The sequence below is a fragment of the Flagellimonas yonaguniensis genome, from assembly GCF_029193885.1.
Taxonomy (GTDB): Bacteria; Bacteroidota; Bacteroidia; order Flavobacteriales; family Flavobacteriaceae; genus Flagellimonas; species Flagellimonas yonaguniensis.
Window position 1 is genome coordinate 1 of sequence record NZ_JARFVB010000016.1, and the last position, 57671, is coordinate 57671.

The window sequence follows — 57671 nt, forward strand, 5'->3', positions numbered from 1 at the left end:
CCAGCCCAACGTTTGGGACGGCGTACCGGATGACGTACTGGAACAGCACGGTGTTGCCTATGATGAGGAATGGTTGGCCAAATGCGTGGACCAGAGCAAACGCGGCATTATCGCCGAGTGGGACGAGGATGGGAACCTTATCACTTGATACCAAAGAAATAATTCAGCCATCTTTATGGATATTTACCATAAAGTTGATTTGAGTTAGTTTAGTTAATTAGTAGCAGGCCCTTTATGGGCCTGCTTTCTTTGTATTCAAATACATTACGGATACTACTATGGTAGACCTTTTAAACTATTGACTATCTTTTTTCAGGGTAAATCAATGAATTTGTGGTATTTTATTCCATTTACTCTATGCCACATTAAACCAAATACCATCAAATAAATTGAAAACGAAATGAGAAACCTTTTTTTATCACTTACAGTTTTTTTGTTATTGCTTAATATTTCTTGTCAAAAAGAAAACAAGGTAAATCCTCCAGAACCTTTGGGGCCACTGCCCTCTGAAGAGCAATTGGCGTGGTACAAAATGGAAATGAATGCATTCATACATTTTACCATCAATACGTTCACGGATAAGGAATGGGGGTATGGCGATGAATCCCCTGAACTTTTCGCTCCCACAGCTTTTGATGCCGACCAATGGATGCAAACTTTAAAGGAAGCTGGTTTTAAAGGGGTCATTTTGACCGCTAAGCATCATGATGGTTTTGCTTTATGGCCTTCGGCATATACTGAGCATTCCATTAAAAACAGCCCATTTGAATCGGGCAATGGAGATATTGTGAAATCCGTATCCGAATCGGCTGCCAAACACGGGCTTAAATTTGGGGTCTATTTGTCGCCATGGGATAGAAACCGGGCTGATTATGGAGAACCTTCCTATATTGAATACTACAGAAACCAGCTCAAGGAATTGTTCACAGGATATGGGCCAGTGTTTGAAATGTGGTTCGATGGTGCCAATGGGGGTGATGGCTATTACGGAGGTGCCAGGGAAGAAAGAACCATAGACAGACAAAATTATTACGACTGGCCAACCACCTTGAACATGGTGGATTCCATACAGCCACAAGTACTCTTTTTCAGTGATGCAGGACCCGATTTAAGATGGGTCGGTAATGAAAAGGGAATCGGGGGAAAGACCCATTGGAACACCATCACTCCGGACACCCTTTATGCAGGAAAGTTTGGAATTGAAGATTTATTGCAGCATGGTACACCTGGAGGCTCGCATTGGATTCCTGCGGAGGTCAATGTGTCTATCCGTCCAGGCTGGTTTTATCATAAGGCAGAGGATTCTTTGGTCAGGTCGCCCGAGAATCTTTTTGAGCGATATTTGACTTCTGTGGGTAGGGGGTCTACATGGTTGCTCAACATCCCTCCTGATACACGAGGATTGTTCCATGAGAATGATGTTAAGGCTTTACAGGGGTTCAGGAAGATTGTGGATAGTGTGTTTCAGAAAGATTTGGCTCGGTCGGCAAAGATGGATGCAAGTACTTTCAGGGGAAGTGATAAAAGGTTCTCTCCCGAAAACCTAACGGATGGCAATGAGGACACCTATTGGGCAACCGATGATGAAGTGACCAATGCATCCATCGTAATCGACCTTGGAGAGGAACAAGAACTGAATTACCTATTGCTGCAAGAATACATTGTCCTTGGGCAGCGAGTTGCCACTTTTGGCGTATATGCCTGGAATAATGATCAATGGGAAGAGGTGGCCAGTGAAACAACCATAGGTTATAAGCGCATCTTGCCCCTTAACGGTATCCATACCTCTAAATTAAAAGTTGAGATAAAAGAGGCCTTGGGCTGCCCCGTTATTTCCAATTTGGAGGTGTATTGAAAATTAAGCATACGGACCATTGATAAAATAGTGGTTTTTTAATTTTAAAACACAACCATTTGTCGTTTAAACCATCACTTAAGAAACTTTTAAATTTAATGATGAAAATGAAAAGCAAGTTTTTAAGTATTGGAACGGTATTTTTGGTATGTGCATCCTTTATCTCATGTAATTCGGATGATAGTATCGAATGTCCTCAAGATTTTACCGGTGCTTTATCCGCAGCAGAGGAGCAATTGGTGGGGGAGTGGGTATTATCCTCGATAGTTGCAACAGAGGAAGTGGATTTAACTGATGATGATGTTGATAATCCCTCCACTGACCTTTTTGGCCAGTATTCAGATTGTCAAAGGGACGCCATGTACATATTCGGGGAGAATAGGTCCTATACCTACGAGCAGGGACAAAATGCAGAAGACTGTGATTACCAAGTGGAAACATCGGGAACATGGGAACTGGTTTCCCAAAACTTACGATTAACAGCCTCTTGCAGTATTCAATCCACTGCTTTGGTGTTCAATGATGATTCAACCGAATTTAGCTTTTCACAAAGTTATAATGTGACCGATGTGAATGGAAACACTTTCCGTAGTAATGTTGATTTCACTTATAGTTTGATTCCCTAAGCGGTTCGTTTTTATACAGATGGTATAAAAAAGTCCCCGAACATTTGGGGACTTTTTTATTTCTTATAGAGGTGGCATTCTAAACTTTCAATCTTTTCTTTGGATTTTCCTGTTTTCTCTTGAACTCTTCCCACAAAATAGGAAAAGTCATTATCGGTTACCTCAATGGCGAATGGATAGATAATGACAATAGGTTCTTGACAGAACAGATAAGAACAGGTATTTGGTTGTTTAATCTGTAAAATACAAAATGAAAAATTGTTCATTTTCAACCAATTGTTCCAGAATCATAAAAAAATGAGTTAAATTCTGACGAATAAAAAACATAACTAAACAAACTGACATGAAATTTAAAAAAATATTCTTCCTGTCCCTAATGGTTATTGGGGCATGTGCTGTAAGTGCACAAACAGAAGTTATTACCGGGGCCGATGTTGCCGTTACCAATACCGAATCGGGTAAAGTCCGTGGATTTATCCAAAACGGGATATACACCTACAAAGGCATACCCTATGCCACTGCCGATCGCTTCATGCCAGCCAAAAAAGTAACCCCTTGGGATGGTATAAGAAGTTCCACCATGTACGGCCCTGTTGCGCCCTTAATGACGCCGACCACACAGGTGAAAGACGAATCCGAATTTGTTTTCGATCACGATTGGGGATATACCAGTGAAGATTGTTTGAGACTGAATGTGTGGACTCCCGGCATTGACGATGGCAGAAAGAGACCCGTGCTTTTTTGGATTCATGGAGGTGGGTTTACGGCCGGGTCTAGTCAAGAACTACCATCGTACCATGGAGAAAACTTGAGTGCCAAAGGCGATGTGGTCGTTGTATCCATTAATCATAGATTGAATATTTTGGGCTTTTTGGACTTATCGGCTTATGGTGATAAATACAAGCATACCGCAAACAATAGTATGTTGGACATTATTGCCGCGTTGGATTGGGTAAAAACCAATATTTCCAATTTTGGCGGGGACCCAGACAATGTTACGATTTTTGGGCAATCAGGGGGAGGAGCCAAAGTAAATACCTTGATGGCCATGCCACGTGCAAAAGGGTTATTCCACAAAGCGATTAATCAAAGTGGATCGTTTAGGGGCAACTTGTCCAAAAAGGAAACCACTAGGGCAATTGCGACGGAGGTGTTGAACCAACTTTCACTTACTGAAGATCAAGTGGATAGTCTACAAACTGTTCCATTTGATGAGTTGAGCAAGGCAGGATTGGCAGCATTGCAAAAAGTGGCCGAGCAAATGAAAGCTAAAGGGATTGTCCCTGTTGGGATGAGTCTTAATTGGGGCCCTAGTTTGGATGGCAATGTGCTTCCCCACGACCTCATGTCGGATGAGGCATTCGAACTTTCCAAGGACATTCCTTTGATGCTGGGCACCACTAAAAATGAATTCACACCATTTATGAACGGTCGTTTTTTCAATGCATCCGAAGAAGAGGTCATGGCACATATCAAGGAAACTTATAAGGACAAGGCAGATGATTATATAGCTGCTGTGAAAAAAGCATACCCAAACGACACACGACCATCCGATTTATTGGACATCGATGCCACTTTTAGGCCTGGGGCAGTGTTCCAAGCCAACAAAAAGTCACAATTGGCCAATGGCGCAACCGTTTACATGTTCATGTTCACATGGCAGTCCCCTGTTTTTGATGGGAAATATAAGGCCCTGCATTGCATGGAACTCCCATTTGTTTTCGACAATGTGGAGCGGGCGCGACAAATGACCGGTGGTGGACAAGAGGCCCATGTGCTCGCAGATAAAATGAGCTCCGCTTGGATCAATTTTGCCAAAACAGGGAATCCCAATCACGATGGCTTACCAGAATGGTCACAGTATAACCCTGAGAATACAGCAACCATGTTTTTCGATAACACTTGCGAGGTAAAACCCCAACATGATAAAGAATTCCTGGCTTTGATGGCTGATAGATAAGCAAATCGCACACCTAAAAAACTAAACAATGAAAATATTTCCGAAAACATTTGTTGCCCTTTTGTGGGTCAGTCTACTTATGGCCATTTCCTGTGGCTCCCCAAGTACCGAAATACAAAATCTGAGGGTAGCCTATGCTGAAAAACCTTTGGCCATTGAAGATGAGAAACCATTGTTCGGTTGGCAAATGAAATCGGATATCGTTGGACAGGAACAACAGGGGTACCAAATCAAAATAGCTAAACAAGATGGAAGAACGGTTTGGGACAGCGGAAAGGTAGAGAGTGGTATATCCAACAATATTGCCTACGAAGGGGATGCTCTGGAATCTGAAACCGCCTACACCTGGAGTTTGACCGTTTGGGATGTGGAAGGAAAAACCTATACACAAACATCCAGTTTTGAGACAGGCTTGATGAATCCCACTATGGCTGCCTGGGAAGGTGCTCAATTTATTGGGACCAACACTTTGACATTGGATGCCACATCGGCATTGCTTTTTGATGTTGAAACCGATGTTCAGATTGTGGAAGGGAATACGGCATCCTTGATCATCGGGGCAAATGACTTTAGGTTCAACGATAAGTTTCAGAATATCAACAATGCTGAAGGAGAAAACTATCTTAGGTTGGAGCTGGATGTCTCCGGGGTGGGAAGTGCTTCCGGAACAGCACTGAATATTTATCGTGTCGGCTTTGATTCAAACGATTCGGCGGAAACTCCTTACATGGTAATTTCCAGGGAGAATTATCCTCAGACCAACATCAATGAGTTGATTACATCAAGTAATAAAGATGAAACAAATACACTCGCAATAGGGGTAAATGCCAGTAACATTGTCATTAAGATCAATGGTGAAATACTAGAGTTGGAGCCCGAAGACCCCAACAACCCCATACCCCCTCAGTTTAGGGAAATGGGATTCTCGGTTACAGGTGCCGGTGGAGGAAACTTTTTGACTTACCCACATATCAATTCCGTTGGCTTTGGTGCGCAACCCGGCAGTAAGGTTGTTTTTAAGGATTATAAAATTTTGAATGCAGGGAAAAGCGACACAAGGAATAATATGGTTTTTGGTCAGGATACAGGAGCGACTTATTCCATATTTGAAGATTTTGAAGGTGTCAGTTTGAATCAGGATGGCTCCATTGAAATTAGCAATACTTCGGACCGAACTTTGATTCAATATGCAGACCCAAGTCATGGTTCAGCAACCATGTTACGGTCAAACTTCAATACAGATGGAAAAAGCATTGCCAAGGCAAAACTCTATGTAACCTCCATGGGTTCCAACGAGGTCTACATAAATGGCGATAGAATAGGAGAGGATTGGTTCGCACCAGGAGCTACACAATTCCGTGAAACCTTGGGCTATTATGCGTATGATGTTACCAAAAACATCAACCAAGGGGAGAATGCCATTGGTGCGCTTATTTTTCCGGGATGGTACACGGGCTATATGACCTATACACCTACCAATTTTAACTTTTTTGGGGATACTGAAGCATTGTTGGCCAAATTGGTCATAACCTATGCGGACGGAACAGAACAGACCGTGGTTACCAATACCGACACATGGAAAATATTCGTGGAGGGTCCTGTGGAATATGGGAGTTTTTTCCAAGGAGAACGCTACAATGCTCTCAAAGAAGAACAGATTCCTGTTGATGGCAACACTAATGGTTGGACTACAACAGCCTATAATTCTGATGGATGGGCCAAAGCTGAAGTTGTCCACCCAAGGGAATGGATAGATTTTGAAATCGTTTCTAGATACGACCGTCCTGTTCGCGTAGTTGAGCGTTTACAGGCTACGGAGTTTATGGAGATCCATAGTGAAGACGAAACCACATATACCTATAATATGGGTGTCAACATGGTCGGGGTTCCATCGATTACTGTGCCCGAAGGATGGCTTAAAAAAGGAGATACCGTTATTTTACGGTACGGGGAACAGGTTTATCCAGGTTTGGATGGCGATGAACCCCAATACATCGACATGTATGGTTATGAGAACGGGAAGGGAGTTGCTGGACGTATACTTACTGAGAATTATAGAGCGGCCATGGCAACTGATTTCTATATTGCCAAGGATGATGGCAAAGCCATAATTCAACCAAGAACAACATTTAGGGGATATCAGTATATTCAGATAACATTGCCAAATCATGCAGGGGCATTGCCCTTGGAAAATGTAATTGGTTTATCTCTGTCTTCTGATGAATTGCCCACAGGAACCTATGCTGCAACTACCACAGATGGAGAAACTGGGGAATTGGCCAATCAACTCTTCAAAAATATACAGCGTAGTCAATTAGGGAATTTCTTCACGCTGCCAACCGATTGCCCACAACGTAACGAGCGAATGGGTTGGACTGGAGATGCCCAAGCCTACACAAGAACAGGCACGTATAATTCTGACACCTATAATTTCTTCCGTCAATGGATGGTCGCCTTGCGCGATGACCAAGGCGTTGGGAGTGAAACAGAAGCACCTGGGGGAATAGGCAGCACGGTTCCAACCTACAATATGACAGACGATACCACATTTGCAAATGGAACAACATGGGCCGCGGCAGTATGTATGGTGCCATGGCAATTATATGTGCAGTATGGCGATACCAAGATCATTGAAGAGAACATGGAGACCATGCGCCTATGGTTGGATGGAATGGACCATTACGATTTTAACGAAGAGTACACCTACCTCTCTTCTAAAACTGATGGGCTTGCAGATTGGTTGGCCATGGACAACAACACACCTGCCGAGTTGGTCAACAATGCCATTTATATTTATATGATGGAGGTTACAGCGATTATGGCCGGTGCCATTGGGGAAAACAACTATGCCAATGAACTAAAGGATAGACACAGTAAGGCGAAGGAGGAGTGGAACCGATTTTTTGTTGACCCTGATTCGGGAAGAACTAGAAACCTTAACGGGCTAATCGTACATTCACAAACATCCTATGCAACCCCTTTGAACTTTAATGTGTTTAATGAAGAGAACAGACCAAAAGCGGAAGCCTATTTAGCGGAATTGGTGTCCATGCCATCATCCAGTAATACAAATGTAGATGGTTCCCGTGTGGAATATCCCATGAGAGTGGGAGCCTTGGGCGGTTTTGGAATGAACAGTGAACAGGTAACCGAAGATTTCTTGCCTTATACCATTACCACAGGTTTTTCGGGAACACCGAATATCTTGCCTTCGCTGAGTAGAGGAGGTAAGGTGGATGAGGCCTATAAACTATTTTCGAGTACGGATTATACCTCATGGTTATATCCGGTTACCAAGGGTGCGACCTCCATTTGGGAGCGCTGGAATGGATTTAAGGCCGCATTTAAGGAGAATAATGAAAATCGAATGAACTCCTTTAACCACTTTGCACTTGGTGCTGTTGGACAGTGGATGTATGAGTTCCAATTGGGCATCACTACAGATCATAAATCGGGAGAAGCTGGTTACAAGCACTTTGTATTGCAGCCACAGGTTGCTGGAGAGTTTGAATCTTTGTCGGGCAGTTACGAATCCAATTATGGTACCATTTATAGTAGTTGGACTTCCGATGGCAAAGGAAATATGACTTTCTACAAAACCACGGTGCCTGCTAATACTACTGCCACCCTGTATTTGCCCATGGGAGTAGATGATGATTCCTTTGAGGCCATAAAAGGAGTGACGTACAATGGAAGAACGGTGCGTAATGGAATTGAGGTAGGTATATATGAATTGAGTTCGGGCACCTTCGAATTCCAATTGGAAAATAATGAAGTAAAGGCTATTTCACTGTAAGGAAATTGCCAAGTTATAAAGGGTTCGTTATTATTTTTTGCTGATCAAGTAGGCACACCGCCTTGCCCCAGCAAGAATATGGTCAACCCTTTCCACCTTGGTGTTGGGACCCAATACAGATTGGAATGTATTGAGTTCTGTACTGCAAAATCCTTGACATAAAGTCGCTGCGGCACAAATAGGGCAATGATTTTCTATTAAAAGGAAGTTTCCATTTTCATCTTGCTCATAAGTGGCCATATAGCCTTCTTGCTTACGTAGCTCCGCCAACTTTTCAATCTTTTCTTCTAGAGTTGCTGTGTCAGGAATGGAATTGAGATAGTTCTGAAGCGTATCCTGCCCTGTGGAACTAATAAGCTCGGTCAAGGTTTCCTCTCCAAGATTCTCTTTTATCTTATTGATGAGTCTCAAGGTCAGCTCCGAATGCGAATCCGGAAATTTGGAATGCCCTTTCTTTGTCAACGACCAGAATTGTTGCGGGCGACCTCTTCCCTTGGCCCTGCTTTCGGACTTTACATAGCCATCATTGGACAGTTTTAAAAGTTGAAACCTGGCTCCCTCAGTAGTCACACCGAGGGCTTGGGACAATTCCTTTAAGGTTTTCTCGCCCTCATTTTTGAGAATCCAAATAGCTCGTTCATTTTCTGGAACATTATTATTCATGATAAACAAAGTGATTATTTGGTTTATTATACAAATGTAATATCTTTGTACTGTTTTAAAAAGTTATTTAATTCAAAACTACATATTATGAGTTACAAATTACCAGAGTTACCTTATAGCTACGATGCACTTGCACCATACATTGATGCCAGAACCATGGAAATCCACCACACCAAGCACCATCAAGGATACGTCAACAAATTGAACGCTGCCTTGGAGGAATCCGGAATTGAAGGAACAGATCTAAACAGCCTTTTTGGCAAAATATCAAAACTGTCCACGGCAATCAGAAACAATGGTGGAGGGCACTACAACCACTGCTTGTTCTGGACCATCTTAGCCCCAAACGGTTCTGAACTATCAGCTAAATTGTCCGAGGCAATCGATACAACATTCGGATCTTTGGATGACCTAAAAGCAAGTTTTTCCAATGCAGCTGCAACCCGTTTTGGTTCAGGTTGGGCTTGGTTGATCGTAGATGCTGATGGAAACTTAAAAGTTACCTCTACACCAAACCAAGATAATCCATTGATGGATACCGCTCCAGACCAAGGAACCCCAATTTTGGGCTTGGATGTTTGGGAACATGCCTACTACTTAAACTATCAAAACAAGAGACCGGAATATATTGACGCATTTTGGAGTCTTGTTGATTGGAAAGAGGTGGAGAAACGTTATTTGGCGGCTATATCATAATGATTTCTATACCTAGTGCTAATCCGGGGCGGTTAATCCCGTTCCGGATTTAGTTTTTACCTATTTATTCATAATTTAACCCCTGTTCCACTGGAAATGATAAATGAAGAGTGGTATTTTCTCGAATCACAAAAAAGGTCAAGTCAAATGAGGGTACTTGTTTTCAATGGAACAATCTCCACTAGATTGAACACTGCAAACCATATTGTGGATTATTTTAAAACCACTTTGGAAGGTATGGGCGTTGAGGTGGTGGTATATAACTTGGTCGACCACAACATACCTTTCTTTTCAGAAGATGCCGAGGAGACACCTCCTCCTGTCCTCGAAATGGTGGATTTGTTCCGAAGCTGTGACCGCCATATTTGGTTGAGTCCCCTATACCATGGAGGTATGGTGGGAGCTATGAAGAATTGTCTGGATTGGCTCATCATCAGTGCTCGCGAGAAGGGACCCTACCTAGACCGTATTAAAGTGGCCCTGGTCTGTTGGGCATACGGCGGAAACGCCTCCACGGGAATCGATAACATGCGGGTCGTGGCAAACACATTGCGGGCCTGGACTTTGCCCTACAGTGTTCCAGTGGTAATGCAGGCCCTCTATGAGGAAGGCTCCAAGAATATTTCCTTTGAATATAAAGACAAATTTGAAAGGGCAATGAGCCTATTATTGGAGGTGTAAGTTTTTTGGTCACTCTTCAGTATTTCTCAAGATAGTTTACCAAATGGCTATACTCAACTCAATGAAACCTTTTTGTATCCTATTATGGTTTCCTCTCACAATGGTATACGGCCCGGAGAATCTTCAAACGATTGACATCGCTCAAGGCTTTGGAAATTTTTTCTACTTGTTTTAGCGTCAAAACACCATTATTATATTGAAACATGTAAATATATCAATAAATAGTGTCGTGACAATGGGGAAGGGAAGTAAAGGTGTCCAAATCTTTTGGGGAGACATAGGACAAGTCCTGATGATGGCAAAACAATCCGAGATACCATTGAAAAACATCCTGATGCCTCCTTGATTCTTCCAAAAGATAATGGGGGATTTTTAAACCAATTTCATTTTTAGGGGATCCCAGTTCATGATTTTTTTATCAAAATAACTGGTGTTGCAGGCAAGTGCTGGAGCTGCTGCCCTGAATCCAAATTCAGCGTCTTCCACTACTTTTTTTCCTGTTCTGATCGCGTCAAAGAAATTGGTGAAATGATCCAAATGATCACTATAGCCCTCAGGTGCTTTATAAATCACATCGCCTTTGGGATGTCTTTTTTGTTGTGCTTCGGTCCATTTGAGGTTGTAGTTGGCAGTCATTCTATCCTGCATTTCCTTTGGAAATGTAAATACGGAATCGTATCCACCGAACCCGGGAGCTTCCGGCATTTTGCTATAACTGACAATGATATCATTGCGGTCTATGGTCAATGTTCCCTCGGAACCAATCAATTGAATGATTTCCTGGCCACCCGTTCCGCTGATGAAGTTTACCCTCAGATTCAGTTGAAATGCAGGGTGTTCTTCACTTTTGGGATACTGCATTACACCGGACATCACATCGGGCATGTTACGTCCATCGTTCCAGTGACTAAATTGTCCTGTACTGTAAATACTTTCTGGCCCTTTGGAATTGGTAATGAAATGCGTTCCGCTCAACAGATGGATGTAGAGGTCGCCCGCTACACCGGTACCAAATTCTTTAAAGGCTCTCCACCAAAAGAATTTTTTGGCATCGAATTCCATTTTGTCGGTTACCTCAATGAAAGTATCCCAGTCCGTGGTTTCTGCGCTGGCATCATCCGGGATGGTGTATTCCCATGCCCCAATGGAGCTCTGACGGTCCCAAGCGGCTTGAACCATGTTAAGGTCACCGATTTCCCCTGCGGCCAAAAGTTCCTTTGCCTTGGCATAGCCAACACTGCTAACCCTTTGGCTTCCAACTTGAAATACCTTACCTGATTTTTCAGCGGCTTTCATCATCGGGTAACCTTCATCTATTTTGTGCATCATGGGTTTTTCCAGATACACGTGTTTGCCTTTGGCAAGGGCCTCCAAGGTTATTTGGGAGTGCCAAACATCCGTAGTGCAAATCAAAACAGCATCAATGTCGTCTTTATCTAACAGGTCCTTATAGCTTCTGGTAACAAAAAGGTCCTTTCCGAATTCTTCTTGGGCGCGGGTCAATCTACCTTTGTACAGGTCACATATCCCGGCAAGTTCAACCCCCGGGACTTGCAATGCAGTGCTCAGGTCAAAATGGCCTTGTACACCGTAGCCAATCACACCAATGCGTACCTTGTCGTTGTTGGAGAACTCTCTGTCATATCTCAATATGCGCTCCTCAGCTTTTTCCTGTGCGGCAAAAGAGGCGAATGGTGTTGCTGCGGATGCCAGTGTGGTAGCACCTATCTGCTGTAAAAACTTTCTTCTTTTGTTTGAATTGTTACTTTTCATGTACGTTGATTTTTTGATGGTTTAGTTGACGGAATAACTCACAAAGGCCAATTTTTTGCTGTCTGGACTCCAAGAGGGCACATTTAAGGTCCCTTGTCCACCAAAGAAAACAGGGGTAATATCTTTTATGTGCTTCGTTTCCACATTCATGAGCCTGAGTTTTACCTGCTTACCAAATAAATGGTTTTGTTTTTGGTCAGAGGTGTAGGCAATATACACAATCCATTTACCATCCGGGGATGGATGTGGAAACCAATTGGAGTTTTCGTCAAAGGTCAATTGCTCTTGTTTTCTTCCATTGGTTTGCATACGCCAGATCTGCATATGCCCGGATTTGTAGGAGTTGTAATAAATATACTTTCCATCGGGCGAATAATCGGGGCCATCGTCCAAGCCTTCGGCTGTGGTCAGTCTTTTCTCTTTCCCACCGTCCACACTTATGGTGTACACATCATAATTGCCGTTTCGCTCGGCACAATAGGCCAACCATTTGCCATCCGGGGACCAGCCGTGCCAAAAGGACATGACCTCAGAAGTTACCCTCCTCGGCTTTCCTCCCTTAATGGGTAGGATGTAAATAGCTGATTTATAGGTTTTGGGAGATGGGTCGTTTACGTCATTATGACTAATGGCCAACCATTGATTGTCTGGTGAAATCCCATGGTCGTTGTTACTCTGGTCGGCAAAATCAGTATCCAACAGTTTCAAATCCTTGGTCTCCAAATCCAAAGTGTACAGCTTTCCCTTACTGTTCACGATCAAATAGTTGTCAGGATGCCAATTGGGAGCTTCAAAATGGTCGTCAACGCTAAGAATGGTCTCTATTCTTCCCGTTTCAATATCCACAGTTTGGATATAACTGGTCGTATCAACCTTGTTTTCTGGAGGATGATTATAAAAATGCAGTGATTGTCCTACCAGTTTCCAAACACCATCAAACTTTTCCAAGAAACGTACTTCGTGGGAGAGGGTTTCCTTACCGTCCGTACCTACAGAAACTTCGTCATGGGCCACCCAGGCGATATGCTCGTCGATTCGCATTTTGTGGTTGGAATGGAATGCGAATCCACCATTACCGATCATACTTGACGGTGGATCTATGATGGTCTGCGTGGGTACATCAATGGTCTGGCCATCCGCAGTGGAAATCAAGATACGACTATAGGGTCGTTCCTTCCACAATGATGCGTGGGCCTCTTTATCCCCCATGCGCCAAGTGAGCCCTTCTTTTTCCAATAATTTGATGATGGCAAGGGAATCTTGTTGTGAATAGGTGGATACGCATAGTATTAATCCACAGAAGAAAAGGAATTTGTTTTGGAACAGGTTGCTGCCCAAAACGTATTCCTGAAGTTGATGAAAATTCCTCATGAGTACTTTGTTTAGTTTTGTGTGCAGGATAAATATACATTATTTTCTAAATAAAAGATAATAGCATTGGAGTGTTACTTTTGTAGTGATGAAATGATATGCAACTAATGTTAACTTTGTGCATAGTTGATGGCATTGACAAAAGAATTATGGGTAAGTTTAAAAAAGAGGATTACATCGCACAACTTTCCATCGATTGTGTGATTTTTGGTTACAAGAACAAAGAATTGAAGGTCTTGATTTCCAAATTAAGCTACGGGGAAAACTTATGGAGCCTTCCCGGGGGATATATTTTTCAAACGGAAAGTATAGATGAGGCAGCTGCACGTATTTTGAGGGAAAGAACAGGACTGGATAATATCTATTTGGAACAGTTCAAGGCCTTTGGTGGTCCAGATAGGATCATAGGTAGCGAGTTCAGGGATTTGATAAGATCGGGATTGCGTGAATTCGATCCCGAAAGATTTGATCAGGAAGCGATAGATTGGGTAACCGGCCGTTTTGTTTGTCTTGGATACTACGCTTTGGTGGACTTGGACAAAGTAGACCCTAAAATCGGCGATTTTGAAGAATTTTTAAAATGGGTAAGTGTTGAAGAGCTCCCAAAAATGACGCACGACCATAATACCATTGTTGCATCCGCCCATAAGGCACTCCGTCAAAACCTTGACGAAAAATTGATAGGGTTTAACTTACTTCCTGAACAATTTACCATGCGTGAAGTAAAGGAACTGTATGAAGCAGTGTATGACAGGGAATTTCCCATGAACAATTTTCAAAAGAAAATACTTGGGCTCAACGTTTTGGAACGCCTTGGAAAAAAATTCACAGGCGCACAGAATAGGGCACCGTACCTATATCGTTTTAAAAAATAGCCTAATCGTTCAAACAGCCTAAATTACCCAACAATTGGGTTAATTCATGTTCATTGACGGGTTTAATGATATAATTGCTCACCACTTGATACTTCTTGGCCTTTTCCTCATCAGATGGGTAGATGGAAGAGCTTACCACATAGATGGTTACTTTTTCCCTGTTATGGTGGGGTATCCGTACAAAATCATCCAAAAATTCCCAACCATCTTTGATGGGCATGTTGAGGTCCAAGAAAATTATTGAGGGCAAAGTTTCTCCTTTGCCCAAGGACTCCAAAAGGGCGTCAATGGCCTCTTGACCATTGCGAAACACCAAAACCTCCTTGGAAAACTTTATTTTTTTCAAGAGGAGCTGCATCCCAAACACATGGATGGGATCATCGTCGACTACATAAGCGGTACCCAAGATATCCATGGCATCACGCTTTTAAAAGTATTACTTCGAATGTTGTTCCTACCAAGGGGGTACTTTTTACGGTAATTTTTCCTCCCATGGATTCGATTTGGTTTTTGGTAATAAAAAGGCCAATGCCTCGAGCGTCTTTATTTCTATGGAATGTTTTGTACATTCCAAAGAGCTTTTTGCCATGTTTCTCCAAATCAATTCCCAATCCGTTGTCCGTTACCTGTAAAACAATGTTCTCTCCATTTTCATAGGCTTTCAGCGATACTTGTGCGGCTTTCTTATCGGGATCCCTGTATTTTATGGCGTTGGACACCAAGTTGAGCACAACACTTTCCAGATAGGCCAGCACACCTTTGACCTCGAAGTGTTTGGGGACATCTAAGGTGATTTGGACATCATTTTTTTCGATAAGGGCCTGTACATCCATCAAAACCTTTTGTGTTATGTAGGAGAGATGGATCGGTTTCAGTTTTTTGTCCGTTTCCAGTTTAACCTGTACGACTTCGTTTAAGTGGGTAATGGTCTCATTTAGACCATTGGAGGCCCTGCTCAACATACTTAAACTGTCCTTTCGCTCTTCTTCACCCAAGGTCTCGTCCGTTAAAAAACTGCTGATCATCGTTAAGTTGGCTGCATGGGACCTCAAGTTATGGGATACAATGTGCGCAAAGTTCAACAAGCTGTTATTTTGATTGGTGGATAGTTCCAACAGGCCTTTCAATTTTTTTTCGGACTTGATTCTAGGTGTGATATCCACAATCTGTGAAATGAAATGCGAGATATTGCCATCAATATTTCTTGCTCCCGTAACAGATAGAAGAACATGGACTATTTCGCCAGTTTTGTTGAAATATCTTTTTTCTATTTGATAGGTGCTTATGTTTCCTTGGATAAGTTTTCGTAAAAGAGAAAGGTCTTTTTCGAGATCATGGGGATGGGTGATTTCTTGGAATGTCAATTTCAAAAGTTCATCTTTGGAATAGCCCAAACTTTTGCAAAGACTTTGGTTTACATCCATAAATCTCCCGTCTTCATCTACCAAAGCCATTCCAACTGAGGAGTTTTCCAAAGTGGCCTGAAGTGACTCCTCACTTTTGAGCAATTGTAACTGTGTGGTCTTCAGGTCTGTAATATCTTCGTTGACCCCGATCATTTTGATTGGGTTTCCCTCAAGGTCCCGAATGATTGTGGCTTCGCCCTTCATCCAACGAACCTTACCACTGGGTAATATTACCCTAAAAATAGTGTCAAAATCCTTCGTTCCGGAGATGGCATCGTTTACTTCCCCATTGATCTGTTCTATATCATCTGGATGGATACAGGATTCCCAAGCTTCATATACCCCTTTAAAATCCGTTTCCTTAACACCATATAGCAAGTACATGTTGCTGTCCCAGAAAAGCTCGTCATTGGGAATGATATATTCCCATATTCCAATGCCTGCGGTTTTGGTGGCAATGGATAATCTTTCACTTATCTTATTGAAACCAAGTTCAATTTGTTTTCTTTTGTTGATATCCTGAAAGGTTCCTACGATACGAACACATTTATCATTTATCATTTCGGGTTCTCCAATGGCCCTTACCCAGAGTTTATTGCCTTTTTCTGTGATGATTTCAAGTTCAGTGTCCCATGGCTTTCCAGTTTCAATGGCATGCTGTACCAAACGGGTTATTGTTTCCCTACTCCGTCCTTCCTTGTAAAAAGAAATTCCCTTTTCCATATTTGGGATGTAGTCCTCAGGTACTTCATGGATTTCTTTGGTCATTTTGGACCAATAAATGGTGTTCTTTACCAAATCCACTTCCCAGCCACCAACCCTTGCAACTTCTTGGGATTTTACCAGCAGCTCTTCCTCCCTCATTTTGTTTGTTATGTCTTCCAGAATGATCATAATGCTCGGTGTGGACATATCATCTTTATGGATGCTGCTTATTTTCCAGTCGTACCAGACCAAATCACCGTTTGGTAAAATCAATCGTTTGGTATATGAGCGATGTTCAATACCATCCAAGCAATAATTGATATCCGATTTCAATTCTTCGGGCAATTCGGGCATCACTTCAAAAAAATATTTCCCCTCTATTTTTGGGGTAAGGTCGAATTCTTTGAGCCATTGTTTTGAAAAGTCGATAAAGGATTGTTCCTCATCCAAAACGGCGAAGGGAATGGCTGTGTGGTGAAAGATGGACTGGCTTACTGTCATAGGGGAAAGTTTTTGATACTAAAAATATCAAAACCCAATAATTCCTGCAATATTGTGATAAAACGAAGTTTACTTTTTAACGTGGGAATTGTTGATTTCAAAGGATTAGAGCATGGGATGTAAAACCTCCCACACATTTTGTGCAACCAATTTTTGGCCTTCTACTGTAGGATGGATGCCGTCGCCCTGGTTGAGTTCAGGGATGCCAGCTACATTTTCCAATAAAAAAGGAATCAATGTTACGTTTTCCGATGAAGCAAGTTCTGGAAAAATATTCTCAAATTTTGAAGTGTATTCAGGTCCCATGTTCGGAGGAATCTTCATACCGGCAAGAATGATTTTGGCCTCAGGCAATTTACTTTGGACCATATTCAACATACCCTGTAGGTTGGATTCTGTTTCGGTCAATGGAACACCTCTGAGCCCGTCATTGGCGCCTAGCTCAATGATAATGATGTCAATACCATCCTCCAGTACCCACTCCAACCTGTTTTTTCCACTTGCTGTGGTCTCGCCGCTCAACCCGGCATTGATCACCGTGTATTCCAGCCCAAGGGAGTCTATTCTTTGTTGAATCAAGGCGGGAAATGCCTCACTTACTTCGAGTCCATATCCTGCCGTTAGGCTATCTCCAAAAAATAGGATTTTCTTATTGGAATCGATTGTCTCTGTTACTTCGTTCTTTTCGGTGGTCTCTGTTACTTCGGTGTCTTTTTTCGAGCTTTTTTCTCCACAACCAAGAAGTAGCAGTGTCAAAAAATAACAAAACATTAACGGCAAACGGAAGCTTGGGGTTTTCTTGGTCATGATCAATTTTAGTATTTTGAAAGTTTTAACCAAAAGCGTGTTATGTCAAAGATATTAAAAGTTCAGCACCTCTCTAAAACCTATCGGAGCGGTGAACATGACCTTACTGTTCTCAATAATGTTTCCTTTGAAGTGGAAAGTGGAGAAAGTTTTGCCATTGTAGGGCCTTCGGGCAGTGGTAAAACCACTTTGTTGGGGCTTTGTGCAGGATTGGATACCACCAATGAGGGCGAGATATGGCTTTGCGGACAAAATTTGTTCGATTTGGATGAGGATGGAAGAGCACGTTTGAGGAACGAGAATGTTGGGTTTGTATTTCAGGATTTTCAATTACTGCCCACTTTGACCGCTTTGGAAAACGTGATTGTTCCCTTGGAACTACGGGGTGTGAAAAAAGCAACGGCCCATGGCAAGGAACTCTTGGCCAAGGTCGGTCTACAAAATAGGGAAGGGCATTATCCTTCCCAATTATCGGGCGGTGAACAACAACGAGTAGCTTTGGCCCGTGCCTTTGCCAACAAACCGTCCATACTTTTCGCTGATGAGCCCACGGGAAATCTGGACGACGAAACAGGAACCAAAATAGAGGACTTGCTTTTTGAACTCAATAAGGAACAAGGCACTGCACTCGTAATCGTGACCCATGATCTGGAACTGGCCAAAAAAACAGATAAGAGTATTCGTCTAAGATCGGGCAAAATCGAGGAAACTGTTGGTTGATATGGGAAAGAACAACACAGGGTTTTCTTGGTTGCTAAAAATGGCATGGCGAGATGGTAAGGCGAGCTACGGTAAGCTCTTGCTCTTTGTCTTTTCCATAACCTTGGGTGTGGCCGCTGTGGTCAGCGTGCATTCTTTCAGTGGATTGCTCAAGGAAAATATCGCCTCGCAATCCAAAGCACTTTTAGGGGCCGATTATGTCATCGAAAGTGACAAGCCAGTCAACGATAAGGTCATGGGTATCATGGATTCTTTAGGTGGGGCTGACGCACGGGAGATCAATTTTATGTCCATGGCCGCTTTTCCAGGGAACGAAGGCACTAAGCTCATGGAGGTCAGGGGGGTGGAAGGTGGTTTTCCTTTCTATGGTGATCTAGAGACCAGTCCTACTTCTGCAGCTAACGATTTTAGAAATGGTGGAGCCTTGGTGGATGCCGTTACCATGCTTCAACTCAACCTAAAGGTTGGAGATAGCATAAAACTGGGAGCGGTGACCTTGCCCATAGCTGGCGAATTGGAAACAGTTCCAGGGAGTACCTCGGTCTTTGGTGCCATTGCGCCCCCAATTCTAATTCCTTTTGAATTCATTGAATCGACAGGGCTTGTCCAAACTGGAAGTAGAATCGAATATAAATATTACTTCAAGGCGGATGAAATTGAGGATATGGCACTCTTGGATGAGAAGGTCGATCCCATACTTGATGCCGAAGAGGCTGATTTGGATACACATTTGTCCGAAGCTCGTCGATTGGGCCGACGCTACGAGAACTTTGGAAAGTTCCTCAACCTTGTCGGATTCATAGCATTGCTTTTGGGTTGCGTGGGTATCGCCAGCGGCATGGGCATTTATGTCCAAATGAAGATAAAATCCATTGCCGTGCTCAAATGTCTGGGCGCATCAAAACGGCAGAGTTATCTTATTTTCTTCATCCAAATTGCTTGTATGGGCATTGTGGGGGGCTTGTTGGGAACGGCCATTGGTTATGGTTTCCAACAATTGTTCCCCATATTGTTGGGAGATTTGTTGCCCGTGGACGTTGATATTACTTTGTCCCTACAAAGCATGGTATTGGGACTATCATTGGGATTGGCCATGTCCGTGCTTTTTGCCCTGTATCCCTTGATGAAAACATTGTACGTGTCCCCATTACAGGCCTTGCGGGTGGTGCAGGAAACACAGTCCCGTTCCAAATGGGCCACAATAGCCGTTGGTTTAGGCATTGTTTTGTTTGTATTTTGTTTTTCATTTTGGCTTTTGGGGGATGTTATGCGCTCCCTGTTTTTTGTCAGCGGATTGTTAATCGTATTTTTGGTTTTGACCGCTGTGGCCCGATTCTTTATGGCCATGCTGAAAAAGTTCTTCCCATATTCTTGGAGTTTTATTGCTCGTCAAAGTCTGAAGAATTTGTTTCGCCCCCAAAATCAGACCCTGGTCTTGGTATTGGCCATTGGTATCGGAACCTTTCTGATTAGTACCCTTTATTTTACCAAGGATATGCTTTTGGAAAAAGCGGCCATTGAGGATAGTGCCAATAGCGCCAATATGATTTTGATGGATATTCAGAAACAACAAGTGGACGGGGTATCCAACACTATACAAGGGGCAGGATATCCTATTATCGATAAAATACCGATTGTCACCATGCGAGTAGAGACCCTTAAAGGGAAACACGTGGAAGATATTAGAAAGGATACCACATCGCAGGTCGGGCGATGGATATTGAGCCATGAATTCAGGGTAACCTACCGGGATAGCTTGATCAACTCCGAACGTATTTTGGAAGGGGATTGGGTAAGTATGGCTGATTCCGATTCTGATGTGCCCATTTCCGTGAGCAGCGATTTTGCCAACATGGCCAAGGTCACTATAGGCGATCCTGTGTCCTTTAATGTACAGGGGAGGATCATGAACACGGTCGTACAGAGTATCCGTGAGGTGGATTGGAGCAGGTTGCAACCCAACTTCTCCATTGTTTTTCCATCAGGAGTGCTTGAAAATGCCCCACAATTTGGGGTAATGACCACCAGAACTTCTGACGATATGGGTTCGGCCCGACTCCAACAGCAATTGGTACGTCAATTTCCGAATGTCTCCATTTTGGATCTAAAGCGAATCCTGGGTCTTTTGGAGGATATTTTGGGCAAAATAGGATGGGTTATCAACTTCATGGCTTTCTTTAGCATATTTGTTGGGGTCGCCGTACTCATGGGGGCCATATACAGTAGCAAGCACCAACGGGTAAAACAAGGTGCACTGCTCAGGACGTTGGGGGCTCAAGGCGCCCAAATATTGAAAATGATCGCCATTGAGTATGCTGTTCTTGGATTCGTGGGTGCTTTTATGGGGGTATTGCTTGCGGTTTTGGCAAGTACTTTATTGGCCTATATGTTGTTCGAAACGGCTTTTACCCCTTCATGGGTTCCGTTCTTCATAATTCTTCCGGCGATTACGTTATTGGTCTTTGCACTAGGTGTTGGAAACAGTATCGGAATAGTAAGGAATTCACCTCTTACCGTCCTGAAGAAAGAAAAGGAATAAAATAGGACCGCTATATCAGGTAAGGACCTGATTGTTTTATTCCGATAGTACGGTCCTGAACCCTAAGTGCTCCATACCGGAATCCGGACTGGTGGCCATCCGGGCCGAAATCCTATAACTTGCGCAATAAGAAGCACTACATAAAAACGAACCTCCTTTGATGACCCTTTCCTTTGCATAGGTATTACTGGAATTGAAAGCGCTTTCGGCCCCCTTTGGATTTTGGACAACTACTCCGCTGGAAGCCAATTCCTTATAATAATTGGTGTTGTACCAATCGCTGGTCCATTCCCATACATTTCCCGCCATATCGTAGAGCCCAAAATCGTTTTTTGGGTAGGACATGATAGGAGCTCTCCTTTCAAAACCATCTTCCATGGTATTGGTTACCGGAAACTCTCCTTCCCAAGAATTGGCATGTGCACTCAGCTTTGAAACATCATCGCCCCAGAAAAATTTGTTGTCCGTTTTGTTGGCGCGTGCGGCAAATTCCCATTCCGCTTCGGTGGGCAATCGTCGTCCTGCCCATTTGCAATAGGCCTGTGCATCTTCGTAGGCAATATGTACCACAGGATGGTCTTCTTTTCCTTCAATTGTACTTTCAGGACCATTGGGATGTTTCCAATCAGCACCGATTTTCCAATCCCACCATTGGGAGTAATCATAGAGGTTGGGAACACTGGATTTTGTTTTTTTAAATACCAACGACCCTGGTTGTAAAATCGAGTCATGGGGCTTTTCCGTTCCCTCTGGCAACTGTTTTTTCATTTCTTCCCAATCAATTTCTCGCTCGGCCATGGTTACATAGCCTGTTTCTTCCACGAATTTGGCAAATTGGGCGTTGGTCACTTCATGTATGTCCATAAAAAAGCCGTCCACATATACTTTGTGCGCCGGTTTTTCGTGGGCCATTGCCATTTCGTCATTGGGTACAGCGCCTTGTTTGAATAAGCCGCCAGGTATCCATACCATTCCATCAGGAGTTTCGCTTGGAGCTTTTTTGGGTTTTGGAAGCTCTTTGGACCCTGTGGTTTTTATTGGTTCTTCTTGTTGATTTGTTTTGGATTTACAGCTCAACAGTAATATCAGCAAGTAAAAAAATACAGCAGGTTTCAATGTCTTGATTTTTAAGTGGTTCTTGGATTTTGTTTCGTACCATTTTTGGGCTCACTTGGTTTAAGGAAACAATCAACAACCATTTCTGTGGTTAATGAAAGAAACAGCTCCAGTTTTTTTGAATTTGATATGGAAAAGATATGGATTTTAAACGGTTTACTTGAAACGATAAAAATATGAGGTATGTGCCCATAATTTTTATCCTTTACAATACAAGAGGCTCTTATATCTTTTCTGCTGGTGATCATTGGCCATGATTAACCAAATGATCTTAGAAGATTGAATAAGATTCTTTGGGGTGCCATGGGAGTTATCTTTGACTTTTCCATGCGGAGGATACAAGGAGCATTTGCAGAACCCAATGGGGTAGCTCACAGTGAAAAAAAATGTGGTCATCATATTTGCAGATGACTTGGGGTATGGTCATTTCCTAAGAATCAGGTATTATGTTAGCTATAGCGATCATATTGGTCATTATGTTTTGTTCGTATTTGGTTTTGGAGGACACTGGATTGGCTATTCAAAAAGGAAGAACGCTAAAGAAAATGGATGTTTCCGAGGGTGCTGTTTCTTGATTTTCGGGGTAGGACCTTACATTTTTATCATATTCGATTTTCATTGAAATTATGATTGATAATTAAAAGGTTGCGTATTTTAGTAGTATGGCAATCAAACATTTTCATATTACAAAATCAACAGGGGAAAAAGTCGATTTCTCCATGGATAAACTGAAAAGGTCCCTTCAATTTAGTGGAGCTTCCGAAGAAATGGTGGGAGAAATTGTTCAACGTGTGCAAGATGAACTTTATCCGGGCATTTCAACTAAGGAGATTTACAACCGGGCCTTTTCCCTTCTGAAGAAAAAGGAGTCGGTCTACGCATCAAAATATAAGTTGAAAAAGGCCATCTATGAATTGGGGCCCACGGGTTTTCCCTTTGAAAAGTTTATCAGCGGTATTTTACATTACTCCGGTTATGAGACCAAAGTGGGAGAGATACTGGAAGGCACTTGCGTATCCCATGAAATTGATGTATTGGCCACAAAAAACGGTATCCTGAATGTTATTGAATGCAAGTTTCACGGCGAGGATGGACTCAAATGCAATGTGAAGGTTCCTTTGTACATCAATTCAAGATATAAGGACGTAAAGCCACCCTTGGATTCCAAAAAGGATAAAAACTTTAACGAAACAGAAGGGTGGTTGGTCACCAATACACGATTTACCCAAGATGCACTTGGATATGGCAAATGCGTAGGGTTGTATCTTTTAAGTTGGGATTATCCGCATGGGGATGGACTCAAAGAACGGATAGACAGGTTGCGGCTCTACCCGATAACGGTCTCCACCCTCTTATCCGGTAGGGAAAAGGATTTCTTGCTGGAACGGGACATTGTGTTGTGCAGGCAATTGATGAAAAATAGTTTCTTGCTCGACCATTTGGGAGTTTCCAATGGCAGAAAACAAAGAATTCTAAAGGAAATGAAATCACTCTGCAATTCTTAGATGCTTATGAAAAAGCTGAACATCCATTTTTTTGGCGCTTCGGGAACAGTGACCGGGTCAAAATATTATTTGGAGACCGAAGAGGCCAAAATAATGGTGGACTGCGGTCTGTTCCAAGGTGTGAAGGAACTGCGTGAACACAACTGGGAACGATTGCCCGTGGATGTGTCGGAAATGGATTATGTGCTGCTTACCCATGGTCATTTGGACCATTGTGGCTATCTGCCATTATTGGTGCGACATGGGTTTCGTGGGAAAATCTTGGGAACAGAGCCCACTCTCGAAATCGCACGGATCATTCTGGAGGACAGCGCCAAGATACAGGAAGAAGAAGCGGAGAGGGCCAATGAGGAACATTACAGCAAACACGATCCCGCTTTGCCTTTGTACACCAAAGAAGATGCAGCCTTTGCCTTGAATTTTTTTGAGCGGATTGAGGAAGGTGAAGAGGTTGTGCTTTCCGATAATTGCTCGGTAACATTTTTGTACAATGGGCATATTATCGGTTCCACTTATATCGAAATGGACCTTTATGGAAAACGGTTTGTGTTTTCGGGGGATGTGGGACGCCAAGAAGACGAATTGCTCAATCCTCCAAAACAGCCCGAGTGGGCCGATTATTTGTTTGTGGAGAGCACCTATGGGGATAGGTTGCATCCTGAAGAAGATGTGGAGCACATTTTGACGGAACTCGTAAAGGAAACCTTGCAGAAAAGGGGAGCGTTAATCATCCCATCATTTGCTGTGGAACGCTTACAGTCCTTAATGTATCAATTGTGGAAGCTTTATAGGAAGAACAGAATTCCGAACATTCCCATTTTTGTGGACAGTCCCATGGGCAATAATGTATTGGAGGTGTTTGAAGAGTTTCCAAGTTGGCACAAACTTACTTTAGAGGAATACCACAATATGTGCAATCATATTTCGATAGTGAGCTCGTATGCAGAAACCTGGGAAACCATTGATGACCCTAGACCCAAAATTGTGATTGCGGGCAGTGGCATGGTCACAGGAGGACGGGTGCTTACCTATATCAAGCAATTGGGGGATATGGGGTCGACTTCCATTCTTCTTGTTGGGTTCCAAGCGGAAGAAACCCGAGGTAGAAAACTGCTCGAAGGAGCCACTGAACTTAAAATTTACGGAAAATATATACCTATTAAAGCCAAGGTCCATCATTTGGAGAGTTTATCGGCCCACGCTGACCAAGCGGAACTGCTGACATGGATGGGTTCCATAAAGAACATTCCCGAAAAAGTCTTTTTGGTTCATGGGGAAAGGTCTGTAATGGATACCTATGGAAAAAAAATCCATGAGAAATTCGGATGGAACTGTCATATACCCGAAATGTACGAAGTAATCGAAATTCTGTTGTAATGGCAGCGGGGCATCACAATTTGATGCCATAGCTCAAATCCCCTGCATCGCCGAGTCCGGGCACAATGTATCCTTTGCTCGTAAGTTCATCATCAATGGCGGCAATCCACAATTGGGTATCCTTTGGGAAATCCCGTTCAACCTTCGCCACTCCGGATTTGGAACCGATGACGGATATAATATGGATTTTTTTGGGCGTACCATGGCTTTTGAGGGCATCGAGCACGTTCTCCAATGTTTTCCCCGTGGCCAACATCGGGTCTGTCAATACTAAAACCTTATCATCAAGGGAAGGTGCGGCAAAGTATTTTACGATGACCTCGAAGGCATCATCATTGTTGGGGTGGTGGCGGTATGCGGAGATGAAGGCATTTTCGGCTCCATCAAAATAACTTAAAATCCCGTGGTGGAGCGGAAGCCCGGCCCTGAGTACCGAACACAGTACCAATTTGTCCGAACACAGGAAGGATTTTTTGGTGCCCAAAGGTGTTTGAACGGTCTTTTCCCCATATTCCAAAGTCTTGCTCAACTCGTAGGCCAGAACTTCGCCAATGCGTTCAATATTTCGTCGGAAACGCATGGAATCCTTTTGAATATCCACATCCCTGATTTCTGAAATAAAAGTGTTTAGGATGGAATTGGTTTGGTCAAACTGATGGATGATCATTGTATTGGGAATTGATTTTTCCTAAAGGTAAATGTTGTCGGGAACATATAAAAATGAAAGTCCCCAACCCAAAAGTCTTGTTCGGACACTGATAATCGTCATTGGAATAAAAGAAGATTTTTAGCGAAATTTGAAAGAGTCATTTATGGTAAACGAATTTAAGATTACGGTACCGACCTATGGATTTTATCGATTATTACAATGTATTGGGGGTAGACAAAAAAGCATCTACCGACGAAATAAAAAAAGCCTATCGCAAGCTGGCTAGGAAATACCATCCCGACCTGAATCCCAATGATGCGGAGGCGGAAAAAAACTTTAAGCGCGTCAATGAGGCAAACGAAGTGCTTTCCGATCCGGAAAAAAGAAAGAAATACGATGAGTATGGAAAGGATTGGCAGCACGCTGAGGAATTTGAAAGAGCCAAACGTTCAAGGGCACAACAGGGACGTGGTCGTGATTATTCGGGTTACACCTATAGCCGTTCTGGTGGCTCTGCCCAGGATTTTTCAGACTTTTTTGAATCCATGTTCGGGGGAGGAGCATCCGGGTTCGGTTCCCGTGGGCAAAATGTCCAATTTAGAGGACAGGATTACAATGCCCAGCTCCAATTGTCCCTGATGGATGTGTACACCACCCAAAAACAAACACTAACGGTAAATGGGAAAAACATTCGCCTGACCATTCCTGCGGGTATCGAGGATGGGCAGACCATAAAAATCAAAGGCCACGGAGGCCCCGGCATTGAAGGCGGACCTGCCGGTGACCTCTACATTACCTTTTCCATTGTCAATAATACAGTATTTAAACGGGATGGTCCCAATCTGTATAAAACGGTCGAGATTCCATTGGTGAAAGCAGTGCTCGGAGGTGAAATACAAGTAGAGACCTTAACGGGAAAAGTGAAATTGAAAGTAGCACCTGGAACCGATAATGGTACCAAGGTAAAACTCAAAGGCAAGGGATTTCCAAAATATAGAAAAGAAGGTCAGTTTGGGGATTTGTACCTTACCTATACCGTGAAAATACCGAAGAACTTAACCCCGGAGCAGAAATCGCTATTTGAATCCTTGGAAAAAACCAAGCTATTATAAAAAGACATGAAACAGGAGAACTACATATCGGTAAAGACTTTTTGTGAACGCCATGGGGTTGGGGAATCTTTTGTGTACGCTATGTACGAGTATGAAATTTTACAAGTGGAGTACGAAGAAGACGAAGGTAAATTTCATATTGAAGACCTTCCACTTCTGGAAAAAATGGTTCGTTTGCACAACGAATTGGATATCAATCCCGAGGGGATTCAAGCCATTCATCATCTTTTGGGACAAGTGGAAAACTTACAGCAAGAGGTGGCATCCCTTAAAAAGAAACTGGATACATTGGAATGATCATTACCGTTTTCGGATATGACCAAGATCATAGGAATCGAGGCATCCTTCCAATACCTTTAAGAGAAAATCTAATAACTATAATGGTTCAGGAACAGTAGTCTTTGTAAGATTCTTTTTTCATCTCTGAAGATGAGGACCATTTTGTTTTTAACATTGGATGTCATGAAAAAAATATTGGTACCCGTCGATTTCTCCGCCTATTCCGAATATGCCTTGGAAGTTGCTGCAATATTGGCCAAGCGACATGGGGCAGGTATTGTTTTATTGCACATGATCGGGATGTCCGATTCCGTATTGGCCAACTCTGAGATTGCCGAAGAGGCAGAGGCCAAATATTTTTTGAAGTTGGCCAAGGACAAAATCAAGGAATTTACGGAAAGGGAATATCTTAAAGATGTTCATGTGGCCACCATTATTCAAAACTATAAGGACTTCAATGAGGTAAACGAAGTGGCACATGAACAAAATTGCGACCTAGTGGTCATGGGGTCCCATGGAACCAGTGGTTTTAGCGATTTGTTCGTAGGTTCCAACACGGAGAAAGTGGTTCGTTCTTCTGAATTGCCCGTAATCGTCATCAAAAAGCCACACAAGGATTTTACCATCAACAAAATGGTAATGGCCTGCGATCTTAGCAAGGAGTGTATTCCAATTTATGAGAAGGCCGAAGCTTATGCAGAGTTGTTTTCAGCTTCATTGGAGGTCGTTTACATCAATTCAGCTGGGGCCAATTTTATGGGACATGATGATGTGGAGAAAAGAATGGAGTCCTTTGAAAAGGAAGTCGGCGAAGAAATCAAAGTGGATTTTTACAACCACCATAGTGTGGAGCGTGGAATTTTGAACTATTGTTTTGAAAAGAATGCCGATCTGTTGGTAATCCCAACCCATGGACGCAAAGGCTTGGCCCATTTTGTAGTGGGCAGTTTGGCGGAAAACATATCCAACCACGCAAAAATGCCCGTGATGACCATCAAACTGTGATTATTTTTCGAAGAGCAATTGCAAGCGGCCCAACAAAATGAGTTCTGATTTATTACTACCAGCAAACGATGCGGCAATGGCCCTTGAAGTGGACAAGGCCAAATTCTTGATTTTTGGGGAGAACAGTATTTTGTGATCCATGTAAAAAGCTTCGAACTCTTCATGGATTTCTTCACTGTCCTTTTCATATTCCAATAACCAATCAAAAACCGAGATGATCTGAAAAGCGGAATCGGTACCATATTCATCCTCAATGTCATCGACCTCTAACCAATGGTCGCGAACCACCTCGTTGAGCTTCTCCATTTCTTTCATATGTATACTGTGATCTGCCATGGCCATGGCGTAAAACAATTTCCCTAAATTTTGGTATAATTCGTTCCCAAGGTCTTTTTTAGATTTCAACATTTTCTTAAATTTTAATGCTAAAATCTAAATATAGTCATGTAAAAACTTTCCTACCATGACCGAGATCAGTAAATTTATATATTGTTTTGGAACTATTTGAAAAAAGTAATGTGCTCAGGATGTTAACGGAGGTAATCTCCGAAGGAATCCTTGTTGTCGATGAACAGCAACTCATTACAGCTAGCAATTCCGCTACCAATACCATGTTCGGTTATGAGGATGGAGAACTCATTGGTCAACCCATGCAGATTTTACTGCCCCAGAAGTTAAAGGGTCATCATTCAGTATTGGCACAGAACTTTATGCATGAGGGAAAAGCAAGGCAGATGGGCAAAGGAAGGGATTTGGTCGGTCGCCGTAAAGATGGGGTTGAGTTTTCACTTGAGATAAGCCTTAATCCGTTCAAACTTCGCAAGAAAAATTATGTTTTGGCCTTGATCATGGATGTGACGGAGCAAAAAAAGGCTGAAGAGGCCATGGAGCATTGGCTCCGGATTTTTGATGAATCCCTGAACGAAATCTATGTTTTTGATGCAGAGTCATTTGTTTTCATCAATGTGAACAAGGGTGCCCAGCATAATTTGGGATATACCATAGAAGAGCTGCGTCGAATGTTGGTATTGGATATCAAACCAGAGCTAAGAGAGGAAGTGTTTTCCAGATTGGTCTCCCCTTTGATGTCCGGCCGAAAGGAAAAAGTGGTCTTTGAATCGGTGCATCAACGGAAAGATGGTACCACATACCCCGTGGAGGTACACCTTCAACTTTCTTTTTTGGGAAAACAAAGGGTGTTCGTAGCCATTGTACTGGACATTACGGAACGGAAAAACTATACCCAACAGCTAGAGAACAAGGTAGAGGAGCGTACACAGCAGTTGCAACAGGCCCTCCAAGCGGAGAAAAAGCTCAATGAACTCAAGACCAAATTCCTGTCCTTGGTATCGCATGAGTTCAAAACGCCATTGTCCAGTATATTGACTTCCACTTCCTTACTGAAAAAGTACACGGAATCCGATCAGCAAGAGAAAAGGGACAAACATATCGGGACCATTAAGTCCAAGGTAAAGTATTTGGACAATATCCTTACCGATTTTTTGTCCATAGAACGATTGGACCTGGGTAAAGTAAAATACAATATAACCTCATTCCCACTGAGCAAATTGATCAACGAAGTGGTCTATGACTCCAATACCTTGCTCAAAGAAGGGCAGCGAATCAAATACCCGGAGAACATTGACGGAATTGCCGTTGAGTTTGATGAAAAGATCATGGGATTGGCACTGTCCAACTTGGTGTACAATGCCATCAAATATTCACCAGAGGATACGGACATAGAGCTTTCGGTATCAGAGAAAAACGAACAACTCCATATCGATATTATCGATCAAGGGCTGGGCATACCCATAGAGGATCAGCCTTTTATCTTTGACAGATATTTTAGGGCCAGTAATGTGCTCACGGTACAGGGAACGGGCATTGGACTTAATATCGTAAGGCAGCACTTGCACAATCTCGATTCCAATGTGACTTTTAAAAGTGAACAGGGAAAAGGATCTACTTTCACACTTTATATACCAATAAACAACAAGGAAAATGAAAAAAATCTTACTGGTGGAGGATGATAATTCGCTACGTGAAAATGTAGCGGAACTGTTGGAGTTGTCAGGTTTTGAAGTATGTTCTGCATCGAATGGAAAAATAGCGGTACAGAAGGCCATTAAAGAGCTTCCGGACCTGGTGCTTTGTGATATCATGATGCCGGAAATGGATGGGTACGAAGTGTTGGAACAACTTTCTTCTTTTGAAGCTACCCGTTATATCCCTTTTATCTTTATATCCGCCAAAACCGAAAGACAGGATGTTCGAAGGGGAATGAACCTTGGGGCGGATGATTACCTTACAAAGCCTTTTGAGGAAGAAGAACTTTTGTCGGCAATCCAATGCCGTTTGGAAAAGGCCGAACATATGGAAACCGCCTTGGCCGAACATCCAAAAAGAGGACTTGGAGAACCCGAAATACGATCACTGAACGAGCTCAAGAATTTTTTTGATGACCATGGCGAGCCATTGTCCTTTAAAAAGGATGAGGCCATTTATTCCAAAGGGGACCACTCCAATATGGTGTACCTGATCTTAAAAGGGGTCGTAAAAAGTTGTGGACTGGATGAAGAGGGCAAGGAACTCATAACATCCATACATTCCGAAGACGATTTTTTGGGATTTACCTCTTTAACGGATCATATGCCGTACCAAGAATACGCATTGGCAATGGAAGATGTGGAACTGGCGGGGATATCAAAGGAAAAGGTAAAAGGGATTCTGGAAGACAATAAAAGCGTTTCACTGGAACTGATGGATGTCATAACCGAGGATTTGGCCAAAATAAAAAACCAATTGCTGCAAATGGCCTATAGTTCTGTACGGAAAAAAACGGCACAGACCCTATTGATGTTTTGCAAGGCCATGAACAAGAATAAACAAGGCCCTTTAAAAATAGCCCGAAGCGATTTGGCCGGAGTCGCGGGCATTGCAACCGAAAGTCTTATCAGAACCCTTTCCGATTTTAAACACGAAGGTCTTATTGCCATCGAAAACAGAAATATCACGGTCCTTGACAAAGAGGCACTCCAGCACGTGAACTAAGAAAATGTAGGTCATAAAATGGCTTAAGTGATATTTATCATTCCTTTTTTTTAATTGAATGATAAAATTGCACCATCAATTTATGATCAAATGAAGAATGTTCTTGTCCCAACAGACTTTTCAGAAAATTCTATCAGGGCGTTAAAGTATGCTGAGGTTATTTTCAGTGAAATGGAATGCAATTTCTATTTGTTGTACGTTGGCACCTTATTGGACACCAAAAACGATGCGGAATCTTTTCAGGAAACCACAGGAGAACCTTCGGAAAACACAAAGACGAGATTGACCAATTTGGTTAAACAGAGTAGAAAACACAGCACTGAGGCCAATCACTTTTTTTTCGCCTTGCACGAATACGGTTTTCTCATCCCCACCATCAGAAAACATATCGAAGAACAGGACATCGACCTTATCGTTATGGGAACCAAGGGTGTTTCGGGACTCAAGGAGAAGGTGTTGGGGAGCAATGCAGGGGATGTTATTACCAAGGTGCAATGCAACACGCTCGTGGTCCCTATTGATGTTGAACTATCCAAGCCAAGGGAAATAGCCTTTCCCACGGATTTCAATATTTTTTATTCCCTGAGGATTTTACGGCCCATGGAAGAAATGATCGGATTGGGAAAATCCAAGTTTAGGGTCATGAATGCCCTAAAGGAAGGGGACAGCCTTAATGAAGAACAGGAAAAGAACAAGGAATACCTGCTGGACTTTTTGGAGGACACTTTTCCCGAAACCCATAGTTTTCATACCATAACCAATCAGAAAGTCAAGGCTGCCATCCAGTGTTTTGTGGAGAGCAGGGATATCGATATGATGATCATGGTGGCCAAAAACTTGAACTTTATCCAACAAATCCTTTTTGATACCATTGTGGAGCAGATAAGCTTCCATACCAAAATCCCGTTCTACGTCATTCACGAGTGATACGGTGTCATTTTCTTTTACGCGGAATGCCAAGATGCTTTTGCCTATTTATATATGTGATGTAAATCATAGTATAAAATTTTTACTGTGGATAGTTTTGTTATTAGTAGGATGTTAAATAACAGCGCCATGATCAGAGTAGTATTGCCCACCGATTTTTCAGAAAATGCGTTTCATGCCATTTCCCATGCCGTGAAGTTATTGGAAAACTCCACCTGTATATTTTATTTGGTACATGCCTATACCCCTCCTGTGTACAGAGTGGATTATACATTGGGGAGCCCAGGCCAATTGGGGCTACCGGACGATGAAAGGTATAGGGCCGAAGAGGCGCTTGAAAAAACCAGAAAAAGAATCAAGGAACAATTCCACGTATCCAAACACACCTTTGTAATCCATGCTGCATTCAACTCTTTGGTGGATGAAATCGATTCCATTGCTCAAAAGGAAAATGTGGATTTTATAGTAATGGGTACCCAAGGGGCGACCGGGGCCAAGGAAATCCTATTTGGCTCCAATACGGTACATGTCATTCAAAAAACGGGAATACCAGTGTTGGCCGTTCCATCGGAATTTGAATACCGACCACCGGAAAACATTTTGTTCCCTACCGATTATGAAGTGGATTACAACAAAGCCAATCTGGACTTTTTGCTCAAGTTTTCAAAACTGGAGCACTCCAAATTGCACATCATGCACGTAACATCACCAGAAGGACTTGATTCCGACCAGATGGGCCATAAAACATTTTTAGAGGGAAAGTTACTGGAACACAATCATGAATTCCACGATTTGCCCGATCAGGATTTGATAGAGGCCATTAACCAATTTCAAAAGGAAACCCCGGTTGAACTCTTGGCCATGGTAAAGAACAAGCATACCTTCTTGGAACGTCTTTTTGTGGAGCCTATCATCAAAAATATCGGGCTCCATAGCAAAGTCCCTTTTTTAGTACTTCCGTTTAATCAATAAAAGAAAGCCATGTTACAGATTTTAGTGCCCACCGATTTTTCGAACAACTCATACAATGCACTCTATTACGCCGCTCGCTTGTTCAAGGACAAAGAATGCACATTTCATATCGTGAACGTGTGCAGTGACGAAAACGATCCTGATAGGGAGGAGGCCAAGGTAGCTTCCGCGGAGCGTCTGGAGGCTTTGGTGCACCGCTTGGTCAGGGATGTTGGTGCCAACAACGACCATTTTTTTGAAAAGGTTTCCTTGTGTTCCGATATGACCAAAGGAGTTGCAATATATGCCAAGGAACAAAAGGTAGATCTCACAGTAATCGGAAACAAGGCGAAAGAAGAGATAAAGCACATCCTTTTCGGGAACAATGCCATGCAACTGGTAAGGGAATTGACAAGTTGTCCCGTATTGATAGTTCCAATGGAAATCGATTTTAAAAAAGTGGATAAAATCGCATTCACTTCCAATTATACGAACCCAATTGCAGAAGAAAACGTCAGGGCACTTCAATTTTTCAGTGGGTTGATGGACAGCGTTATTGTACCCATGAGCATTGAGGAAAATAAGGACAATGGCGCTGCCAGGAAAAACAAGACCGACTTTCTTGGGTCCATTTCCGAAAAAAGTTCCAAAGAGGTCTCCTTGCCCGTTTTTGATGGTAAAGTGAACACGATTCTGGAATTTGTGGACCTCTGGAACATAGATATGCTTTGCATGGTCTATTATCCACACCACTTTTTCTTGGAGTTTATCGGCAAGGGAATCATCAAAGAACTCAATACAAAATTGAAAGTGCCATTTTTGATTTTGCCCAACACGCCGAATTGACCAAAATCATGGTATACTATTTTGAGGTACCGTAACTTTCATTAAAACAAAAAACATCATGGACAAGAGAGTTTTGTTACCTACGGATTATTCAAAAAACGCATTGAATGCCATTAGATATGCAATGGAGTTATACAGTAATGAGCGATGCGAGTTTTATATCCTCAATGTTTTCCATATTTCTGGATATACGTTGGACAGTATGAGGGTCCCCGAAACGGGTGAGCCGTATTATGAAGCTGCAAAAAAGGAATCCGAAGAAGGTATGGAGCGATTGATGCAAATGATCAAATTGCACCCTCAAAATGATAAGCACCGATTCCATACCATTACAACATTCAATAGCTTGACAGAGGCCATAAAAATCTTGGTCGACAAAAAGGACATTGATATCATTATAATGGGCACCAAGGGAATCACGGAATCCAGGGCACGCATTTTTGGGACCAATACCGTTAACGTGATGGAGCGGATAAGAGAGTGTCCCGTAATAGCCGTACCTAGCCATTATATGTTTGAAATACCAAAGGAAATAGTTTTCCCAACGGATTATAAATCCCCTTTTAAGAAAAAGGAAATCGGGGATTTGATAGCGATGGCCAAACTGCATGATGCGAAGATCAATGTGGTGCACATAGATAAGGACAGGGACGGAAAACTCAGCCGTAAAGAAACAACGAACAAGGAATTGTTGCAGGAAATCCTGCAGGGTACGGATTATGAAATGCATTTTTTGTCCGCGGATAAGATCAGTGATGGTATCAACACATTCATAGAAGAACACGATTGCCAAATGGTCGCTTTCTTGAACCGGAAACATCTGTTCTTTGGAAGCATCCTTTCAAACCCTTTGGTAAAAAAGATAGGGTACGACCCACAAGTGCCCATTTTGGAACTGAACGATAACTAAAAAGATGGAATTATGAAGCAAGTAGGAATATGGTTGGACAAACAAGAGGCCAATGGTGTAATATTGAACAATGGAAAGGAAAGTCTTTTTAACATTCCTTCGGAACTGGATTTTTTCAACCCCAAAGGAGGTGCACGATCCAAAACCAAATGGGGCCCACAAGATGTGGTCCAGGACAGCAAATATCTGGAACGTGAAAAACACCAATTGAAAAATTATTTTGAAAAAATAGCGGAAGAAATTTCAGATGCGGATCAAATAGCCATATTTGGACCAGCCGAAGCCCCCGAGAAATTTATCGAGGAATTAAAGCAGGACCATCCTCGATTGGCCGCCAAGGTAACATCCACCAAAACCGTGGACAGCATGACCCAAAACCAGTTCAAAGCATTGGTAAAACAATCCTTTGGAATGGATGACCGATACCCGGAAGCCACGCAATGAATTTGATCAACATGATGTAGATCATTTCACAGTAACCGACCAAACCTTACATTCATTAACGATTAAAAATGCCTGATGATGGTAAGGGAGAGAAAAATAGAGGTAATGCACAATGAACTGCAAAATTGGAAATCCTACTTGCTGTTTATCGAAGATGAAATGGCCTTTATCCAAAGGTTGCTGGATTCCTATGTCTTTGAGCCGAGAACCCCTAATCTGTTTGAACGCTCGGAAAATTTCAAACAGCACTTCAACACTTCCAAACAAGACAGGGAATCACTATCCAAATCCATCAAAATACATGAGAATGGACTTGGAGGCATTTTTGAATGTGTCCAAGACGAATGCGATGCCCATTATTATGATAAGCACCAGAACCTCAAGGACAAGGTCAAGGACTATGTCAAATCCTATATCAAACTCAAAAAAGAGGTCTATAATTATGCAGGGACGGTGCTCAAGAAAAAGAAGCCATTGAGCTGACCGGGCTGTTTTTTTGATACTACAAACACAGCCTTTGTCGGATTGTCACATATTCATTAATCAGTAAATTAAGTAGTTATGTCACTCGTAAAATTAGATGGAAAGCGATTTCCTTGGAATGAAAGACTGATTGATTTTTTCAATCGGGATGCATTTGTTGATGATGATTTTTTCAATTTGGAAAAAACCCACCCATCAATGAACGTAAAAGAACACAAAGATGATTTTGAAATTGAATTTGCCGCACCAGGTTTTGAAAAAAAGGATTTTGAAATCACTATAAAAAATGATGTATTGGAGGTTTCTGCCCAAAAAAGCAAGGAAGAGACCGAGGAGGATGAAAACTTCACACGAAGGGAGTTCAACTACAATGCATTCACGAGGACCTTGCAATTGCCCACTTCTGTTGATCGATCAAAAGATGTGAAGGCAGTGTACGAAAATGGTATTCTTAAGCTCAAAGTCCTGAAAATGGAAGAAGCCAAGGAAAATCAGAAAAAAGTCATCGAGGTCGGGTAACGAAATTCGCGGCAGATGTACTTCCGTCTGCCGCATAAAAAAAATACAGCCATGGAAACAAAATCAAGTAAAAGAAAGTTCAGGGAGTGGTTCAGTGCCGATGAGTTGCACGAAGAATCAAAAAAATGGTCCTCGGAATTGAAATTCGCACGGGACGAGCAAAAGTTCCTGAACCATATGGTAAAGGACTATACGCTGGATATTATCGATACTGATATGTTCAAGGATACGCAGCCCGTTGTGGATGCGTTGAACAAATTGGAAAAGGACTTGGTGGACCTCTTCAAAAAAGTGCAATTGCACGAGAACCAGCTACAGATCATGGTGGATGAGGTCAATCAAGAGAAAATGGAGGAAGCTTACTTGGATACCCATAACGATCTAGGTAAAGAGGTCGAGGATTACTTTGTAAAATACAGAGACTCCAAGACCAGGATATTCGATATCGTGTCCAATGTGATCAAGCGTAAAAAACAGAAAAGATTGTTGAATTAAAACTATCCAGAAACAAGATATATGAAAGTATTGGTGTACAGTGCCAAGGATTTTGAGATTGAAAACCTGGAAAAATCCAATGGTGGCAAACATAAAATGAAATTCGTACCCGAAGCCCTCAACGCAACAACTGCGGTTATGGCGGCCGGGTACGATGCCATATCCATTTTTTCGAACGACGATGCCTCCTTGGTGGTCCTCGAAATTCTTCAGGAACTGGGGGTAAAGTACATGACCCTTAGATCAACGGGATACAATAATGTAAGTGTCAAGTCCGCCAAGCGAATCGGGCTCAAGGTGGGGTATGCCCCCGAATACTCCCCCCATGCCATAGCTGAGCACGCTGTGGGATTGTTGTTGGCCCTAAACCGAAAGTTGATCAAGGCCCATGCCCAGGTCCAGCATTATAATTTTCTGTTGGATGAATTGGTGGGCTTTGATTTGAACGGAAAAACCGTTGGTATCGTTGGAACGGGTAGGATCGGTTCCATTTTGGTAAGGATATTCCATGCTTTCGGTTGCAAGGTAGTGGCCAATGATGTGAAGCGAAATTCCTATTTGGAGCATCATTACGATTTGGAATACCTTCCTTTGGAAGAACTTTGCAGGAAGTCCGATGTCATCAGTATAAATACTCCCCTTAACTATGAAACGCACCACATGTTCCATGAACCATTGTTCATGGCCATGAAACAGGGCACCCTGTTGATCAATACCGCAAGAGGGGGAATTGTAAAAACGGAAGATGTCATCAGTGCATTGAAAAGCGGGCATCTCGGAGGCTATGCCACGGATGTGTACGAGCATGAAAGGGGTGTGTTCTTCACGGACAACAGTAGCACAGGGCTGAACGATGGACTTTTAAAGGAACTCATCGAATTGCCCAATGTGCTGTTGACGCCTCACCAAGCATTTGCAACCAAGGAAGCCCTTGAACGAATCGCGGAGACCACTATTTACAATTTGGATTGTTGGGAAGAAGGCAAAGTCTGTAAAAACGAACTGGGTTTTGAGACAGTGACATTATAAGAGCGGGCTCAACAATTTTGCAAAGCCCTCGATCAATTTTTTGATCCAAGGCCGTTCCTTGTATTTTTTATAATCACCCAATACAATGGATTTTTCACAGTCCCTTAAAAAATCCGATTTCATTTGCAGGCACAGGTCTTTGTCGTAGACAAAAGCTTGGGCCTCATAGTTTTGTTGTAGACTTCTGTTGTCGAGATTGGCAGTTCCGATACTGGCGATCTCATCATCGCACAACATCACTTTACTGTGCAAAAAACCATCATCGTAGAGATATATCTTAATGCCTGCTTTTAAATAAGATTCAAAATAAGCTCTTACGCACCAGTCCACCAATTTGATATCGGTACTGGAGGACATCAATATCCTGACGTCCACTCCGCTCAGGGCAGCTGTCATCAAAGCTTGCAAAATAGCATGGTTTGGAATGATGTAGGGGTTTACGATGTAGAGGTATTTTTCTGCACTGTTGATAATGGAAAAATAGACCTGCTCCATCACATCAAAATCATCGTCAGGGCCGCTGGGCACTATTTGGAGGGAAGTACCTTTTCGAGCTGAGCCATGCATCTTGAAAGCTGAAATATCCACTTTGTTCCCACTGGCAAGGAACCAGTCGGTCACAAATATTCGGTTCAAAAAATCAACCGCTTCGCCTTCGATCTTCAAATGGGTGTCGTGCCACTTGCCCAGGGCAGGATCGCCCTTCAAGTATTTGTCGGAAATATTGATGCCTCCCGTAAACCCTATTTTATTATCGATGACAATGATTTTCCTATGGTTACGGTAGTTTAGGGCAGTAAGGAACCTACCGAACTTAAAGGGAAGGAACTGGGCGGTTTCCACCCCGATATGTTTAAGTTTCTTGAGGTACTTTTTGCTCAAGGAATAACTTCCAATGCCGTCGTACAATAGTCGGACAGTTACGTTTTCGGCTATTTTCCGTTCAAAAACCTCCAATAACTTATCGGCTAGGATACCGTCCTCAAAAATGTAGTATTGTAGGTGGATGTGCTCTTTGGCTTCTTCAAGTGCTTCAAAAATACTTTCAAAGGTGTTCTTTCCGTCTTTTAGTAGCTCTAAATCATTATGGCAGGTAACGGGGCAACTTGAGGTTTTGTGGATGAGTGATGTTATTTTTTGTTTGTTTACCGAGATATCCGGGGAACAAGTCACATTCTCTAGTTTGTTCAGGGTGCCAAACTGATTTTTTAAGGAGAACATCTTGCTTTTCCTTCTGTTTCGTCCAAATAAGATATACAGAAGAACGCCTGCCACGGGAATGGTAAAGATGGCCAATAGCCATGCCAAGGTCTTGCTGGGTCTGACACCGTTCAACAACAGGCTTATGACCATGACCAAGGCAATCAAAATATAAAGTGTCACGAGAATGGGTACAAGCATCTCTTCTTTTTGATACCGATTGAAATCCACCCACAAGTTAGTGAAAGTAATCGGTGGTCAATAAGATTTTAATGGATCTAGGGTAAAAAGCCCTTCTTTTAAAGAAGGGCTGTTCCTTACATAAAATCGTTGATGCTCTCACCGAGGTCGTACACCTGTACATTTTCGCTGGCGCTTTCTATAATGCTACTTCCAGCGGCACTACGGTAACCACCCGCACAGTGGACAATAATGGGCTTGCTGTTCGGTATCCGTGATAGGGAGGACCTAAGGTCATTGAGAGGGATTGTCAAGGAATTTTCAAAGAACTTGGCCTCGGCCACCTCACTTTGGTTCCGTATATCCACAACGGTATAATTGTCTGGGTTGTTCTTGAAATCGCTTAAGTCAAGTTTGTTACTTTGGATCAAGGCAGTTTTGTCCAAGGTCAAAACGGATTTGACTTGTTGTTCATACCCAATTTTAGCCACTCGTTCCAATATTTCTTCCGCATCCTGGGGTTTGTCCACAACAAGGGCGAAAGATTCTTCGGGTTGGACAATGGCCCCCAACCAAGTTTCAAATTTCGAATCTTCGGACACGGCCATGATATTGATACTTCCGGGCAAGTGCCCTTTTTTAAATTCGGTTTCGTCCCTGACATCCACAATCAAACCTTCGGTACTTGCATTTAATCTCAAGGGTACTTTGGCTATGGATGATTGCAGGTTTTCCGGACCTTTTCTGTTGGTGTCCACATCAAACCCAAAATAGGAAGGGATAAAAGGTTGACTGTTCAAAAGGGTATGGACAAATGCTTCTTTTGACTGCGGTTTAAAGGCCCAGTTACCCATTCTTTCGTTGCCCAAAGTACTGCTGTTATCTGAACTCAGGTTTTTTCCACATAGCGAGCCAGCTCCGTGTGCTGGATAAACCAAAGCACCATCGGGTAGGTCTTTAAATTTGTTTTGGATGGTGTCATACATCATCTCGGCCAATTCTTGGCGCTTGGCGGTCATATTACCTGCTTTTTCGCGTAGGTCGGGTCGCCCTACATCACCAATAAAAAGGGTGTCGCCCGTGAAGAGTGCAGTTTTACCGTCTTTTTCGGCCACAATGGTAATACTGTCAGGGGAGTGTCCAGGAGTGTTCAGGGCGGAGATTTTTATATCCCCGATCATAATACTCTGTCCATCATCAAAAGGTTTGTACTTGTAATCAGCGCCTAAATCTTTACTATGATGGATGGTAGCCCCGGTTTCTTTGTGTATCTGCAAGTGAGAGCTTACAAAATCGGCATGTGGATGGGTTTCAATCACGGCTGTTATCTTGGCATCGTGCTCTTGAGCAAAAGCATAGTACTGCATGGGATCCCTTTCTGGATCTATAACGGCCATTTCACCATTGTCCACAATGGCATAGGAATAGTGGGCCAAGGGTTTGTATTCAAACTGTTTTATTTCCATAAAATAGGGTTTTGAAAGGGCACCTTATCATAAGGTGCCCTAGAATTCAAATTTGTTTTTAGATTTCTTTCTTGGCAAGGTACCAATCCACTTTTTCCAGTGTATCGTCTGCAAGTCTTTCATTAAGTTGATCTAGAGTCTTTGGAGGAGAAACGATGACCTTGTCTCCTTTTTTCCAATCCAAAGGCATAGCAACTTTGTACTCATCCGAAGTTTGTAGTGCTTCCAAGGCTCGTAAGATTTCATCCATGTTCCTACCGACATTCAATGGGTAGTACATGATCAATCTGATTTTTTTGGAAGGGTCGATAAAGAAAACGGCCCTAACAGCAGCGGTTTCACTTTCATTGGGTTGAAGCATTCCGTACAATTTGGATACTTTCATGTCCAAATCGGCAATTATCGGGAAATCAAAATAGACACCTGTGTTCTCCCTTACATTTTGTACCCAACCCAGATGGGCATGGATGCTGTCAATGCTCAAACCGATAAGCTCTGTGTTCATGGCATCGAATTCCCCTTTTCTTTGTGCAAACCCACTCATTTCGGTAGTACAAACAGGAGTGAAGTCAGCAGGATGGGAGAACATTACGATCCATTTGTCCTTCGCAAACTCGGAGAATTTTATCTTTCCTTTGGTGGTTACGGCTTCAAAATCAGGTGCTATATCCCCAATTTTTGGCATTTGATTCACTTTTTCGTTTTCTAAATAAGAATTTTCCATAGAATTATAAATTATATTTATTGTTTTTAATTACGGTATAAAATTAACTTATAACAATCATGGCTCCAGTAACGTAGGTTACATAGTAGTTATTTAACGATTGTTTAACCATTAAAATGGTATTGGATCAATGTACTATTGACTGAATATAAAGTCAACCGCCATTTGGGCATGTAAATTTGTAGTGGCCAAAGTTGGAATAGCCACATCATCCTGTTGTATAAGTAATGGCAATTCTGTGCACCCAAGTATTATCCCTTGGGCACCTTTTTTATGAAGAAATTGAATCTGTTCGATAAAAAAATATTTCGCTTCTTTAGAAAAAACACCTTGGGTCAGTTCTTTGGAAACATATTCGTGTGCTTTTGGAATGGCGTCTTCTTCTGGGATTATGGTGGTTATGCCGTAATTCTTCTTTAATATTTTAGGGATAAAGTCCCCTGTCATGGTGGGTTTGTTCCCCAATAGCCCAAGTTTTTTGATCCCTGATTTTTGGGCTTCCATCCCAGTGGCATCTGCAATGTGCAGAATGGGAATATGGATTTTAGGTTGGACATGATCATAAACCATATGGGGTGTATTTGCACAGATCACAATGGCTTTTGCCCCAGCGGTTTGAAGCTTTATGGCCGTGTCCAAATATTTCGCGTTGATCTTCCCTTTGTCTTGTTCCCGCATCAATTCAATATTTATACTATGTATAATGAGTGGGGGATTGGCCCAATTACCGATTTTGTTCGATGCCAATTGATTGATGAGCTTGTAATACTCAATGGTAGAATGCCAAGAAGTACCTCCGATCATTCCCAAAGTTTTCATGTTTCCGGTCATTTTCTCGAAAAATTAGAAGAGATATTGTAACAATTTACAGAAAAGTGGTGCAACTAAGTGAATTTGTTGGATTTTATGGATTAGGTAGGGTGGTATTTCAAGATTGCAAAATGACGGGACAAGTAAAAATCCGATACTTTTTTTAGCGAAAATCAATTGACGGGTCGCATCCGATGTCTTTTAGGTTAAAATTAACATAATACTAAAAGGACACTACTTAATTTTAAGACCCATGGATTTGAACAGATCAACTTTAAGATATACCTACCTTTTATTAACTCAGCGTAAATCAAATAACTAACATATATGAAAAGAAGAGATTTTGTACAGTACGCCGGTATGGGTGCAGGGGCCATGATGATGCCCTCGCTTCTTATGGGGAACGATATTCCTGTGGAAGCACTGCTCGAACCGGGTATGGATACCGTACTTAAAAAGAAAATGGCCGATGTTGCCCTTAATACAGCAAAGTCCATGGGGGCTACCTATGCAGATGCCAGAATAGGAAGATATTTGAACCAATATGTCTTCACACGTGAGGATAAGGTTCAAAATGTAGTGAACACTGAATCGTTCGGAGTGGGGATTCGGGTAATTGCCAATGGTACCTGGGGATTTTCCTCTACCAATGATGTGACCGAGGACGGAATCAAAAAGGCGACACAGCATGCTGTTTCCATTGCCAAGGCCAATTCCAAGATTCAGAAGGAACCCGTTGTTTTGGCTCCGGTTCAGGGATATGGCGAGGTATCATGGAAAACACCACTGGAAAAAGACTTCAAGGAAGTGCCTATTTCCGAAAAAGTTGATTTATTGTTGAGTGCCAACGCAGCAGCCATGGAAAATGGTGCCAATTTTGTGAATTCGGCCCTGTTTATGGTCAATGAGCAAAAATATTTTGCCTCTACCGATGGATCGTACATCGATCAGGATGTACATCGTATCTGGCCCACCTTTAATGTTACTGCCATTGACCGGGAAGCCGGAAAGTTCAAGAGTCGTCAGGCATTGAGTGCTCCAATGGGCATGGGGTATGAGTACATGGATGGTCTTGAATCCGAAAAATTGTCAGGTCCGGAAGGCATCAAACTATACAACAGAAGCTATGATATTGTGGAAGATGCCGCCATGGCTGCAAAACAAGCCAAGCAAAAACTGACTGCAAAATCCGTGGAAGCCGGAAAATACGATTTGGTACTTGAACCCAACCACCTTGGATTGACGATTCACGAATCCGTGGGGCATCCATTGGAGCTTGACCGAGTGCTGGGTTATGAGGCCAACTATGCTGGAACCAGTTTTGCCACTTTGGATAAATGGGAGTCAAAAGACTTCAATTATGGAAGTGATATTGTAAATCTGGTTGCCGATAAGACACAAGTTGGATCTTTGGGTGCCGTAGGTTATGATGATGAAGGTGTAAAAACTAAAAAATGGGATTTGGTCAGGAACGGAACCTTGGTCAATTATCAAGCTATCCGCGATCAAGTTCACATGATCGATCAAAATGAATCCCATGGATGCTGTTATGCCCAAAGTTGGGAAGATGTACAGTTCCAGCGTATGCCCAATGTTTCCTTGGAGCCAGGTAAGGAAAAATATTCCTTGCAGGATATGATCAAGGATGTGGACAAAGGAATTTATATTCTGGGTCGTGGTTCATATTCCATTGACCAACAGCGTTACAACTTCCAGTTTGGTGGAACCTTGTTCTACGAAATCAAGGATGGGGAGATCGTGGGTATGCTCGATGATGTAGCTTATCAATCCAACACACAGGAATTCTGGAATTCCTGTGTCAAGATTTGTGATAAGAACGACTATAGGTTGTTCGGTTCGTTCTTCGATGGAAAGGGACAGCCCTCTCAGGTAAGTGCCGTTTCCCATGGTAGTTCCACCTCAAGGTTCAACGGTGTCAATGTAATCAATACAGGTAGGACCATTTAAGGTTTATTCAAATTAAATATTAAGACAATGGCTATATATACAAGAGAAGAAGCAAAAAAGATTTTGGAAAAGGCATTGAGTTTTTCCAAGGCCGATGCCTGCGAGATAAACCTAAATGGAAGTAACAGCGGTAATATCCGATATGCTAGAAATACCGTGTCCACTGCAGGATATCGATCGACCCAGAGTTTAGCGGTACAATCCAGCTTTGGTAAAAAAGTGGGTACTGCGACCATCGATGAATTTGATGATGCTTCATTGGAAAAGGTGGTGAGAAGAGCTGAGGAATTGGCCCAACTATCCCCTGAAAACCCTGAGTTTATGTCCCCTTTGGGACCGCAAACCTATGATGAATCCATCACTTATAAGGAATCCACCGCCAATGTGACACCGGAGTACAGGGCAGCGGTGGCCAATAAGAGTATCGTGCCAGCCGCCGCAAAAGATGTGACAGCAGCAGGTTTCTTGGACGATTCGGCACAGTTTTCCGCCATGATCAATTCCAATGGACTGTTTGCCTATAACCAATCCACGGATGTAGACTTTACCGTGACCATGCGTACCAACGATGGAACGGGTTCAGGTTGGGTAACAAGGGATTACAACGATATTGACAAGTTTGATGCCGATGAAGCATCAAAAACAGCAATAGATAAAGCTGTGATGTCCAGAGAGGCACGTGCCATAGAGCCTGGCAAGTATACCGTGATTTTGGAACCCGCGGCATCAGTTGGTCTATTGAGAAATATGTTCGGTTCCCTCAATGCACGATCGGCGGACGAGGGTAGGAGCTTCATGTCCGCAAAGGATGGTGGAACCAAGCTCGGACAAAAAATAGTTGATGAACGTGTCAATATTTGGTCCGATCCTTTACATCCGGATGTCCCTACATCCACTTGGAATGGAGCAGGGCAGCCTTTGAAGAAAACCAGTTGGATAGAGAACGGGGTGGTCAAAAACTTGGCTTACAGTCGTTATTGGGCAGAGCAGAAAGGGGTAGACCCCGTTCCTTTCCCGAGCAATGCAATTATGGCTGGTGGTGATGAAAGCCTTGAGGATATGATCAAAGGCACCAAAAAAGGTATTTTGGTAACCCGTTTTTGGTACATCCGAAGCGTGGATCCACAGACTTTATTGTACACAGGCTTGACCAGGGATGGAACTTTCTATATTGAAAATGGACAAATCAAGTTCCCAGTGAAAAATTTCAGGTTCAACGAGAGCCCGATCATTATGTTGAACAATTTGGAGTCTCTTGGACAACAAGTGCGTGTCAACGGAAATTTAATACCGTACATGAAAGTTCGTGACTTTACGTTTACCAGTCTTTCGGACGCGGTATAAAAACAGGAATTGAAACAAACTGGTGGTCAGCTAATCCCTAACCGCCAGTTTTTATTTTGGCAATGATTTTAGCCTACGACCCAAATGGCATTGGATAACGAATTCTTTTTTACACGCTTACAGTACGAATCGGGAGATTGGGATGTGGATCAGCGTATGCCCTCCAATCTGTTGAATTCCTTGGTGGAGTACACTACCTTGAAGGTGGATACCCAGGAAAAGATCATTGCCCTGGCCAGCGACGATATTTTTAGAAGTCCCTTCTGCTATATCTCGGGCCATAAATTGGTTCAGTTCAACAAAAAGGAACGGGAGAACTTTGAAAAATATGTCCGAAATGGTGGTTTTGTATTTGCCGATGACTGTAACCATGATATTGATGGGCTGTTCGCAAAATCCTTTGAACGCCAGATGGATGAAATATTTGGGGCTGGGGAACTGAAAAAAATACCCAATGACCACGAAATCTATACCATTTTCTTTGAGTTTGATGATGGTCCGCCCACCACATCGCAAGAGCTGAACGGTTGGGGCGATGACCTGGTGCACGATTACCTCAAGGCCATTGTGATCGATGGAAGAATAGGGGTGCTCTATAGCAATAAGGACTATGGTTGTGAATGGGATTACGATTTTAGGAACAAACGCTGGTACAAAATTGACAATACCCGATTTGGGGTGAATATTGTGTTATATGCTTTAACCTCTTAATTGAACTAATTTGGATAAAGAACTACAACAAATTGCAAGTGAAGTAGAAGGGTTTTCGGAAAAACTGACCGCCCTCAAAAAGGAAATCGGTAAGGTCATTATAGGTCAAGAAGAGACCGTGTCCCAATTGCTCATCACATTTCTTGCAGGTGGGCACGCCTTGCTCGAAGGAGTCCCTGGACTTGCAAAGACCTTGATGATCAGAACGCTGTCGAATGCCATCGATTTAAAATTTAAACGGATTCAGTTTACGCCGGATTTAATGCCGTCTGATATTATCGGAACTGAAATCCTAGAGGAGGACCACACAACAGGCAAGAAATTTTTCAAGTTCAACAAAGGGCCAATTTTCTCCAATATCATTTTGGCGGATGAGATCAATCGAACGCCACCCAAAACGCAGGCAGCCCTTTTGGAGGCCATGCAGGAGTTTGAAGTGACTTATGGGGACAAAACGTATTCCTTGGATAAACCTTTCTTCATCTTGGCCACACAAAACCCCATTGAACAATCGGGAACCTTTGTTTTGCCAGAAGCACAACAGGATAGGTTTCTCCTCTATATCAAAATAGGATATCCTACGGATGAGGAAGAAACCCAAATTTTGAAGGCCACTACGGGAACCAAAAAAGCCCAGCTAAACAAGGTATTGTCGGGAGTGGATATTGTGAGGTTGCAGCAGTTGGTCCGTGAGGTTTCCATTAGTGATGGACTCATTCAATATGTGAGTGATATTATCCGTGCCACCCGTCCAGATACTACTCAAGTGGACTATGTGAAACAATGGGTGGATTGGGGGGCAGGACCCCGTGCCGGTCAGGCGATGATTTTGACCGCAAAGGCCAATGCGCTTTTGGAAGGCCGATTGGCCGTTACGCCAGAAGACTTGCAAACCGTAGCGCTGTCCGTACTTCGCCATAGGGTGCTAGTGAACTTTAGGGCGGATGCCGAAGGAATTACTTCTGATATAGTTACCCAAGAAATATTGAAAGCAGTACAATTAAGGAACAAATAATGGCCTCTAGGGATTACCACGACCTTTTACAACCAGAAGTCATCAATACCGTATCGGGCCTTAACCTGATTTCACGTATTGTGGTGGAAGGCTATACCTCTGGTCTACATCGGAGCAAAAGCGTGGGTCCTGGCATGGAATTCAGTCAATACCGAGGCTATGAACCTGGAGATGACCTACGGCTGCTCGATTGGAAGATGTTGGCACGCTCGGGGCGATATTACATCAAACAATCCGAGGTGGAAAGTCATGTTACCGTTAAGTTCATTGTGGATGCCAGCGCTTCCATGGAGCACGAGGAGAACGGTATATCCAAATTGGAATTTGCCCGTGTCATGGTGGCCTGTCTGTCTCACATGGCTCAAAAACAGGGTGATTTCGTTGGACTTTTTGCACTGAATGAAGATGATTTTGTAAGCATTTACCCCAAAGCGGACCAGAAACATTTCAACCGTTTATTGTTGGAACTCTTGAAGATTTCCACCAAAGGAAAATGGCCCGAACTCGCTATTGCCTCCCGAAGAATACAAAATAGGGGAGAAAAAGAGCTCGTATTTTTCCTTACCGACATGTACGAAGATGTTTCAGAGTTGTCCGATTTTGTGAAGAACCTGAAAACTGCTAACAATGAAGTAGTGGTACTTCAGATTATGGCAGGAAAGGAAATGGATTTTGATTACAAAAAATCCGTTGTTTTTGAAGATTTGGAAACTGGCGCCAAAGTAAAAGTGGACGTCAATAAGGCAAAAGAAACCTATTTGAAGGTTTTGGCAGAAAAAATAAAACAGACCAAAGAGCGGTTGCTTTTCCAAGGGGTCCATTATCATCTGTTCCGAATGGACGATGACCTTGGTAATGCCTTACAGCTCTTTTTAAAGGAACGAATACGATTGGTATAAATGGTTTTTGCGAATCCATCATATCTCTGGGCACTTTTGGGACTTTTGGTTCCCTTGGCCATCCATTTATGGAGCAAAAAGGAAGCAAAGACCATAAAAATCGGAAGCATTCAATTACTGGATGAATCCAATTCCCGACAGTCCAGTAGCATCCAGTTGAACGAGTGGTTGTTGTTGTTGCTTCGGATGCTGATTATCGCCCTTATCGTACTGTTGATGGCAGGTCCGCAATGGCGAACCAAAGGCGATGAGAAACAAATCACTTATTTGGTCGAGGCTTCTGTGGCCAACGACCCGTCCATCAGTGCGATATTGGATAGTTTACAAGAGGAATCCCCGGTTTTGCTGATGAAAAATGGTTTTCCAGCATGGGAATCAGATGTGGATTATAGTCGAAGCAAAGAGCAGCCCAACTATTGGCAATTGACACAGAAAATGGATTCCTTGCGTTCCGATAGTATTGTGGTGTTCACCAAGGCTTTGGCTAAAGGTTTTCGGTCCATGCGGCCCGCTACCCAAAAGAAAATCCATTGGGTGGTCATGGAACCTGACGAAACTCAGGATGTTCCCTTAATAGCTTTTAATCGTGAAGCTGGGATTGAATTGGTTTCAGCTTCAAGCAGTGGTAGAGTAACCAAAATCAATAAAAAAATAGTGAATGATGGCTTTGAGGTCGTTGCTAGCGGCGATAGTCTTCGTTTACTTTCCGATGATACAAGAACAGTTCCATTGACTGGATTGGATACGCTTCATGTCAATATGTATGTGGAAGAAGGTTTTGAGCGGGAAGGAAATTATATCGAAGCATCCTTTAGGGCCTTGTCGACATTTTTAAAGCAGGAAATCATCATCCATAAAGAAGATAGATTGTCCAATGATGAAACACATCTGAATATTTGGTTGCACAATGATTCGAACAATCACATGGTAGGTAAGTGGTTGGTCTATCAAGAAAACCCTTTGGCCAAACAGTTGATTGAATCGACAATCACAAAAAATATATTTCATCTCACTTCAAGATTGAATCCAAAAAATACAGTGGAACAGCATTTACCCGAACAGTTATTGGATATCTTGGATTTGGACAGGGAATTAAATTCATTGGTACGTGAAGTTGATGGAAGACAATTGGATGAAACAGTACTCAAACCCAATTATGTAGAACCCAAACGGAAACGGGAAAGGGCGACCATGATTGATATATCTTTTTGGGTATTTTGTTTGCTCGCAGGCCTGATGATTGTGGAACGAATCATGGCAAACTATAAAAAACAATGATCGGAGCAGGGAATATAGAACGGTTTCAAAAGCGATGGCAGCAATCCAAATATATGGAAGGCTTGCTCTATGCCACAGGTTTTGGAGGTTTTGTGTACCTATTGACCCATCATGTGTTTTTTGGAATTCTTGGTTTGTTGGTGGCTGCTGGAATTGCTTTTTGGGTCTTAAGACCTTGGAAGATCAGTTCAAAAAATGCCGTGGCTTATATTGATGCCCATTTGCCACAGGCAGGGTATAGCAGCGGACTTTTATTGTCGCCGGCCCACGAACTATCCAGCCTGTCCAAATTACAGCAATATCGCGTAGCGGAGCAATTAGGTCCAGTGTTACCCAAATTAAGCCCTCCCCACAAGTTATTGAGGGCAGCTCTTGTCATGTTTGGGTTGATTTTGTTGGGACTTGCCGTTAATTTTGCACTGGCCAATGTTAATAAGCTATCTGAAAAAGAACCTTCAAATAAGGAGCAAATCACTTTTGCACCAAAAGACAGCCTACCCTCCACAACTGAATTTCCTGAACTGAAAGGGACGAACATCACCATTCAATACCCAAGGTACACTGGAAAATCAACATTGAACACCACGAGTCCCAATATTAGAGCAGTGCAGGGCTCCAGAATTATATGGAATTTGGAATTTGATGGGGATGTGCAAGAAGTGGAAATGGATTTGATGGGAGAACCTATTGATTTTATAAAAACCGATGGGTTGTATCGCTTGACCAAAACTTTGGAGGCATCCGGATTTTACAGTTTTACCTTTAAAGATAACGGCGGAAATGTTCATGTAAGTGACCTCTATTCCCTGGAAATGGTCACTGACGAACCTCCCATGGTTCAAATTGAGGGATTGGACAATTACAGCTACTTCGCGTTCGATGATGATAAACGTTTGATGTTCAACGCCAATATTTCCGATGATTTTGGAATTGCGGATGCCTACATCATCGCTACGGTAAGTAAGGGATCGGGGGAATCGGTAAAGTTTCGGGAGGAGACCGTTCGTTTTGACCGGGGTATTCCCAAAGGGAACAAGCAAATCCAATTGCAGCAGGCCTTGGATATGGATGCCCTGAAAATGGAACCGGGAGACGAGCTCTATTTTTACGTGGAGGCACTCGACCAAAGAACACCAACTGCCAATATAGCTCGTAGTGAGACCTACTTTGCCGTGATCCGTGATACCATTACCGATGCGTTTGCCGTGGAAGGGAATTTGGGGGTGGATTTGATGCCCGATTATTTTAGGAGCCAGCGCCAATTGATCATGGATACCGAAAAACTGATTGCAGACAAGCCAAATATTTCGGAGAAAGAATTTAAGTCCAGAAGCAACGAGTTGGGTTTTGACCAGAAACAATTACGCTTGAAGTACGGACAATTCATGGGTGATGAGACCGAAATGCAATCAGCACCTGGAGCAGTTTCACACCACGAAGGTGAGGCTGAACATGATCATGAAGAAGGGGAGGAGGACTTGTTGGATGAGTACAGTCACAAACACGATAGTGAGAATGAGCATAATTTAGTGGAAGAGCACGGTCATGAAAATGAGGATCAGGAAGAAGAGGAAGACCCACTTCATGATTACCTACACAACCATTCAGACCCAGAAGAGTCGACTTTGTTCGAGAAATCACTGAAAGCAAAGCTTCGGGATGCCCTGAACATCATGTGGGATGCCGAATTGCAGTTGCGACTGTATGAACCCAAGAAATCAATGCCCTATCAATACGATGCTCTAGAAATCATCCAGGACATAAAGAATAGTGCCCGAATCTATGTGCACCGTATTGGTTTTGACCCACCTCCCATTAAAGAGGAAAACAGATTGAGCGGGAACATTGAGGATATAACCAATTTTGACAAGCAGGAGGAATACCCCTACGAAATGTCTTTTGCATCAACCAGAGAAGCAATACCAAGACTTGAACAGCTGATTCAAGATAGGAAGGGATTTTCGGATGCCGATGGTGCACTTTTTGCAGATGCGGGAAACGAATTGGCACAAAAAGCCATTTCGCAACCATTGAAATATTTAAAAGTCTTACAGGGATTGCGTGACTTGGAAAAAGCGACCTATAGAACCAAGGAAAACTACAGGATGGTTCAGAAGAATCTTTTATCCGTATTGCCCGAAATAGCCGACATTCCCATGAAGAAGACCGAGTATCAAGACGAGATCAATATGTTGTATTTGAAAGAATTGGAGGCTTATGAGTGATGTCGTGGTGTTCATGAACCAAAATTTCCCATGGCCTTTGGTTTTGATTGGGCTATTGCTTTGGACAGTTTTTATATGGAAAGAATGGTCACAGCGAAAGGAACGAAGGTTTTGGGTCAAATTGGCACTGTCTTTTTTCGCGATAGTTTCATTGATAATGATCATACTGAAGCCGGGCATCCATCAAAAAACAACAAACGGGAAAGGAATTGTCTTGACCGAAGGGTACCGACCTGGGCAGGTGGACAGTCTTAGATCAATTTACAAACGAATACAAACCGAAGCATATTCCAAAGGAAGAACACTGTCCATGCTCGATAATGTGGATACCCTATTCCTGCTCGGTCATGGTTTGGAAGCTTTTGATTTATGGCAGTTGGACAATAAATCAGTCGCCTTTTTGGGAGGTGAAAATGTGGAGGGCTGGACATCCATCTCCCACGGTAGTAAGATTACGTTGGGAGAAGAACTCCATGTAAATGCAACATACGTGGGTCCAAAAGAAGGACATTGGGCCATTTTGACCGATAATGGGGGCAATCCATTGGATTCTTTGCCCTTTGATGAGCAGGAAGAACAATTATTTGAATTCAACCTTAAACCCAAGGCAAGTGGACAATTTGTATATCATCTTTTGGTAAAAAATGAAGAGGATGTAGTGTCGGATGAGCCCCTTCCCATCCAGGTAGAGGAAGGCGACCCTTTGAAAGTTTTGATGGTAAACACTTTTCCCACTTTTGAGACCAAGTACCTTAAAAATTTCTTGACGGAGAAAGGGCACGAGGTTTTGGCCCGAACGCAACTTACCAAAGGTAAATACAAATTTGAGTACTTCAACGGAGCATCTAAACCGATTTATGGTTTTACCGAGGCAAACTTAAAGGACTTCGATATTTTGATTGTCGATACGGATTCTTACATGGGTCTGGGAAGAACATCAAAAGAGGCCATGGAGGAAGTGGTCAAAAACAGTGGGCTTGGAATTTTCATCCAACCCAATGAAGACTTGTTTGGTCTTTCAAAAAGACAATCGCCTTTTCAATTCAATCGGGATTTTGTAACGGAGCTGAATCTGGGGGATACCGATCAATCACTGCAAAAATATCCGTATGGATTTCAAGAAACTGTTGGAACACAGCATATCTTAGTAGATTCGATTCCCGTGGCCGCTTATGTTCCGATGCAAAAGGGGAAAATAGGGACAAGTGTGCTACAAAGCACCTACCAGATGGTTCTGGATGGTCAAGAAGCCCTTTATGCCTATCTTTGGACCCAAATCCTTAACGGTATTGCGAAGGGCCGGGAAAGTTTGGTGGATTGGAATGCAATGACACAGGTCCCTAGAGTTGATGAGCCTTTTGAATTTGTTCTTCGTACCTCTTTGAATGATGTGGAGGTTATTACCGATGATGGGGTACGGATTCCTTTGCTTCAAAATAGTGTCGTTCCAACCCAATGGAATGGAATTCATTATCCAAGAAAAACAGGATGGAACCAACTTCGGGCTTTCAATGATTCCCTTGCCCCGTTTTCGTATTACGTATTTGGCGATGGTCAACTTGTACCGATTTCGAAGTCCAAAACCTTGGAAACCAATCTTCGCGAGTTTGGCTCAGAAAACACGTTTACCCCTTCGGTTTCAAGATCCAATAAAGCGTTGGTTCCGATATCTCCCTTATGGTTTTATTTCTTGCTATTGTTCTGTTTGGGATGGTTATGGTTGGAACCTAAACTGAGGCTCTAATTTCCTTTGATTTTGATTGGGAAAGTACGGGGAAACACCAGTTTTACTATGTTTTTTTTGATTTAGATTGATTCTAAACCCCAGTATGTAGGGGGTTTGCAACAAAATCGCCTTGTTCCACAACAATTGATTTCCCACCTTTTGTTCTTTGGATAGATTTGATACCGCAGTTAAATAACCCACACTATCCAAAACCTCAAATATGAACTCCAAACCTTTAGCGGTTCATCTCAATAGGTTTCTATTCCTATTGTTTTTCACAGCCTTCGTAACGTTGTCCCAAGCACAGCTTTCAGTACCATTTGAACCTCGGTTGTCCGGTGAGAATATGATGGTGAAAGGGGACTTGGTATATGTAGCGAACAATATTGTCAGTATAGCCAGCAATCCCAATGCCGATTACAATGGAGGTTCCAGTAACCAAAATGTGAACATGGATTACATCGATATCGATGGTGATCCGTCCACTTTTAGCTCCAGTAGTGCTGAGTTGAATGCTCCCAGTTGTTCAGCAGTGGTGTATGCCGGTCTGTATTGGGGAGGTATTTACAGGGATACCAATAGGGACGATCCCTATAAACAAGTGAAATTTAAAATTCCGGGAGGCTCTTATGTGGATATAGGTCCGGATAGTGATTCCATTTTCCAATTTGAACAGATCTATGATAAAGATGGCGATCGAGATGGCGATGGTGTCACCGACCCTGGAATTGTGGATGTGGACTATTTGAGCGGGGTCAATATGACCTCTTACCTTAATTATGCAAATGTGACCCATTTGTTATCAGGTCTAAGTGATCCCAATGGGGAATATACCGTTGCCAATGTGGTGGCGTCGACGGGAGAAAAAAACGTAAGTGCGGGCTGGACCATGGTCGTTATCTATGAAAACCAAAACTCGACCAGTAAATATATTTCGACTTTTGATGGGTATGCAGCAATGGGAAGTACTTACCGTGAAACAAACGTACCCTTTAGTGGGTTCAAGACAGTACCGGCCCCTTTGCCCGTTAAAGCCGTAATCGGTGCAGGTACCATGGACGGGGACAGGGTTACCGGCCCGAGTATGCGATTTAGGGCCAATTCGAGTGATAGTTGGACCTATTTGAGTGATGCTGTCAACCCGAGCAATAATGTTTTTAACAGTACTATTAGTCATTTGGGGAGTTGGGTGGATACTCGAACCCCAAATAGCCATAATACTTTGGGATGGGATGCCGATATCTTGAACTTGCCCAATCCTGGTAATAATGTACTGCCCAACGATCACGACAGTGGTGAGATCTTGATTCATACCTCCAGCGAAGGGGTTATACTTTTTTTGACCACAGTGTCAGTGGAAATCATCAACCCGGAAATCATTGTGGAGAAAAGGGTAGAGGATTTAGCGGCAAACGATATTACCGGAGCGGGGGTCAACCTTGGCCAGTCTTTGGAATATGTTTTGCGTTTTTGGAACCGGGGCAATGATGATGCCGAGAATTTTACGATCCGTGACGTACTTCCAGACAATGTTGATTTGGATAACATTGATTTATCAGGAGCACCTGGTGCTACGATGTCTACAAGCGGTACGGACCCAGAGGAGGTGACATTTCAAATACCCGATGCCCTTGTAACGGAAGGTGGTAGTACCTATGAGATCAGAATTCGAGTGGATGTGTCAGATGATTGTCACGATTTTGTTGCAGCGTGTAGTTCCACGATTGACAATATTGCCTATGCTACCTATGAAGGTAGGACCAGTGGACAGACCATATCCGATGATCCGAGCGTATCCAGTGTCAACAGTTGTGGTTTTGTGACAACTGGAGCCACTAACTTTTTATTGGATGACCTTGCGGATTGTATTTTTGAAAGTGAGGTTCAAATCTGTGGAGATAGTGCAGATATTACGGCAGGGCAGGGATATGATACCTATACATGGTACCGTGACCTGAACAGTAATGGACAGATAGATGCCTCGGATACAGTTTATGATGACAGCGATCCAGACGGGGACCCGACAACGGTCACAGTACAGGAAAGCGGTCATTATTTGGTAAAAAAGGAATCTGCAAGTTGTGGGACCAATATAGAATCCATGGAGGTAACGCGTTTCGGCACCACTCAGGTAAATCCCATAATCACTTATTTCAATACACTGAACAATGATGCTGACATCACCAACGATATGCAAGGGGAAATAGTATCCTGTGCAAATGACGGTTCACAATTACCACAGCTATTTCTTTGCGGTACCAATGATTCACAAGACATAACACTCAATATTACCGATGCCCAATCCATAAGGTGGGAGAAATTGGACGAAGCCAGTTGTGCGCCCACCAATATCGATTGTCCCAATACGCAAATGGGCTGTACATGGAATCAGGTGGATACTGGGAATTCGTTCACGGCTGATACGGGAGGGCGTTATCGATTGGTGCTGTCGTATTCCGGAGGGTGCAACAGTATTTTTTACTTTGATGTATTCCAGAACAATCTTGATTTTGACTACGACACACAACATATATTCTGTTCCACCGATGGCTACATCAGAATCCAAAATGTAGGTTCTGGTTATGGATATCAATTAGTGGATACTTCATCGGAAACTGTTTTGGTTTCCTATGCCGATAACAATGGACCAAACTTTGACATAAACACTCCAGGTACCTACCGAGTGGATTTTACCCAATTGAATCCTTCAACAGGAGACCCTTTGGAAGGTAGTTGTATTTTCAGTACGGAAGAAATCGGAATACAGAGAAGGGAACTCAATATAAGTCTGACCACGGAACCAGTAACTTGTTTGGGACAGGGGAGTGTGCGAATCCAAGCCACCCAAGCAAGGGGCAACTATCATTACAGATTGTATGAGGATGATGGGAGTGGAAACCCTGGAACATTGATTGATAGTGAACTTACCCAAGCCGTTAGCGATTTCACATTCGACGGGCTCAATTCTGGCGACTATGTGGTGGAGGTTCGAACAGATGATGGTTGCGAAGAAGTTGGAACATTTACCATAGATGAAATACCAGATCCAGTTGTAACTGCATCTACCACCAAGCAAATTACCTGTACGGACGGAGTTGTTACATTGAATGCTTCACAAGGCGATCCAAACCCATCTTATCTGTATGCTATTTGGGAAAAAGATGGAAGCACAGCATATAATGACATTTCTGATATTCCTTCCACAGAGTTCCAACGGGATACCATAGCACCGGGAGTTTTTAATTTCCCCTCTGGTAATGAAGGAACCTACCGATTTGTGGTAGTGGATGGGAACAACTGTTGGTCACTGTCCAACGAGATTACCATTAATGATTTGGGAGGACTGTCCGTGGCAGCACCTACCATAAATTCGGAGATTACTTGCGAAGGATCAAATACTGGTCAGGTGACCATGAACGTATCCGGTGCCCAAACACCATATTCCTATAGTATTGATAATTGGTCAACCCAACAGAACGACCCGACCTTCGTGAACCTTTCCCCGGGTTCGCACACAATCAAGGTTCGCAGTGCCGATGGTTGTGAAGATCAAATAAACTTTACATTGGATGATCCAGAGACCTTTAAGGCCAATGCCGGTATATCCAGTACGGGAACATGTGATGTGAATGGAAATTCCGAAGTGAGGTTTACCAATGTGGAAGGAGGGACTGCTCCCTACGAGTTCAGTTTTGATGGAGGAAGTTCCTTTGTTCTTGATGACCCCATGGACTCTTCGGTAAGAACAAGTTTATTGCCATCAGGAAACCACATTCTGGTTGCAAGGGATGCGCGTGGTTGTGAGATTATATTGCCCATTACCATAGATCCACAGTTACCTGTTCCAAATTTTGATATGGATCTTGCATACGATTGTGATGGCAATGGAAATGTAGTGCTTAGTCCAGATCAGACCGTTTATGACTATAATTATACTATAAATACTTCGCCAAGTGTAACATCAACCGATGGAACCTTTTCCGGCATTAGTCCGGGAACTTACACCATTACAGTGGAATATACAGAAAGTGACCCACCCAATCCCAGTGTTTTGTTATTGGAGGATTTTGGAAGTGGTCCAACTGTGGACAGCCAATTCACCCAGGGTTATGGTTACGAAGACCAGGTGGGAAGCAATACCCATATCAACGATTTTGAATATTCCGTGACCAGCAGTATTGTCTCGCCATTCGGTGCTTGGTTGAATCCTAGCGATCATACATCCGGAGGTTCCGATTCAAACGGGCGATATTTTGTGATCAATGTTGGAACACCCTCGCCCGATCAAGTGATCTATCAAAAACCGATAAGGGATATCATTCCCAATCAGGATATGGAAGTGTCCTTTGCGGCGATAAACCTTTTGGGCAGTGGAACTAAATTAGATCCCGATCTATGGGTGCAAATGAGGGTTCCAGGAACGACCACTGTTGTTGGTGAGGTTCAAACCAAC

At 42.8% G+C, this 57671-nt stretch carries 49 protein-coding genes and 1 pseudogene (1 of these 50 running past the window's edge); 36 read left to right on the plus strand and 14 right to left on the minus strand.

All coding sequences use genetic code 11. From position 1 onward, the window contains the following. The 3 genes and pseudogenes from PY092_RS17170 to PY092_RS17180 form a co-directional block, all read left to right on the plus strand. A pseudogene (locus tag PY092_RS17170) lies at positions 1-148 on the plus strand (gluconate 2-dehydrogenase subunit 3 family protein); the annotation flags it as partial. A gap of 252 nt (positions 149-400) precedes the next feature. Continuing rightward, positions 401-1855 (plus strand): alpha-L-fucosidase, encoded by a 1455-nt coding sequence (locus PY092_RS17175; protein WP_275617028.1) that lies wholly within the window; start codon positions 401-403, stop codon positions 1853-1855. A gap of 107 nt (positions 1856-1962) precedes the next feature. Continuing rightward, the gene (locus PY092_RS17180; protein WP_275617029.1) at positions 1963-2481 is read left to right on the plus strand and encodes a DUF5004 domain-containing protein; all 519 of its coding nucleotides are present in this window, start codon (positions 1963-1965) and stop codon (positions 2479-2481) included. Between the two features lie 56 nt (positions 2482-2537). On the opposite strand, the gene PY092_RS17185 is transcribed toward PY092_RS17180, so the two are convergent. Further along, positions 2538-2747 carry a hypothetical protein gene (locus PY092_RS17185; protein ID WP_275617030.1) on the minus strand — a complete coding sequence of 70 codons (210 nt, stop codon included), beginning with the start codon at positions 2745-2747 and terminating at the stop codon, positions 2538-2540. A 77-nt stretch (positions 2748-2824) separates the two neighbouring features. Here PY092_RS17185 and PY092_RS17190 point away from each other — a divergent pair, with 77 nt between their 5' ends. Both PY092_RS17190 and PY092_RS17195 read left to right on the plus strand, forming a co-directional pair. Then, entirely contained in the window at positions 2825-4441 is a 1617-nt protein-coding gene (locus PY092_RS17190) for a carboxylesterase/lipase family protein (protein WP_275617031.1), read from the plus strand. Positions 4442-4469: 28 nt separating this feature from the next. After that, positions 4470-8237 carry a family 78 glycoside hydrolase catalytic domain gene (locus tag PY092_RS17195; protein WP_275617032.1) on the plus strand — a complete coding sequence of 1256 codons (3768 nt, stop codon included), beginning with the start codon at positions 4470-4472 and terminating at the stop codon, positions 8235-8237. 30 nt (positions 8238-8267) lie between these two features. Here PY092_RS17195 and PY092_RS17200 read toward each other — a convergent pair whose 3' ends face one another. Continuing rightward, positions 8268-8900, minus strand: a complete 633-nt coding sequence (locus PY092_RS17200; protein WP_275617033.1) for a helix-turn-helix transcriptional regulator — start codon at positions 8898-8900, stop codon at positions 8268-8270. Between the two features lie 87 nt (positions 8901-8987). On the opposite strand from PY092_RS17200, the gene PY092_RS17205 reads away from it, so the two are divergent. Further along, complete coding sequence (locus PY092_RS17205) at positions 8988-9596, plus strand: superoxide dismutase (RefSeq protein ID WP_275617034.1); 609 nt, start codon at positions 8988-8990, stop codon at positions 9594-9596. A 147-nt stretch (positions 9597-9743) separates the two neighbouring features. After that, on the plus strand, positions 9744-10277 hold the full coding sequence (locus tag PY092_RS17210; RefSeq protein WP_275617035.1) for an NADPH-dependent FMN reductase: 534 nt from the start codon (positions 9744-9746) through the stop codon (positions 10275-10277). A gap of 372 nt (positions 10278-10649) precedes the next feature. Here the strand turns inward: PY092_RS17210 and PY092_RS17215 are convergent, their stop codons facing one another. Continuing rightward, positions 10650-12050, minus strand: a complete 1401-nt coding sequence (locus tag PY092_RS17215; RefSeq protein WP_275617036.1) for a Gfo/Idh/MocA family protein — start codon at positions 12048-12050, stop codon at positions 10650-10652. A 21-nt stretch (positions 12051-12071) separates the two neighbouring features. Further along, positions 12072-13421 (minus strand): TolB family protein, encoded by a 1350-nt coding sequence (locus tag PY092_RS17220; protein ID WP_275617037.1) that lies wholly within the window; start codon positions 13419-13421, stop codon positions 12072-12074. Positions 13422-13570: 149 nt separating this feature from the next. On the opposite strand from PY092_RS17220, the gene PY092_RS17225 reads away from it, so the two are divergent. Next, positions 13571-14296 carry an NUDIX hydrolase gene (locus PY092_RS17225; protein WP_275617038.1) on the plus strand — a complete coding sequence of 242 codons (726 nt, stop codon included), beginning with the start codon at positions 13571-13573 and terminating at the stop codon, positions 14294-14296. Between the two features lies 1 nt (position 14297). Here PY092_RS17225 and PY092_RS17230 read toward each other — a convergent pair whose 3' ends face one another. From PY092_RS17230 to PY092_RS17240, 3 genes are all read right to left on the minus strand, one after another. Next, positions 14298-14711 carry a response regulator gene (locus PY092_RS17230; RefSeq protein ID WP_275617039.1) on the minus strand — a complete coding sequence of 138 codons (414 nt, stop codon included), beginning with the start codon at positions 14709-14711 and terminating at the stop codon, positions 14298-14300. Between the two features lie 4 nt (positions 14712-14715). After that, a complete protein-coding gene (locus PY092_RS17235; protein WP_275617040.1) occupies positions 14716-16908 on the minus strand; it encodes a PAS domain-containing sensor histidine kinase in 2193 nt (730 codons plus the stop codon). 105 nt (positions 16909-17013) lie between these two features. Further along, positions 17014-17715, minus strand: coding sequence for an arylesterase (locus tag PY092_RS17240; RefSeq protein ID WP_275617041.1), 702 nt, complete (start codon positions 17713-17715; stop codon positions 17014-17016). Between the two features lie 42 nt (positions 17716-17757). Between PY092_RS17240 and PY092_RS17245 the strand changes: the two genes are divergently transcribed. Continuing rightward, entirely contained in the window at positions 17758-18435 is a 678-nt protein-coding gene (locus tag PY092_RS17245) for an ABC transporter ATP-binding protein (RefSeq protein WP_275617042.1), read from the plus strand. A 1-nt stretch (position 18436) separates the two neighbouring features. Then, positions 18437-20974, plus strand: coding sequence for an ABC transporter permease (locus tag PY092_RS17250; RefSeq protein ID WP_275617043.1), 2538 nt, complete (start codon positions 18437-18439; stop codon positions 20972-20974). 36 nt (positions 20975-21010) lie between these two features. Here PY092_RS17250 and PY092_RS17255 read toward each other — a convergent pair whose 3' ends face one another. Then, the gene (locus tag PY092_RS17255; RefSeq protein ID WP_417958379.1) at positions 21011-22099 is read right to left on the minus strand and encodes a formylglycine-generating enzyme family protein; all 1089 of its coding nucleotides are present in this window, start codon (positions 22097-22099) and stop codon (positions 21011-21013) included. A gap of 437 nt (positions 22100-22536) precedes the next feature. Between PY092_RS17255 and PY092_RS17260 the strand changes: the two genes are divergently transcribed. The 3 genes from PY092_RS17260 to PY092_RS17270 all read left to right on the plus strand — a co-directional run bounded on the left by PY092_RS17260 (position 22537) and on the right by PY092_RS17270 (position 24972). Next, entirely contained in the window at positions 22537-22665 is a 129-nt protein-coding gene (locus tag PY092_RS17260; RefSeq protein WP_275617045.1) for a hypothetical protein, read from the plus strand. A gap of 87 nt (positions 22666-22752) precedes the next feature. Continuing rightward, positions 22753-23595 carry an ATP cone domain-containing protein gene (locus PY092_RS17265; RefSeq protein WP_275617046.1) on the plus strand — a complete coding sequence of 281 codons (843 nt, stop codon included), beginning with the start codon at positions 22753-22755 and terminating at the stop codon, positions 23593-23595. Between the two features lie 6 nt (positions 23596-23601). Beyond that, on the plus strand, positions 23602-24972 hold the full coding sequence (locus tag PY092_RS17270) for an MBL fold metallo-hydrolase RNA specificity domain-containing protein (protein ID WP_275617047.1): 1371 nt from the start codon (positions 23602-23604) through the stop codon (positions 24970-24972). A gap of 13 nt (positions 24973-24985) precedes the next feature. Here the strand turns inward: PY092_RS17270 and upp are convergent, their stop codons facing one another. Next, a complete protein-coding gene (gene upp, locus PY092_RS17275) occupies positions 24986-25639 on the minus strand; it encodes a uracil phosphoribosyltransferase (protein ID WP_275617048.1) in 654 nt (217 codons plus the stop codon). Positions 25640-25818: 179 nt separating this feature from the next. Here upp and PY092_RS17280 point away from each other — a divergent pair, with 179 nt between their 5' ends. From PY092_RS17280 to PY092_RS17290, 3 genes are all read left to right on the plus strand, one after another. Next, entirely contained in the window at positions 25819-26733 is a 915-nt protein-coding gene (locus PY092_RS17280) for a J domain-containing protein (protein ID WP_275617049.1), read from the plus strand. 6 nt (positions 26734-26739) lie between these two features. Then, entirely contained in the window at positions 26740-27030 is a 291-nt protein-coding gene (locus PY092_RS17285; RefSeq protein WP_275617050.1) for a chaperone modulator CbpM, read from the plus strand. Positions 27031-27195: 165 nt separating this feature from the next. Next, positions 27196-28017: a universal stress protein gene (locus PY092_RS17290; RefSeq protein ID WP_275617051.1), complete on the plus strand. Its 822-nt coding sequence runs from the start codon at positions 27196-27198 to the stop codon at positions 28015-28017. On the opposite strand, the gene PY092_RS17295 is transcribed toward PY092_RS17290, so the two are convergent. Further along, complete coding sequence (locus PY092_RS17295) at positions 28018-28425, minus strand: hypothetical protein (RefSeq protein ID WP_275617052.1); 408 nt, start codon at positions 28423-28425, stop codon at positions 28018-28020. An 86-nt stretch (positions 28426-28511) separates the two neighbouring features. On the opposite strand from PY092_RS17295, the gene PY092_RS17300 reads away from it, so the two are divergent. The 11 genes from PY092_RS17300 (at position 28512) to PY092_RS17350 (ending at position 37672) form a co-directional block, all read left to right on the plus strand. Next, positions 28512-30047, plus strand: a complete 1536-nt coding sequence (locus tag PY092_RS17300; RefSeq protein ID WP_313790233.1) for a sensor histidine kinase — start codon at positions 28512-28514, stop codon at positions 30045-30047. Further along, positions 30019-31068, plus strand: coding sequence for a response regulator (locus PY092_RS17305; protein WP_275617053.1), 1050 nt, complete (start codon positions 30019-30021; stop codon positions 31066-31068). The genes PY092_RS17300 and PY092_RS17305 overlap by 29 nt, the downstream gene beginning before the upstream one ends. 90 nt (positions 31069-31158) lie before the next feature. Next, complete coding sequence (locus tag PY092_RS17310) at positions 31159-31995, plus strand: universal stress protein (RefSeq protein WP_275617054.1); 837 nt, start codon at positions 31159-31161, stop codon at positions 31993-31995. A 129-nt stretch (positions 31996-32124) separates the two neighbouring features. Beyond that, positions 32125-32967, plus strand: a complete 843-nt coding sequence (locus PY092_RS17315; protein WP_275617055.1) for a universal stress protein — start codon at positions 32125-32127, stop codon at positions 32965-32967. A 9-nt stretch (positions 32968-32976) separates the two neighbouring features. Beyond that, complete coding sequence (locus tag PY092_RS17320) at positions 32977-33792, plus strand: universal stress protein (RefSeq protein ID WP_275617056.1); 816 nt, start codon at positions 32977-32979, stop codon at positions 33790-33792. Positions 33793-33850: 58 nt separating this feature from the next. After that, a complete protein-coding gene (locus tag PY092_RS17325) occupies positions 33851-34702 on the plus strand; it encodes a universal stress protein (RefSeq protein WP_275617057.1) in 852 nt (283 codons plus the stop codon). A 12-nt stretch (positions 34703-34714) separates the two neighbouring features. After that, positions 34715-35146, plus strand: a complete 432-nt coding sequence (locus tag PY092_RS17330; RefSeq protein ID WP_275617058.1) for a hypothetical protein — start codon at positions 34715-34717, stop codon at positions 35144-35146. Between the two features lie 75 nt (positions 35147-35221). Next, positions 35222-35629: a hypothetical protein gene (locus PY092_RS17335; protein WP_275617059.1), complete on the plus strand. Its 408-nt coding sequence runs from the start codon at positions 35222-35224 to the stop codon at positions 35627-35629. 78 nt (positions 35630-35707) lie between these two features. Then, positions 35708-36148 carry an Hsp20/alpha crystallin family protein gene (locus PY092_RS17340; protein ID WP_275617060.1) on the plus strand — a complete coding sequence of 147 codons (441 nt, stop codon included), beginning with the start codon at positions 35708-35710 and terminating at the stop codon, positions 36146-36148. A 51-nt stretch (positions 36149-36199) separates the two neighbouring features. Next, positions 36200-36643 (plus strand): hypothetical protein, encoded by a 444-nt coding sequence (locus PY092_RS17345; protein ID WP_275617061.1) that lies wholly within the window; start codon positions 36200-36202, stop codon positions 36641-36643. Between the two features lie 21 nt (positions 36644-36664). Further along, entirely contained in the window at positions 36665-37672 is a 1008-nt protein-coding gene (locus tag PY092_RS17350; protein WP_275617062.1) for a 2-hydroxyacid dehydrogenase, read from the plus strand. Here PY092_RS17350 and cls read toward each other — a convergent pair. From cls to PY092_RS17370, 4 genes are all read right to left on the minus strand, one after another. Continuing rightward, entirely contained in the window at positions 37667-39073 is a 1407-nt protein-coding gene (cls, locus tag PY092_RS17355) for a cardiolipin synthase (RefSeq protein ID WP_275617063.1), read from the minus strand. The genes PY092_RS17350 and cls overlap by 6 nt on opposite strands. Positions 39074-39189: 116 nt before the next feature. Next, entirely contained in the window at positions 39190-40518 is a 1329-nt protein-coding gene (locus tag PY092_RS17360) for an MBL fold metallo-hydrolase (RefSeq protein ID WP_275617064.1), read from the minus strand. A 58-nt stretch (positions 40519-40576) separates the two neighbouring features. Then, positions 40577-41242, minus strand: a complete 666-nt coding sequence (locus tag PY092_RS17365; RefSeq protein ID WP_275617065.1) for a peroxiredoxin — start codon at positions 41240-41242, stop codon at positions 40577-40579. A gap of 135 nt (positions 41243-41377) precedes the next feature. Continuing rightward, a complete protein-coding gene (locus PY092_RS17370; RefSeq protein WP_275617066.1) occupies positions 41378-42061 on the minus strand; it encodes an aspartate/glutamate racemase family protein in 684 nt (227 codons plus the stop codon). A gap of 318 nt (positions 42062-42379) precedes the next feature. Here PY092_RS17370 and PY092_RS17375 point away from each other — a divergent pair, with 318 nt between their 5' ends. From PY092_RS17375 to PY092_RS17415, 9 genes are all read left to right on the plus strand, one after another. Beyond that, positions 42380-44020: a TldD/PmbA family protein gene (locus PY092_RS17375; RefSeq protein ID WP_275617067.1), complete on the plus strand. Its 1641-nt coding sequence runs from the start codon at positions 42380-42382 to the stop codon at positions 44018-44020. 27 nt (positions 44021-44047) lie between these two features. After that, positions 44048-45364, plus strand: coding sequence for a TldD/PmbA family protein (locus tag PY092_RS17380; RefSeq protein WP_275617068.1), 1317 nt, complete (start codon positions 44048-44050; stop codon positions 45362-45364). 90 nt (positions 45365-45454) lie between these two features. Beyond that, on the plus strand, positions 45455-46075 hold the full coding sequence (locus PY092_RS17385) for a DUF4159 domain-containing protein (protein ID WP_275617089.1): 621 nt from the start codon (positions 45455-45457) through the stop codon (positions 46073-46075). A gap of 10 nt (positions 46076-46085) precedes the next feature. Further along, complete coding sequence (locus tag PY092_RS17390) at positions 46086-47090, plus strand: AAA family ATPase (RefSeq protein ID WP_275617069.1); 1005 nt, start codon at positions 46086-46088, stop codon at positions 47088-47090. Continuing rightward, complete coding sequence (locus tag PY092_RS17395) at positions 47090-47989, plus strand: DUF58 domain-containing protein (protein ID WP_275617070.1); 900 nt, start codon at positions 47090-47092, stop codon at positions 47987-47989. The genes PY092_RS17390 and PY092_RS17395 overlap by 1 nt, the downstream gene beginning before the upstream one ends. Continuing rightward, positions 47990-49267, plus strand: coding sequence for a BatA domain-containing protein (locus PY092_RS17400; RefSeq protein WP_275617071.1), 1278 nt, complete (start codon positions 47990-47992; stop codon positions 49265-49267). Next, complete coding sequence (locus tag PY092_RS17405; RefSeq protein ID WP_275617072.1) at positions 49264-51492, plus strand: tryptophan-rich sensory protein; 2229 nt, start codon at positions 49264-49266, stop codon at positions 51490-51492. Before PY092_RS17400 ends, PY092_RS17405 begins: the two co-directional genes overlap by 4 nt. After that, positions 51485-53236, plus strand: coding sequence for a hypothetical protein (locus PY092_RS17410; protein ID WP_275617073.1), 1752 nt, complete (start codon positions 51485-51487; stop codon positions 53234-53236). The genes PY092_RS17405 and PY092_RS17410 overlap by 8 nt, the downstream gene beginning before the upstream one ends. A gap of 202 nt (positions 53237-53438) precedes the next feature. Continuing rightward, on the plus strand, positions 53439-57671 hold the beginning of the coding sequence (locus PY092_RS17415; protein ID WP_275617074.1) for a T9SS type B sorting domain-containing protein. 6549 nt of this gene lie beyond the right edge of the window; the window shows 4233 of its 10782 coding nt (coding positions 1-4233); it begins with the start codon at positions 53439-53441; its stop codon lies off the right edge, out of view.

Bases quoted from the DNA above. Each gene is read 5' to 3' on its own strand.
- PY092_RS17175 (WP_275617028.1), top strand. From the start codon at position 401: ATGAGAAACCTTTTTTTATCACTTACAGTTTTTTTGTTATTGCTTAAT.
- PY092_RS17180 (WP_275617029.1), top strand. From the start codon at position 1,963: ATGAAAAGCAAGTTTTTAAGTATTGGAACGGTATTTTTGGTATGTGCA.
- PY092_RS17185 (WP_275617030.1), bottom strand. From the start codon at position 2,747: ATGAACAATTTTTCATTTTGTATTTTACAGATTAAACAACCAAATACC.
- PY092_RS17190 (WP_275617031.1), top strand. From the start codon at position 2,825: ATGAAATTTAAAAAAATATTCTTCCTGTCCCTAATGGTTATTGGGGCA.
- PY092_RS17195 (WP_275617032.1), top strand. From the start codon at position 4,470: ATGAAAATATTTCCGAAAACATTTGTTGCCCTTTTGTGGGTCAGTCTA.
- PY092_RS17200 (WP_275617033.1), bottom strand. From the start codon at position 8,900: ATGAATAATAATGTTCCAGAAAATGAACGAGCTATTTGGATTCTCAAA.
- PY092_RS17205 (WP_275617034.1), top strand. From the start codon at position 8,988: ATGAGTTACAAATTACCAGAGTTACCTTATAGCTACGATGCACTTGCA.
- PY092_RS17210 (WP_275617035.1), top strand. From the start codon at position 9,744: ATGAGGGTACTTGTTTTCAATGGAACAATCTCCACTAGATTGAACACT.
- PY092_RS17215 (WP_275617036.1), bottom strand. From the start codon at position 12,050: ATGAAAAGTAACAATTCAAACAAAAGAAGAAAGTTTTTACAGCAGATA.
- PY092_RS17220 (WP_275617037.1), bottom strand. From the start codon at position 13,421: ATGAGGAATTTTCATCAACTTCAGGAATACGTTTTGGGCAGCAACCTG.
- PY092_RS17225 (WP_275617038.1), top strand. From the start codon at position 13,571: ATGGGTAAGTTTAAAAAAGAGGATTACATCGCACAACTTTCCATCGAT.
- PY092_RS17230 (WP_275617039.1), bottom strand. From the start codon at position 14,711: ATGGATATCTTGGGTACCGCTTATGTAGTCGACGATGATCCCATCCAT.
- PY092_RS17235 (WP_275617040.1), bottom strand. From the start codon at position 16,908: ATGACAGTAAGCCAGTCCATCTTTCACCACACAGCCATTCCCTTCGCC.
- PY092_RS17240 (WP_275617041.1), bottom strand. From the start codon at position 17,715: ATGACCAAGAAAACCCCAAGCTTCCGTTTGCCGTTAATGTTTTGTTAT.
- PY092_RS17245 (WP_275617042.1), top strand. From the start codon at position 17,758: ATGTCAAAGATATTAAAAGTTCAGCACCTCTCTAAAACCTATCGGAGC.
- PY092_RS17250 (WP_275617043.1), top strand. From the start codon at position 18,437: ATGGGAAAGAACAACACAGGGTTTTCTTGGTTGCTAAAAATGGCATGG.
- PY092_RS17260 (WP_275617045.1), top strand. From the start codon at position 22,537: ATGTTAGCTATAGCGATCATATTGGTCATTATGTTTTGTTCGTATTTG.
- PY092_RS17265 (WP_275617046.1), top strand. From the start codon at position 22,753: ATGGCAATCAAACATTTTCATATTACAAAATCAACAGGGGAAAAAGTC.
- PY092_RS17270 (WP_275617047.1), top strand. From the start codon at position 23,602: ATGAAAAAGCTGAACATCCATTTTTTTGGCGCTTCGGGAACAGTGACC.
- upp (WP_275617048.1), bottom strand. From the start codon at position 25,639: ATGATCATCCATCAGTTTGACCAAACCAATTCCATCCTAAACACTTTT.
- PY092_RS17280 (WP_275617049.1), top strand. From the start codon at position 25,819: ATGGATTTTATCGATTATTACAATGTATTGGGGGTAGACAAAAAAGCA.
- PY092_RS17285 (WP_275617050.1), top strand. From the start codon at position 26,740: ATGAAACAGGAGAACTACATATCGGTAAAGACTTTTTGTGAACGCCAT.
- PY092_RS17290 (WP_275617051.1), top strand. From the start codon at position 27,196: ATGAAAAAAATATTGGTACCCGTCGATTTCTCCGCCTATTCCGAATAT.
- PY092_RS17295 (WP_275617052.1), bottom strand. From the start codon at position 28,425: ATGTTGAAATCTAAAAAAGACCTTGGGAACGAATTATACCAAAATTTA.
- PY092_RS17305 (WP_275617053.1), top strand. From the start codon at position 30,019: ATGAAAAAAATCTTACTGGTGGAGGATGATAATTCGCTACGTGAAAAT.
- PY092_RS17310 (WP_275617054.1), top strand. From the start codon at position 31,159: ATGAAGAATGTTCTTGTCCCAACAGACTTTTCAGAAAATTCTATCAGG.
- PY092_RS17315 (WP_275617055.1), top strand. From the start codon at position 32,125: ATGATCAGAGTAGTATTGCCCACCGATTTTTCAGAAAATGCGTTTCAT.
- PY092_RS17320 (WP_275617056.1), top strand. From the start codon at position 32,977: ATGTTACAGATTTTAGTGCCCACCGATTTTTCGAACAACTCATACAAT.
- PY092_RS17325 (WP_275617057.1), top strand. From the start codon at position 33,851: ATGGACAAGAGAGTTTTGTTACCTACGGATTATTCAAAAAACGCATTG.
- PY092_RS17330 (WP_275617058.1), top strand. From the start codon at position 34,715: ATGAAGCAAGTAGGAATATGGTTGGACAAACAAGAGGCCAATGGTGTA.
- PY092_RS17335 (WP_275617059.1), top strand. From the start codon at position 35,222: ATGATGGTAAGGGAGAGAAAAATAGAGGTAATGCACAATGAACTGCAA.
- PY092_RS17340 (WP_275617060.1), top strand. From the start codon at position 35,708: ATGTCACTCGTAAAATTAGATGGAAAGCGATTTCCTTGGAATGAAAGA.
- PY092_RS17345 (WP_275617061.1), top strand. From the start codon at position 36,200: ATGGAAACAAAATCAAGTAAAAGAAAGTTCAGGGAGTGGTTCAGTGCC.
- PY092_RS17350 (WP_275617062.1), top strand. From the start codon at position 36,665: ATGAAAGTATTGGTGTACAGTGCCAAGGATTTTGAGATTGAAAACCTG.
- cls (WP_275617063.1), bottom strand. From the start codon at position 39,073: ATGCTTGTACCCATTCTCGTGACACTTTATATTTTGATTGCCTTGGTC.
- PY092_RS17360 (WP_275617064.1), bottom strand. From the start codon at position 40,518: ATGGAAATAAAACAGTTTGAATACAAACCCTTGGCCCACTATTCCTAT.
- PY092_RS17365 (WP_275617065.1), bottom strand. From the start codon at position 41,242: ATGGAAAATTCTTATTTAGAAAACGAAAAAGTGAATCAAATGCCAAAA.
- PY092_RS17370 (WP_275617066.1), bottom strand. From the start codon at position 42,061: ATGAAAACTTTGGGAATGATCGGAGGTACTTCTTGGCATTCTACCATT.
- PY092_RS17375 (WP_275617067.1), top strand. From the start codon at position 42,380: ATGAAAAGAAGAGATTTTGTACAGTACGCCGGTATGGGTGCAGGGGCC.
- PY092_RS17380 (WP_275617068.1), top strand. From the start codon at position 44,048: ATGGCTATATATACAAGAGAAGAAGCAAAAAAGATTTTGGAAAAGGCA.
- PY092_RS17395 (WP_275617070.1), top strand. From the start codon at position 47,090: ATGGCCTCTAGGGATTACCACGACCTTTTACAACCAGAAGTCATCAAT.
- PY092_RS17400 (WP_275617071.1), top strand. From the start codon at position 47,990: ATGGTTTTTGCGAATCCATCATATCTCTGGGCACTTTTGGGACTTTTG.
- PY092_RS17405 (WP_275617072.1), top strand. From the start codon at position 49,264: ATGATCGGAGCAGGGAATATAGAACGGTTTCAAAAGCGATGGCAGCAA.
- PY092_RS17410 (WP_275617073.1), top strand. From the start codon at position 51,485: ATGAGTGATGTCGTGGTGTTCATGAACCAAAATTTCCCATGGCCTTTG.